This is a genomic window from Anaerocolumna sp. AGMB13025 (genome assembly GCF_029689925.1).
In the GTDB taxonomy this organism is placed as follows: domain Bacteria; phylum Bacillota; class Clostridia; order Lachnospirales; family Lachnospiraceae; genus Anaerocolumna.
This window is the reverse complement of record NZ_CP121445.1, coordinates 15,001-72,671: the sequence shown is the minus strand read 5'-3', so window position 1 is coordinate 72,671 and position 57,671 is coordinate 15,001. Positions and strand designations below refer to the sequence as shown.

At 37.4% G+C, this 57,671-nt stretch carries 44 protein-coding genes, 7 tRNA genes, 1 rRNA gene and 1 pseudogene (2 of these 53 only partly in view); 15 read left to right on the top strand and 38 right to left on the bottom strand.

Annotated features, from left to right (window positions below; genetic code table 11):
• The 15 genes from QA584_RS00320 to QA584_RS00250 all read right to left on the bottom strand — a co-directional run.
• Positions 1-267: the 5' portion of an SCP2 sterol-binding domain-containing protein gene (locus QA584_RS00320; RefSeq protein ID WP_278272540.1), read on the bottom strand. It extends 732 nt beyond the left edge of the window; 267 of the gene's 999 nt are visible here — the first part of the coding sequence; the start codon lies at positions 265-267; the stop codon falls past the left edge of the window.
• Positions 268-270: 3 nt separating this feature from the next.
• Entirely contained in the window at positions 271-1,350 is a 1,080-nt protein-coding gene (locus QA584_RS28580; RefSeq protein WP_331487806.1) for a rhomboid family intramembrane serine protease, read from the bottom strand.
• A gap of 140 nt (positions 1,351-1,490) precedes the next feature.
• Positions 1,491-2,981, bottom strand: coding sequence for a glycerol kinase GlpK (glpK, locus tag QA584_RS00310; protein ID WP_278272539.1), 1,491 nt, complete (start codon positions 2,979-2,981; stop codon positions 1,491-1,493).
• A 358-nt stretch (positions 2,982-3,339) separates the two neighbouring features.
• Entirely contained in the window at positions 3,340-5,283 is a 1,944-nt protein-coding gene (locus QA584_RS00305) for a DUF6382 domain-containing protein (RefSeq protein ID WP_278272538.1), read from the bottom strand.
• 40 nt (positions 5,284-5,323) lie between these two features.
• Complete coding sequence (locus QA584_RS00300) at positions 5,324-5,950, bottom strand: TadE family protein (RefSeq protein WP_278272537.1); 627 nt, start codon at positions 5,948-5,950, stop codon at positions 5,324-5,326.
• Positions 5,950-6,381 (bottom strand): prepilin peptidase, encoded by a 432-nt coding sequence (locus QA584_RS00295; protein WP_278272536.1) that lies wholly within the window; start codon positions 6,379-6,381, stop codon positions 5,950-5,952. The genes QA584_RS00300 and QA584_RS00295 overlap by 1 nt, the downstream gene beginning before the upstream one ends.
• 30 nt (positions 6,382-6,411) lie before the next feature.
• Complete coding sequence (locus QA584_RS00290; protein ID WP_278272535.1) at positions 6,412-7,302, bottom strand: TadE family protein; 891 nt, start codon at positions 7,300-7,302, stop codon at positions 6,412-6,414.
• 411 nt (positions 7,303-7,713) lie between these two features.
• The gene (locus QA584_RS00285) at positions 7,714-10,176 is read right to left on the bottom strand and encodes a DUF5702 domain-containing protein (protein ID WP_278272534.1); all 2,463 of its coding nucleotides are present in this window, start codon (positions 10,174-10,176) and stop codon (positions 7,714-7,716) included.
• A gap of 37 nt (positions 10,177-10,213) precedes the next feature.
• Positions 10,214-10,387: a Flp1 family type IVb pilin gene (locus tag QA584_RS00280; protein ID WP_278272533.1), complete on the bottom strand. Its 174-nt coding sequence runs from the start codon at positions 10,385-10,387 to the stop codon at positions 10,214-10,216.
• Positions 10,388-10,596: 209 nt separating this feature from the next.
• A complete protein-coding gene (locus QA584_RS00275) occupies positions 10,597-12,063 on the bottom strand; it encodes a hypothetical protein (RefSeq protein ID WP_278272532.1) in 1,467 nt (488 codons plus the stop codon).
• 39 nt (positions 12,064-12,102) lie between these two features.
• Positions 12,103-12,846 (bottom strand): type II secretion system F family protein, encoded by a 744-nt coding sequence (locus QA584_RS00270; protein ID WP_278272531.1) that lies wholly within the window; start codon positions 12,844-12,846, stop codon positions 12,103-12,105.
• Positions 12,843-14,057, bottom strand: coding sequence for a CpaF family protein (locus tag QA584_RS00265; RefSeq protein ID WP_278272530.1), 1,215 nt, complete (start codon positions 14,055-14,057; stop codon positions 12,843-12,845). Before QA584_RS00265 ends, QA584_RS00270 begins: the two co-directional genes overlap by 4 nt.
• Positions 14,058-14,066: 9 nt before the next feature.
• Positions 14,067-15,068 carry a hypothetical protein gene (locus tag QA584_RS00260; protein WP_278272529.1) on the bottom strand — a complete coding sequence of 334 codons (1,002 nt, stop codon included), beginning with the start codon at positions 15,066-15,068 and terminating at the stop codon, positions 14,067-14,069.
• Positions 15,069-15,111: 43 nt separating this feature from the next.
• A complete protein-coding gene (locus QA584_RS00255) occupies positions 15,112-15,603 on the bottom strand; it encodes an A24 family peptidase (RefSeq protein WP_278272528.1) in 492 nt (163 codons plus the stop codon).
• Between the two features lie 684 nt (positions 15,604-16,287).
• Entirely contained in the window at positions 16,288-16,560 is a 273-nt protein-coding gene (locus QA584_RS00250) for a pro-sigmaK processing inhibitor BofA family protein (protein ID WP_278272527.1), read from the bottom strand.
• A gap of 125 nt (positions 16,561-16,685) precedes the next feature.
• Here QA584_RS00250 and QA584_RS00245 point away from each other — a divergent pair, with 125 nt between their 5' ends.
• Positions 16,686-16,907: a YaaL family protein gene (locus tag QA584_RS00245; protein WP_278272526.1), complete on the top strand. Its 222-nt coding sequence runs from the start codon at positions 16,686-16,688 to the stop codon at positions 16,905-16,907.
• Positions 16,908-17,094: 187 nt separating this feature from the next.
• Here QA584_RS00245 and QA584_RS00240 read toward each other — a convergent pair whose 3' ends face one another.
• The 8 genes from QA584_RS00240 to QA584_RS00205 all read right to left on the bottom strand — a co-directional run bounded on the left by QA584_RS00240 (position 17,095) and on the right by QA584_RS00205 (position 27,323).
• A complete protein-coding gene (locus QA584_RS00240) occupies positions 17,095-17,562 on the bottom strand; it encodes a flagellar export chaperone FliS (protein WP_278272525.1) in 468 nt (155 codons plus the stop codon).
• 53 nt (positions 17,563-17,615) lie between these two features.
• Positions 17,616-19,082: a flagellin N-terminal helical domain-containing protein gene (locus QA584_RS00235; protein ID WP_278272524.1), complete on the bottom strand. Its 1,467-nt coding sequence runs from the start codon at positions 19,080-19,082 to the stop codon at positions 17,616-17,618.
• Positions 19,083-19,102: 20 nt separating this feature from the next.
• Entirely contained in the window at positions 19,103-22,390 is a 3,288-nt protein-coding gene (locus QA584_RS00230; protein ID WP_278272523.1) for a DUF6240 domain-containing protein, read from the bottom strand.
• Positions 22,391-22,681: 291 nt separating this feature from the next.
• A complete protein-coding gene (locus QA584_RS00225; RefSeq protein ID WP_278272522.1) occupies positions 22,682-22,831 on the bottom strand; it encodes an AgrD family cyclic lactone autoinducer peptide in 150 nt (49 codons plus the stop codon).
• A 1-nt stretch (position 22,832) separates the two neighbouring features.
• Entirely contained in the window at positions 22,833-23,411 is a 579-nt protein-coding gene (locus QA584_RS00220) for an accessory gene regulator ArgB-like protein (protein WP_278272521.1), read from the bottom strand.
• A gap of 101 nt (positions 23,412-23,512) precedes the next feature.
• Positions 23,513-24,859, bottom strand: a complete 1,347-nt coding sequence (locus QA584_RS00215) for a sensor histidine kinase (protein ID WP_278275088.1) — start codon at positions 24,857-24,859, stop codon at positions 23,513-23,515.
• Positions 24,859-25,572: a LytR/AlgR family response regulator transcription factor gene (locus tag QA584_RS00210; RefSeq protein ID WP_278272520.1), complete on the bottom strand. Its 714-nt coding sequence runs from the start codon at positions 25,570-25,572 to the stop codon at positions 24,859-24,861. The genes QA584_RS00215 and QA584_RS00210 overlap by 1 nt, the downstream gene beginning before the upstream one ends.
• A gap of 329 nt (positions 25,573-25,901) precedes the next feature.
• Positions 25,902-27,323, bottom strand: a complete 1,422-nt coding sequence (locus QA584_RS00205) for a M18 family aminopeptidase (protein WP_331487804.1) — start codon at positions 27,321-27,323, stop codon at positions 25,902-25,904.
• Between the two features lie 749 nt (positions 27,324-28,072).
• Here QA584_RS00205 and QA584_RS00200 point away from each other — a divergent pair.
• The gene (locus QA584_RS00200) at positions 28,073-28,804 is read left to right on the top strand and encodes a hypothetical protein (RefSeq protein WP_278272519.1); all 732 of its coding nucleotides are present in this window, start codon (positions 28,073-28,075) and stop codon (positions 28,802-28,804) included.
• 25 nt (positions 28,805-28,829) lie between these two features.
• Here QA584_RS00200 and QA584_RS00195 read toward each other — a convergent pair whose 3' ends face one another.
• Together QA584_RS00195 and QA584_RS00190 are read right to left on the bottom strand one after the other, a co-directional pair.
• Positions 28,830-30,044: a DUF3810 domain-containing protein gene (locus QA584_RS00195; RefSeq protein WP_278272518.1), complete on the bottom strand. Its 1,215-nt coding sequence runs from the start codon at positions 30,042-30,044 to the stop codon at positions 28,830-28,832.
• Between the two features lie 55 nt (positions 30,045-30,099).
• Positions 30,100-30,975, bottom strand: coding sequence for a sigma-70 domain-containing protein (locus QA584_RS00190; protein ID WP_278272517.1), 876 nt, complete (start codon positions 30,973-30,975; stop codon positions 30,100-30,102).
• A gap of 410 nt (positions 30,976-31,385) precedes the next feature.
• Here QA584_RS00190 and QA584_RS00185 point away from each other — a divergent pair, with 410 nt between their 5' ends.
• The 7 genes from QA584_RS00185 (at position 31,386) to QA584_RS00155 (ending at position 37,868) form a co-directional block, all read left to right on the top strand.
• On the top strand, positions 31,386-32,081 hold the full coding sequence (locus QA584_RS00185; protein WP_278272516.1) for a response regulator transcription factor: 696 nt from the start codon (positions 31,386-31,388) through the stop codon (positions 32,079-32,081).
• The gene (locus tag QA584_RS00180) at positions 32,071-33,165 is read left to right on the top strand and encodes a sensor histidine kinase (protein WP_278272515.1); all 1,095 of its coding nucleotides are present in this window, start codon (positions 32,071-32,073) and stop codon (positions 33,163-33,165) included. The genes QA584_RS00185 and QA584_RS00180 overlap by 11 nt, the downstream gene beginning before the upstream one ends.
• 96 nt (positions 33,166-33,261) lie before the next feature.
• The gene (locus QA584_RS00175) at positions 33,262-34,440 is read left to right on the top strand and encodes a hypothetical protein (RefSeq protein WP_278272514.1); all 1,179 of its coding nucleotides are present in this window, start codon (positions 33,262-33,264) and stop codon (positions 34,438-34,440) included.
• Positions 34,430-35,257 (top strand): hypothetical protein, encoded by an 828-nt coding sequence (locus QA584_RS00170; RefSeq protein WP_278272513.1) that lies wholly within the window; start codon positions 34,430-34,432, stop codon positions 35,255-35,257. Before QA584_RS00175 ends, QA584_RS00170 begins: the two co-directional genes overlap by 11 nt.
• Positions 35,244-36,116: a hypothetical protein gene (locus tag QA584_RS00165; RefSeq protein WP_278272512.1), complete on the top strand. Its 873-nt coding sequence runs from the start codon at positions 35,244-35,246 to the stop codon at positions 36,114-36,116. The genes QA584_RS00170 and QA584_RS00165 overlap by 14 nt, the downstream gene beginning before the upstream one ends.
• Before the next feature lie 5 nt (positions 36,117-36,121).
• Positions 36,122-36,757 carry an ATP-binding cassette domain-containing protein gene (locus tag QA584_RS00160; RefSeq protein WP_278272511.1) on the top strand — a complete coding sequence of 212 codons (636 nt, stop codon included), beginning with the start codon at positions 36,122-36,124 and terminating at the stop codon, positions 36,755-36,757.
• 106 nt (positions 36,758-36,863) lie between these two features.
• Complete coding sequence (locus QA584_RS00155) at positions 36,864-37,868, top strand: S1 RNA-binding domain-containing protein (protein WP_278272510.1); 1,005 nt, start codon at positions 36,864-36,866, stop codon at positions 37,866-37,868.
• 707 nt (positions 37,869-38,575) lie between these two features.
• Here QA584_RS00155 and QA584_RS00150 read toward each other — a convergent pair.
• Positions 38,576-39,220: pseudogene (locus QA584_RS00150) on the bottom strand (GTP pyrophosphokinase); the annotation flags it as partial.
• A gap of 491 nt (positions 39,221-39,711) precedes the next feature.
• On the opposite strand from QA584_RS00150, the gene QA584_RS00145 reads away from it, so the two are divergent.
• From QA584_RS00145 to QA584_RS00135, 3 genes are all read left to right on the top strand, one after another.
• Positions 39,712-41,448: an ABC transporter ATP-binding protein gene (locus tag QA584_RS00145; RefSeq protein ID WP_278272509.1), complete on the top strand. Its 1,737-nt coding sequence runs from the start codon at positions 39,712-39,714 to the stop codon at positions 41,446-41,448.
• Between the two features lie 42 nt (positions 41,449-41,490).
• Entirely contained in the window at positions 41,491-43,266 is a 1,776-nt protein-coding gene (locus QA584_RS00140; RefSeq protein WP_278272508.1) for an ABC transporter ATP-binding protein, read from the top strand.
• A gap of 1,365 nt (positions 43,267-44,631) precedes the next feature.
• Positions 44,632-46,065, top strand: a complete 1,434-nt coding sequence (locus QA584_RS00135) for a methyl-accepting chemotaxis protein (protein WP_278272507.1) — start codon at positions 44,632-44,634, stop codon at positions 46,063-46,065.
• Positions 46,066-46,264: 199 nt separating this feature from the next.
• On the opposite strand, the gene QA584_RS00130 is transcribed toward QA584_RS00135, so the two are convergent.
• The 4 genes from QA584_RS00130 to fsa all read right to left on the bottom strand — a co-directional run bounded on the left by QA584_RS00130 (position 46,265) and on the right by fsa (position 51,604).
• Positions 46,265-47,707: a HAMP domain-containing sensor histidine kinase gene (locus tag QA584_RS00130; protein ID WP_278272506.1), complete on the bottom strand. Its 1,443-nt coding sequence runs from the start codon at positions 47,705-47,707 to the stop codon at positions 46,265-46,267.
• Positions 47,697-48,380 carry a response regulator transcription factor gene (locus tag QA584_RS00125; RefSeq protein WP_278272505.1) on the bottom strand — a complete coding sequence of 228 codons (684 nt, stop codon included), beginning with the start codon at positions 48,378-48,380 and terminating at the stop codon, positions 47,697-47,699. Before QA584_RS00125 ends, QA584_RS00130 begins: the two co-directional genes overlap by 11 nt.
• Positions 48,381-48,937: 557 nt before the next feature.
• Positions 48,938-50,923: a transketolase gene (gene tkt, locus QA584_RS00120; protein ID WP_278272504.1), complete on the bottom strand. Its 1,986-nt coding sequence runs from the start codon at positions 50,921-50,923 to the stop codon at positions 48,938-48,940.
• A gap of 27 nt (positions 50,924-50,950) precedes the next feature.
• Positions 50,951-51,604, bottom strand: coding sequence for a fructose-6-phosphate aldolase (gene fsa / locus QA584_RS00115; RefSeq protein ID WP_278272503.1), 654 nt, complete (start codon positions 51,602-51,604; stop codon positions 50,951-50,953).
• 429 nt (positions 51,605-52,033) lie between these two features.
• On the opposite strand from fsa, the gene QA584_RS00110 reads away from it, so the two are divergent.
• The 3 genes from QA584_RS00110 to QA584_RS00100 all read left to right on the top strand — a co-directional run bounded on the left by QA584_RS00110 (position 52,034) and on the right by QA584_RS00100 (position 54,565).
• Positions 52,034-52,882: an aminotransferase class IV gene (locus tag QA584_RS00110; protein WP_278272502.1), complete on the top strand. Its 849-nt coding sequence runs from the start codon at positions 52,034-52,036 to the stop codon at positions 52,880-52,882.
• Between the two features lie 290 nt (positions 52,883-53,172).
• Positions 53,173-54,330: an IS91 family transposase gene (locus QA584_RS00105; protein ID WP_278271643.1), complete on the top strand. Its 1,158-nt coding sequence runs from the start codon at positions 53,173-53,175 to the stop codon at positions 54,328-54,330.
• Between the two features lie 55 nt (positions 54,331-54,385).
• Positions 54,386-54,565 (top strand): hypothetical protein, encoded by a 180-nt coding sequence (locus QA584_RS00100; protein ID WP_278271644.1) that lies wholly within the window; start codon positions 54,386-54,388, stop codon positions 54,563-54,565.
• Between the two features lie 274 nt (positions 54,566-54,839).
• Here QA584_RS00100 and QA584_RS00095 read toward each other — a convergent pair.
• From QA584_RS00095 to QA584_RS00060, 8 genes are all read right to left on the bottom strand, one after another.
• A tRNA-Lys gene (locus QA584_RS00095) sits at positions 54,840-54,912 on the bottom strand.
• 68 nt (positions 54,913-54,980) lie between these two features.
• Positions 54,981-55,053 (bottom strand) — tRNA-Phe (locus QA584_RS00090).
• Positions 55,054-55,124: 71 nt separating this feature from the next.
• Positions 55,125-55,198, bottom strand: a tRNA-Met gene (locus tag QA584_RS00085).
• A 43-nt stretch (positions 55,199-55,241) separates the two neighbouring features.
• Positions 55,242-55,323: transfer RNA gene (locus tag QA584_RS00080), tRNA-Tyr, on the bottom strand.
• 86 nt (positions 55,324-55,409) lie between these two features.
• Positions 55,410-55,482, bottom strand: a tRNA-Thr gene (locus QA584_RS00075).
• Positions 55,483-55,510: 28 nt separating this feature from the next.
• Positions 55,511-55,583: transfer RNA gene (locus QA584_RS00070), tRNA-Val, on the bottom strand.
• 14 nt (positions 55,584-55,597) lie between these two features.
• Positions 55,598-55,671, bottom strand: a tRNA-Asp gene (locus QA584_RS00065).
• Positions 55,672-55,760: 89 nt separating this feature from the next.
• A 23S ribosomal RNA gene (locus QA584_RS00060) occupies positions 55,761-57,671 on the bottom strand; it runs 1,003 nt beyond the window's last position.

The window sequence follows — 57,671 nt, the reverse complement described above, 5'->3', positions numbered from 1 at the left end:
TTCCTTATCTCCATACAGCCAGCAGGCATCCAAAAACTGCTGCATATAGCCCCCGATTCCTAACCATTCCACATTTGTAGCCAATATGATGCCATCTGCTTCTTTCAAGGTCTTAGGCAGAACAGCAATGGCGTTCTTTTCTTCATATAAGTTATATTTTACCACATTAACACGGATTTCGTTTAAAACCTCAGTTAACTTGTTAATGACATATATTGTGGGGTCTTCGATTAACCCCCGTCCGCCGTAGTAGATATTTACATTCATACATTAACCCCTTTCCGGTTCTCTTTTCTTTTGTTTACGATAAAATATGGCTGCCAATAGGATTCCTCCTGCCAAACCGCCGATATGGGCGGCGTTGTCAACACCCTGGCTGGTAAGTCCGCCATATAGGCTGAACACAACAAAAAGAGCAATCTGTCTTGTACTGATGTCTTCTAAGCGTCCTTTGTTTACTACAACTATATACGCCACAGCGCCTACCACTCCGAAGATGGCACCTGAGGCTCCGATAGACACCGTATTCGTATTATTTAACATATTATAACTCATGGAGACAATCCCTGCAATAACTCCTGAGCCAAAATAGATTAACAGGTACTTAAACTTTCCTGCTGCTCTCTCCAAATTATCACCAATAATTAAAAGCACAATCATATTATTACCCAGATGCTCAATGCCGCCATGTAAAAACATATAAGTAAATAACCGGTAATATTCGTAATTATACCGGATTGCCGGCCAGTACAAAGCACCAAAGTCAAGGACTTTGTTCGTAGCTATTGAGGTATTGTCCTTCCCTTCTACAAATAGGAAGACTAGTACATTAATAAGGATAAGAAAGGTATTGCATTTTGAAAAATACCTTGACCATAAGGATCGATTCTCAGGATATACCGGTTTTTCATACAATGGTGTGTGTAAAGATTCTTCCCCAAGATTTGATACCTGTGCGCTTAATAATATTTCTTCTATCTCATTTCTGATACCCATAAAGTCAGGGTTCTGGTTTTCATAAATAATTAACCGTAAGTTTTTCATATCCAGGAGCCATTCATTGCTTTCGCCTGGCTGGAGCCTTCTAACTGCTTCAATGTGATTCGTACAGATGATAAGCTGTATACGGATGCCGGTAAAACCTCTCTGGGAATAATTCCTTTGGAGCTGATCCCTGATATTCTTATATTGTTCCGTAGTAAATTCCAAGCCCCCGGGACAGTCAAAAAATACAATCACATTAACTTCCTGACCGGCATTATAAGAAAGCAGATAAATACCGTCTGCATTTACCTGAACTTCCTTAAACCCTCTTTGTAACAGTTTTGATCTGATTCTATCTATTATCATGTATTTATGATCCTTTTCCTTGATCTTGCCCTTCCCTATAAGAAGAATTACCTGGTAATGTATAGTTATTCTTAGTTATATATTATTACATAAATTATTATTGCTTTATTAATTTATTATTGCTACTGCTTTGTTAATTATTACTCGGCCCAGTTAAAGGAATGCTTCACTGCCTTTTTCCATCCGGTTATTAGTTGTACCCGCTTTTCCACTTCCATATGTGGAGTAAAGGTCTTTGACAGTGCCCAGTTTTCCTTAATCTCTGTTTTATCCTTCCAATATCCGGTTGCTAGTCCGGCAAGATATGCAGCACCTAAAGCCGTAGTTTCAATGCAGGAAGGTCTGTGAACCACTGTATCCAATATATCAGCCTGAAACTGCATTAAAAAATTATTAGCAGACGCTCCACCGTCTACTTTTAAGGACTTTAACCGATTGCCTGCATCTCGTTCCATAGCATTAAGTACATCATTGGTCTGATAAGCTATGGCTTCTAAGGTTGCCCGTACCAGATGTTTATTATTAAACCCTCTGGTAATACCAACAATGGTACCCCTTGCATACTGATCCCAGTATGGTGCTCCAAGTCCTGAAAATGCAGGCACTACATAAACGCCGCTTGTGTCATCTACCGACATGGCATATTCTTCTGATTGGGCTGCATTCCGTATAATCCCAAGTTCATCCCGAAGCCATTGAATTGCTGCTCCTGCTACAAATACGCTGCCTTCGAGGGCATACTGAACCTTATCCGGTTCACTGGCTGCTATTGTTGTTAACAAGCCATGCTGGGACCAGATGGCTTCATTTCCTGTATTCATTAATAAAAAGCAGCCGGTTCCATAAGTATTCTTAACTTCACCCGGCTCAAAGCAGCATTGTCCGAATAAGGCAGCCTGCTGGTCCCCGGCTACACCGGCAATGGGTATGGCACCCCCAAGATGACCGGAATCCGTATGACCATAAATGTAACTGGAGGGTTTTACTTCCGGCAGCATGGATTTTGGGATATCCAGTTCTTTTAATATCTCCTCATCCCATTCCAGTTTTTTAATATCATATAGCATTGTCCGGGAAGCATTGGTGTAATCCGTAACAAACACCCTTCCCTTAGTAAGGTTCCAGATCAGCCAGGTATCCACCGTACCAAACAGAAGGTTGCCGGCTTCTGCTTCTGCCCTTGCACCCGCTACATGGTCTAAAATCCATTTTATTTTGGTACCGGAAAAGTAGGCATCCGGTATTAATCCGGTTTTTTCTCGTATCACTTTATCAAATCCGGATTTTTTAAGTTCCATTACTGTATCAGAGGTTCTTCTGCATTGCCATACAATTGCATTATAAACTGGTTCCCCCGTATGCTTATTCCATACGATAGTAGTTTCCCGCTGATTGGTAATCCCGATGGATGCAATTTCATCTGCGCTGGCTCCGATCTTTGCCATGGCTTCCGCTGCCACACTGATCTGAGATGACCATATCTCCATTGGATTATGCTCTACCCAACCGGCTACCGGATAGATCTGTTCAAATTCTTTCTGTGCAATGCTTAACATCTGACCCTTCTTATCAAATAGTATACATCTGGAACTGGTGGTTCCCTGGTCCAACGCCATTACATATTTCTTCACGTAACTTCCCTCCACATTATGGTTTGAATTGCTCAAATACCCATGGAATATACGATTCCTTATGGTAGATTATACTATTTTTTGACTTTTAATACAAGAAGGCTGTTTTTAAAAAAGACTGTTATAAAATGTAGAATACCAAACTGCGTATAAAATAAGGATTATATTTCGTCAAAATTTTGTTCCAGGTATAAGCGCATATGCGGCTGTATTTCCTTTCTTGCAGTCCTCCGCGCTTACTTTCCATAAAATTTTACAAATTATAATCCTTGTTCTCTACCAGATGATTTATTCTTTGAAATTTGCAGCAGTCTCTTGCCGTGCTTTATAATGATTCTTATCTGTTATCAAATGTAACTTAATTCTCTCTGATTAATACCGACCAAATATACTTCACCTGCGAGAATACGATTTCATCTTTCTCATGAAGAAGATATGGCTTATTTGCTGCCATCCTTATACCATTTATATAGGTACCATTCGTTGAATTTAAATCCGTAAGGAATATATCCTCCCCTTCTTTTGTAAACTTGGCATGTCTTCGGCTGACGGAGGTATCTTCTATTAATAAATCCATACCTTTTTTTAATTTTCCAATAAGAAACGGGAAATGATCAACCGGTATTTCCTTTTGTATCTCATTATCTGACCTAACCAAGTGGTACTGCTTCCAGGGTTTAAGCTGTGATAAAATTACTGTATTCTCTGCTTCGTCACTGCTGTCCTTCTGCCACAAAAACTGAGTAGTCTCCTGAACCTGACTATCCTTATCATCAAAACACCTGCTGCCTTCCCATATCATTTCTTTATCTGTATTTTTTTCTTCATATTCAGGTTCTGATTCTGCAACTTTGTCTGCATTGATTTCTGCATATTCAGGTTTTGATTCTGCATCCCCTGGTTCAATTTCTGCATATTCTATTACCGTTTTGATTCTCGATAATTTGTTTTTTGTATCAAAAAGTTTCATTAAGGCATAAGCTTCCATACAAGCCAAAATGATAATGCAACTAATAAGTTTAATACTATCTATTTGTGTACCAAAGGTGTTATCCAATAAGTTAAATTGCAAGGCTATTATCAAAATGATGATACCGGCTAGTATAGAAATACCCGCTAAAACAAATGTTTTTAATCCGAAATACTGAACTTCTCTCTCACTTTCCACCTCTTCCAGTTCTGACAGATTTTCCAGTGAAGGGGGAGGTAACTCAGTACTTTTAACAATAAATTTATGAAATAAATTTTTTATGCAGAATTGGATCTTTCCAGTAAGAATCGTTATATTTTGATGAAAAGATGATTGATAACCGGGGTTATGTGTTATTTTATTAAAGTTTTTCTGAACAAAAACATTTTGTGTTGGCTGAATAACATTATGGTTTCGTGCATTTTGAATTAGTGTCTTTTGAGTTTTTCCATTTTGATCTTTTTCATTTTGACTCATACGTTTTTGATTCTTTTGCCTTATTCTACTTTGATCTAATTGTTTTTGTGTCTTCTGGTTTTGTGTCCTCTGGTTTTTATTTTTTTGATTATGAACTTTTTGATTTTTATATTTTTCTTTTGCGAAATTCACTCTTTGGTTCTTTTTACTATCCAGATCTTGAATAGATGGTTTTCCCAAAAGGGTCTCTTTGGCTTTAAATTTTCTAGTTTTCTCTCCACTCTGCCCAGAATATGTTTCGTCTGTTTCCGGTTTCCTGTGTTCCATCTTCTCTATCTGTTGGACATTAATTTTTCTTACTTTCGGTTCATTATCCTTTTTATTTATCTCCTTTAATAATTTCTCAAAAGTACAGTCTGTCTCTTTACTTTCTTTATATAAAGCATATATTAAAACTACCGCTGCTTCATCCTTATAATCTACTTTATTCATTAGATATTCCATCAGTCTGCTCAATTGCTCTTTTATATTCTCATCCCTGCCCACCAGATGGCATAATAAAATATTCTGAGAGCCGGTATCCAGAAATATATAATTAGGTTCTATAATAAAATCATTCTCTGAAAGCAGATATTCTCCGCTGTTTTGAATGGTTATAAGAATATCTGATACTATTTTTCTTAGTTCATAATAGTTAAGGGATTTATTTTCCCAAATCTCCGCAAGGGATTTTTTAGAAGTTACATCATAATAAAATAAATCCATATTATCAATGGATCTTAACTCTGTTTTTAGTAATCCTGGAATATTATTATGTAAGATCATCCTTGATCCATACGCGGATGACTTGCCTTCTATTCCCTTTAAAACAACAAAATTACTATGCATATCCCTGATATACTCTGCTTGTAACATAAGTCACCTCCCATACGATAGACCCGACTTATTATTCGTTTCATTTATTCAATATTTGCTGTAATTTTTTTAATGTCTCATCTATTACAGGCATTTTATCCGCTACCCCTGAAAATATGCTGAATATCCGGATAAATTCTGCACTGTTTTGTATAGAGGTTTGCTGTGTGACAGTTACCGCAGTACCTCTTTTTGAAAACAAGGGACGGATTCCAGGAAATGGAAGTATCATTTCTCCTTTAATTTCAATGCTTAAATTGGTATGGCTGGCGTCAATATCAATAGAGGTAATGTCAGCTATAAATAATCTGCTTTTCAACTGTTCTTCTAAATAATTGTAGATTTCCTGCTCTTTACTCTGGAGATTGTCCTGTAAGGAGTATAAAATTCCACGATTATAATATGCCTCATAGTCTATGAATCCGGTATTCATATCCGCTTCCCTTTGAATTAAATTCCTGCCTTTTAATAAGGTATCATTCATAACTGCTTCCACCCTATCCTGATCATGCATATAAAACCCTAAATAAATCAATCCTACAATTATGAATATTATAACCGGAAAAAGCAGAGCCATTTCTACCGTATAACTTCCTGATACATAGTAACTTACCCTGGAAGTATTGCTGTCTTGTGCTTGATACCCTTGATTAAACCCGCCTTTCATTAGCTGATAAGTCCTCCCAAATATCCAAGCAGCAAAAAGGGTATAAAGGGTATCGTAACTTTCCTGTTCACCTTACGAAACATAATTAGCCCAATAGAAACGATAGCTGCCCCGAATAAACCATATACAAGTATAAAAGCAAGCCGGTGAAAACCTAATCCGATACCTATAATACTGACGATAAGACCATCTCCTATGCCAATCTGCCCCCTGGTGATGGGATTTAGGATAAGTAATAAAACCCCCAGGCTTAATCCTGCTGCCCGATTCCAAATCGTAATACCGCCTGCCCAAAACGAGTAAGCCATTATGCATAAAAACCCGGCTCCAATTAAAGCTAACTGTATCTTTTTCTTTCGGATGTCCTGCCAACTGCATAGGATTAACCAGATACTAACAATAGCCGTCATGATGTAATCTTTATATAGCATTTCAAAACCCTGCCTTTCTATAATAATATATTATTCCTTCGAACCGCACCGGCTGCATAAACTCCTGTCCCGGATTTCCGAAATTGGAACCGTTAATATAGTACGTTTCAGACCACTGCAACTTAAATTCCAATGATACCGGTCACCGGTATTTGTTATGTATACCGTTTTTAAATCCGGTGGCATTGCACCTTCGCATACATTGCATTTTTTATACTTACCTCCAGAATCATTTCGCAGGGCATCTACCTGACTTAGATTTACTTCTTTTATGGACAGTTTTAAGTAGGTGCAGTCTTTGTATAAGTGATATACGGTGCCGGTCTGGGTTATATATACCATTTGTTCATTCCCATTGGTGGAATCGGGAGAAGAGGTTTTAACAGAAACCTTATGTCCACTCCAACCTCGCAGCCGTACCCGCTGCATCATCGGAATATCCTTAATATGAATGAAAAGCAAGGGAAGTCTGATATCGTAGGTTAAAATAATATCGATGGCCTCCTCTTCATCCATAAATGCAGACAAATTGGTATGAATACCGCTATAACCACCCTTAATACAAAACTGATTTAATAAATTTACATTAAGATAATCCTTCATTTTAATTTTATAGAAAGTACTGTCAATGGTTTTCGCTATAGCTGCTTCTATACTGGATTCTGAGGTATTCTCTTTCAGATTTTTATTATCCTCAGGCTCTTCGGTTTCGTATTCTTTAATATAATCATACACATAAGCATACTTTGCGGTAAAAAATCCTGTTTCAGTAATTGCATTCTGCAGCATTTCCTGCAATCTGATAATCTGCAGAAAATACAAAAAAGCAATCATGATATATATAAAAATCGGTAACACCAGTGCTGCCTCTACCGTTAAGGAACCACAAGCTACCTTTAAATTCTTATTATTCCTTCTCATGGCTTTTCCTCTTTTTATACTGGATAAACAGCCTCTTAGAATGGATTGGGATATCCGTTCCTGAAAAAATGTTTTGGATGATGTTTTCTTGGAGAGAGAAATTGTTTGAAATATTTTTAGTTTTTATAGAAATAAAAGACGAGAACGGATATCCCGATCCATTCTAAACTAGACTGTTGATTGGTAAAATTTATTAAACCTTTTAAGATGATATTTTTTAATTTGAAATTTTATTTAACCTCCATTATATATTTTGTGTTAACTCTTTCATTTACGTTCCTATTTACGTTCCTATTTGCGTTCCTATTTGCGTTCCTATTTGTATTCTTATTTGCATTCTTATTTGCGTTCTTATTTGCGTTCCTATCTGCATTCTTATTATTAAAATTATCATCTCCTTATAATTTTGGTTTAATAGGAATACTCCATAACCACATGATAAACATACTTATAATCTTCATTGCTTAACATCTCTTTAACAAAGGGCAGCTTAATAAATCTGGAATCCATACTATAATCAGCCTTTGTTGAAAAACCAAAGAGGCAGTTTTTTATATAAAAGGTATCCTCATATTTAAGCTGCAGATTCTCCTGAATCAGATCCATTGCCCTAAAACTTTTATTTTCCTGGCTTTCCATAAATAAAAATAACTTGAGATAATCCTGATAGCTTAGCTCCAACACGGTTTTTGTTTCCTTTATTTGATCTGCTTTGGATTTTATAAGTACTTTATTAAGATAAAAAATCTCATGAAGTCCTATCTGTATCTCAACACTCTTTTTAATAAGGGGCAGCGCTTTCCCCTGGAGCAATGCAGAAGCATCAACCAGTGCTTCAGCAAAAGCCCAGACTGTTAATACAATCATTTTCGTTATTTCTACCAATGCTGGAAGCCCTGTAAAACCAACAAATCCAATGGCTAAGGCACGGGCTTCTTCATTGCTTTTCTTATCACTTAACAGGGTTATCATATTCATTACGGTGCGTATCAAAAGAAGACGGGTCAGTACTGCTTTCAAATTCTCATAATCGGTACTTTTACCCATTATAATGTATTCCAGTTCGTAATCGAGAGCTTTTATCTCCTCCTGCAGTTCGTCGATGCTATAGCTTCCAAAATGATCGAATAAATATTCCTGTAATAACAGGAATTTAGCAGCTCCTTCCACACCACTGCCAGCAGTTTCTTTCAAATCAAACCCTTTGGAAAAATCATTCATTAATTCAGAAAACAAACTGCCGCCCCCTGCCAGATCAAGATTTGAGACGGAGGACGAAATATCCTCTGGCTCTTCCCCCGGTTCAATTTTATGTACCGTGGAAGGCAGTTCTTTACCACTTAGCTTTTTATCAGATAGTTGGTTTTTATCTTCAATTAGTAAACCCATAATACCCTCTTCAAGAATTGACCTAATGCCTGAAAAAAAAGAATCGCTTTCTACCGGTTTTTCCAAAGTACTGTAATCAAATTGGAGTTTATCATGACTATAAGCTGTTAATAAACTTCTTATGTGGGTTAGTGCTGTTTCTACATCCTTCCAGGATTCTTTCTCCGTTGTGACGGTTAGTCTTGTATCTGCCTTTATGGCGATTAAGATAGCTTCATTTGCATTTAGAGTAGCTCTCATACCTATAAAATCATATTGTGTAATAGAGTCACTTTGGTTACCCCCGCCTTTATATTTTTCTAATTGGGCTAAATCATCTAATAATCCCTGATAAAATTCCTCCTTCAGCTGTTCTTTATTTTCCGCTAGATACGTTTCATAATTCTCAATCTTTAAAGCGGCTTCTTCCTGCAAGGGAATTAATTCATCTATTATCTCTTGAGCAGCCTTTATGGCAGGCTGGATTCCTTCTACCAGATTATTAAGGTCTTTCATATTATTGTTTAAGGTTGTGATTAAACCTTTTTCGATTTGCTTGTAGGTATCGAATCGATCAATTGCCGCGGCTATAGATTCTTTCAGGGCAGATAACTCTTCCGGGTCTTTTATACTGCTTTGGTCTATTGACAGTAAGCTTTGGTAAGCTGCCTCTGCTTCTTCTTTTTTTGCTGCATTAGAATTGAGGGAGTTGATTGCTTCTTGCGCTTGGTCTATTTTTGGGTTTGGATTACTATAATGACCCATAAGAGAGCTGTATACAAGGTCATTTTGTATGCCAAGATTCGCTTTTGTTATCGGTAATGTAATGATTTTTTTAACAAAATAATTCTGTATTGCTATTTTGCCGTCCCTGTTTACCTTCACGCCTTTCTCATTAATCGTAATACCGTCAATTAAACGCATCAGATTTAATATTCTCTCATCAATCTCATATAAACTTTCTTCGGTTTCTTGTTTTTCTTCCAGAACAGCCTGTGCTTTTTCTGTTTCCTGGGTGTCTAAAAGCTTAGGCAAAAAACCTTCTATTCCACCGCTGATTTCTTTATACTTCATATAAGAAACTGCCTGATTAACAAATAATTCTCCATTAAAATCTGTTAATGTATTGGTTTTATTAATAGCTGCATTGTCTGTATTAATACCATATAGATTAAAAAGCTGATAGGGATTCCCCCCTGAATCTTTAAGATCCTTACCTGGATTAAAGGTATATTCCATATAATTCCTTAATTTAGCTGCTATGACATCCGTATTCAGGTTATCCGTACCATAACTACCCTCCAGCCCAAACAAGTGATATTCCTCTAATAAGGGTCTGTAATATTCACTCAGGACAGAATCCATAGCTGTCTGTAAGGCGCGTTCCGCATATACCTTAGCTCCATTCACTCTGGCTGCTTCTATTGTGGTCATAGTAATAGCCAGAATCAGTAACAATACAAGGCTTAAAAAAACAGTAATGGATCCCTCCTTCTGCTTACACATGTACTTACTCCTATCTGTCTTTCCAAGACATATTGCTTTATTTCGTAATACTATTTATGTCACCGGCAATGGAATCTATTATATTCTTTACGATATCTGTGATTTTTTGCCTGAATATAAGAACTAAGCCAACCAACAGTACTAAAATTAAAATAATTTCAACAATTGCAATACCTTCTTCTTCCTTAATAAATTCTTTTATCAGGTTCATAATTTTACCTCATGTATATTGCAAGTCACTTTGCAACACTGCCATAATTAAAATGCTGAAAGATTATTGCTGGATTATTGCTGGCAGTCTTTCTATGTTTTATTTTCTTTCAGCTTTGTGTTATTTTCTTTCCCTATGTGTTATTTTCTATCACTATGTAATTCTAATCTTTTATCCATATGTTCTGGTAATAAAAATTGCCTCATGATTTATATTTGAAAGGAAATTAATGCAGGAACCATAATAACCGCCAATACCAGCAATAACATTAGTATCATGGGAAATAGTAGTTTTGTACCGGCTTCTTCTCCCATTCGTTTTGCAAGCTCTTTCCTTTCTTCAAAAGCTTCTGCCGCTTCCAGCTCCAGTTGGCTTAACAGACCAGAAGAACCTTTTTTTACGTTTTGGGCAAGTAAGGAACTAAACCGCAGATAGGGTATTAATTTTACTCTTCGTCCAAATCTTTCATAGGCGGTTATTTCAGAAGTTCCTAACATTAATTCTCCATAGGTAATGACCATTTCCTCATAAGCATACCGTTTTTTCCCTCCTTTCTCCTTATAATCCTTTGAGATTTTATTCCAGGCATTAGAAAAAGACATGCCGGCTCCGACTAGCAGCGTAAATTTATTAATGATCTCCGGATAATCCAATAGCATTTCCCGGTTTCTTTTTTCAACCTTACCATATAGGTCCCGGTCCATTAAAAAATATAATAGAATCGCTGCTATTACACCAAATATCAGAAGCATTCCACCTGTATTATTTTCATTTTCCGCCCAGGAGACCCTCTGTTGATTCAGGGAATCCGGTAAAGGCAACTTGTCCTGCATTTTTGAAGCTTTATCCGCGGCACTAAGTGCTTCGGTCAGACTTTTTCTTGTAAGTTCTTCCCTGGTATATACCTTTGGCAGTACCTTAAAATACCTGGTATATTCTTCTTCCATATCCTGATATATAAGCTTTGCGGTGATTGGTATAAGTACGCCTTCGCCTAACTCTTCATTATGCACCTTCCCTTCTGTATCAATTATTTCACTATTATCACTGGTCCAAGTAACTGATACCCTGGTATCCGGTATTTTAGTAATAAATTTAAGATCTGACAGAACATGCTCTGGGGATTGATTATTGTTTAGTAGATGAGCATCAATATAGTCTTTCGCATGCTGAAACTGTTTCCTGATTTCTGCTTCGTCATACTGTTTTTCTTCCAACTCAATATGTATCTCTTCTTCCAGAACCGAGGTATCCTTTTCAGATACATTTACTTTTAAATCAACCGATTTTGAGCCTTGCTCATAACCAGGTCTTAACAGATAGTTTCCCTCCAAAAGCTGTTTATTCTGAAAAGACTGTACACCGCTTATTAATCCAAAGAAATTGGCTGCAAATATGATAAGGGCTGCTACGACTACTTTATTGCATAGATAAAGTCTTTTAACAATCTCCATCTGTTCCCCTACATAAACTGCTTTTAAGGGTTCTTCTAGGTGATTGGAGGACTTTTTTTTATAAAGTCCAAACTTATCCATAAGGTAAAAACCGAACGGATACAAAGCTTTAAAATGGTACTCTTTTTCATCAAGGCTGTTAACAACATCTATTTGGTACTTTTTAGATAGTAACCAAAGTATCACGAATGCAATTAATAAAACTAAATTTAATAAGACCATCTAACCTCCCTTTTTAAGAATACATACAACCACTTACCCTTAAACTTCAATATTAATAATCTTTCTAGTCAATTGATAAACCCCTAAATACAAAATCAATATAATCGTCATAAATATAACCCCAAACAGATTATGATATAACGGTTCCAAAAAATCTGATGAAAACATCCGAAGATAAATAATAATAAAGATGGGTATCAGACTCATGATATTAGCTTCAAATTTCTTCCCGGTAATTAATGTAACTACTTCCCTTTTCACCTCTAGCTTGTCATTCATACTATTACCTGTCGTCCGTATAATTTTAATAATATCCCCGCCAGTTCGTTTTGCTGTTGCAAAAACTTCTGCAAAATTGATTACATCCTCAACACTGCTTCGATTGGCAAAATCGTTTAACGCCTCTTCCACTGTCCGGTTCATATTAATCTGTTTTACAATTCCTTCAAACTCCTGAACAATTAAGGCCTCCTCAGAGTACATAAGCTTTAAATCGGTAACAGCCTGGCTAAAAGCATTTTCTATGGAATAACCCGCATTTAATGCTGCCGACAAACTGGACAATCCATCCCGGAATTCCAGATTCAACTGCCATTTTCTATCCTTTATGAGCTGTTTTCTTTTTATATGTACATGGACAAATCCATAGATGGTTAATAAGAAAACCCCTGCTAGATCGGCATAAAATAAATAGCCGATAAACCCACCAAAAGCAGCTCCCTGGAGGAAATAACCCATCCATTCTTTGTTGGAATAATGATATATACTATAATTGATTATCACAGAATTCCCGCCTTACTTAATTTTGATAAATTAATTAATTCATTATTGGTTTTTTGCAGTTTCCCCAGTACGCTGCCATTCTCATCTTCTCCTTCTTCTTTAAATACATAGAGTTTGTTAACTTCAATTTCTCCATCCATGCAGTCAAGGACTTCCGAGATTTCGAGGACTTTTCTGCTTTTATCCCTTAGCCTTCCTAAATGTACAATAATATCAATTGCAGAGGCTATCTGCTTTCTGACTGCCATAAGGGGGATATCGGTTCCCATTAGCACCAGTGTTTCCAAACGATTTAGCATATCAATTGTTGAGTTGGCATGTCCTGTGGACATGGAGCCGTCATGACCGCTATTCATAGCCTGCAGCATATCGATTGCGGCGGCGTCTCTGACTTCCCCGACGATTATTCTGTTCGGCCGCATACGTAGGCTTGCCTTAATCAAATCCCTTATGGTAACCGCATTCTTACCTTCTACATTGGCATTCCGGGCTTCCAGTTTCACAAGATTGGGTATGGACCTGATCTGGAGTTCGGCAGAGTCTTCTATCGTAATGACTCTTTCATCCTTTGGAATGAAGTTGGATAGTACATTTAAAAAAGTGGTTTTGCCAGAACCTGTTCCTCCGCTGATAAATATGTTATACCCTGCAATTACCAGCTCCTCTAAAAACCTGGAGACTTCTATGGTTACTGCTCCAATTTGGATTAGTTTATCAATTGTAATTGGATTGTCCGGAAACTTTCGGATGGTAACTACGGGTCCTTCCAGCGCCACAGGGGGAAGTACAATATTAACCCTGGACCCATCCGGCAGTCTGGCATCTACAATGGGACTAGCCTCATTAATGATACGGTTTGACTTGGATACAATCTGCTGGACCACATCCTCTAATTTCTTCTCCGATTCAAACTGCTTAATCCAGGGTCTGATCGCACCGTTCTGCTCAATAAATATATTTTTAGCACCGTTAATCATAATTTCTGTAATAGACGTATCCTCCACCAGTTCCTGTAGGATATCAAGTCTTCTTATAGAGTTAAAAATGTCTTTTCTAAGCCTTCTTTTATCCTGCATACTGATATAGCTCGTCCTGCTTTTATTTAAAAGAATTTCATCTATTACCTCAAGTATTTCTTCATCTTCTAATTCTTTTGATAAATCAATTTCCCTTATAACCAATTCCTGAAGTTCTTGCTTTTGATCATCCATACCAACCTCTCATTTTATAATATACTCTGCTGCCAGACTTAAATTACCGGTTTCAAACTCAAAATTCTCCGCAGTAACAGCTTGTAAATTAATCTTTATCTCATCTGTAACCGGTACCAGGATAAGTTTCTCTGCTATCTCCTCATTTCCCGACCATTCCAGCTGCTCTTTAAAATTATCAGCTTTCCACTGTTCCCAGTAACCCTGCCCTAAGAGAAGCAGTAATCTGGTGCTGTTTTTAAAAACTTCCAACCCAGCTTGAAAATAACTGCCAACATCAAATACGATAACTTCATACTTCGTGTTTTGCAGAATAATATTCAGCCAATGGACGATATCTTCCGGTAGCAGTTCATATAAATCCGGACCAAAGGTTACCCCCTCCATAGAAGCAAGAGTTTCGTGATTCGTTATATATTCATACATTTTGGCGGTCATATTGGGATTGTTCTGTTTAAGAAAATAGATAAATTCAGATAGGCTTTTATCTGTCTTATAGCCTGATATAGCGGGTAGAATCGGTAAGATGTTTAAATTAATATATAAGGTCCTTCTTAAGAAGGAGTATTGCTTTGCCAGAGCATATGCAAATAACTGGGATACGATATCATCACCTACCGAAAATACACTGATGATTTCTGCATAGCGCCCTGAAGTATTATTAAGTTTTGGCTGGGTATCGTTTAGAGGAAAAAAGCCAAACAGCTCTTTTAAGACAACTTCTGCAGATTGATACTTATAAATAATCGGTACATTATCCTTGGATCCAGAGTAATCTGTCTCAGATAAAATACAAATATGTTTTATATTATCACAATTATAAGCCTCTTCTGCCAATTCTTCCTGTATCAGTAAAATATACACCGTACTTTGTTTTAAATATGCTTTAAGGCTTTCCATATTAGTAAAAACACATACCTGAAACTGCTTTTTTTGTTTTCTTTTTATATATTCCATCAGATGATTGGCATACTCTGCTTCCCTGTCGCAAACAGCTAATGTATTGTTCATTTTCCACCCCCTTTCCTTTTATAATCTGCTTTGTAGTCAGGGGTTAGTAAATCCCCAGAATAACCTGCAACAGTACTGCGCCTAAAATAGGAATAGAAAAATGTATAACCCCTTTATTCCCGTCTCTTTTCCTATCATAATAAGGTTTTATTCCTTCTCTGGTTTTTTCCTGACCCGTAAAATTGGAGATAACAGTTTGAATATAGCAAAAAAGATAATGGAATCGATAAAATACTTGTCTGTATCTTATAAGATAAATAAGTGACATAACTGCTCCGATTATAAAAGCAGCTGCAATAGACTTAAACACATAGATAATGCCCATATAACTTCCGATAACGGAAAGAAGTTTAATATCCCCCGCCCCTAAGGCTTTTATTATAAATAAAGGAAACAAAATCACGATAGGCATAATCATTCCAAAAAAACATAAACTTATACCAGCCTGACCATGCTCATAATATTGAAAAATGAATCCGGTAAACACTCCGGTCAGAATTAAATAATTGCTGATTTTATAGGATTTTAAATCCATTATTACAGCCAATAGAAGCAGGCAGACAAGGCAAGTCATTTTTAAACTGATGGACCTCACCTCACAGATTTTTAAGATAACGTTATCTTACACCCTGTTTTTATTTTTTTCAACCAAAATTATGTAATTTTTGTATTTTCATTACTTATACCAAATTATATACTTTTTTTTATTTATTTTTACGTTCAAATTAATATAGTCATACATGGCATAGTACACAATAAATTTCACTATTTTTAGTGCTTTTAACATAAATTATATAACATAATCTTCAGATTTTTATTAATAAAAGACTTCCATTATATGCTTATAATCATAACTAATTTATAAAAAATGTTTACTAATAAAAAAGAATAGTAATACCTATAATAATAAGCATCCTAATTCTTTTTCAACTAAATAATCTAAACCTGAGTTAATCTTTTTAATTACTAACTGTCCATAAGTAGTCGTAGCAATAAATTCTTTCACGTCCATTTTCATTTTTATTCTATCATCGTTATCAAATCCATAAATATTTTTATTCAATATTATATCTATATTTTCAAAATCTTTTGCTGTTCTATTTTGCCAAGAAGAACTATATTGCTCTATTATCCCCTTAAAACTTTTATCAGTTAAAGTAACCTTTAGAGGTTTAAAAGAAGCTGTTACTATTCAAAATGCAAAGTTATGAGATATTCTCTATGTAAAATAATAAAACGCTGCCACACCATAAACCAGCAAAAATCCCGGCAGACCAAGCAGCCCTATGACAAGTGCAGTTAACCCGTTGGTTCCGACTCCTAAAGCCAAATGAAAATTTGATAATAAGCTGTTAAGCAGATAGATACCAAGTAATCCGGAAAAGATACGAAGACCAAAATTAACTAGTAAATCAAAACGGTGCTTAATTAATCCAAATGCAATTAAAGCAATACAAATTATAATGATAACCACGAATATCTGACTTTCCATCGTTTCCTCCTTTTAATATTTTAGGTAAATTTTTCTATAAATTAGTATATTCTAGTAACAGCCTGACTATACTATATTTATAATAATTCTTATTTTAGCCTGCTATCAGGTAGATTGGAGCATGAATGAAGTTGTTTTCAAAGACGAAAAAGAAGCAAAATGATGCATTGCTGGGCGAAATTAAAAAGACAAAGCTTGCTCTGGAATCCGCATATTCTAATTTTGAAAACGTAATTGATCCTGATTTAATTGACTGCTATATTTATGAAGTAAACGCCATTCAAAAAAGATATAAATTTCTCCTAAAGCAAGCAAAAGAAATGGATAACGATTACTCCATCATATAATCAGAATTTTCAGGAAAAGTAACGGCTCTTAAGCCAGCATTTGCCGTATATTTTACATTGCATCTAATCAAAAAGATACACCCCCAAAAAAAATAATAAAAGAAGAAATACTATGGAAAAAAATAAAGCCGGTAAAGACTTTTTCAGTCTTTTACCGGCTTTTAAACTATCTCCAAACGAATTCTATCTACGCCTTATACCCTCTGCTTTGTTCATTCGCATTAAGATATGTCTCATTCAAAACACCTCTGCCATAGGTAAGTCCAGCATATAGTTGCTGGGTATTTTGCATAACCGGTCCCGATAAATCCTCCTTAACAGTACCTTTAAACCCTTCTAATAAAACCTTAAGTACAGCTTCTGCTTCCTCCAGTATATCGGCGTTTTTCTGAAAAACAGCAGTCACCAAAGACTTATTGATAAAAATATACAGGCTCATAAGCTGATAGGAAAGTTCATAGCGGTAATTAAGCGTTGCCATCAATTCATTGAGAAACCGCTGCGCATGTTTTAATTCCTGCTCAAATTTTACGGTATCCTCCTTGTTATAACAGGTCTTCGCACAATCAATGTCAGTCAGAATCACTTCATACATAATAACCACCAGTTCCGTTCTGGAGGCCTGTGTTACCCTGGCCGCAAAAGCCTTCATCATATCCTTTTCCATCTATATACCAATGCCTTTCTGTATTAACTTACTAAGAACTATCAGCCTTGTAATAATGTCAATATAGACTGTGGTCTTTGATTGGCTTGTGCAAGCATAGAAGTACCTGCCTGAGACAAAACATTTTTCTGGGTATAATTCGCCATTTCCTTTGCCATATCTACGTCTTCGATACGGGATAAAGCTTCTGTCATATTCTCAGAGGTAGTATCCAGATTTGATATAGCATGTTCCAGACGGTTCTGATAAGCACCCAGTTTCGCACGGATTCCGGTTACTTTTGTATTGGCGTCCTCAAACTGGGTTATGGCTTTCTGGGCTCCCTCATCGGTGCAGACATTGGCACTGTCAATACCTAAGGTAGAAGGATCTACTTTGGGTATACGTACTTTCATAAGCTGATTTTCATTCGCTCCAATCTGTAGTTTCATAGGACCCGCATCTAAAACGGTTGTATTAGTAACACCCGTACCAGCCGAGGAGCCTGGCTGTGCATCATATACCATCTCAAAATCATTATTATCAGTAACCTTTACCAGATTTCCCTCTACGGATACGGTAGCTGTTGAAGAAAATCCTGCCCCTAATGTAGCCTTGGCATCTGTGCCTGCAGTTGCAGTAACTGTCGTAATTCCAAGTGCAGTTTTTAAACTTGCATTATCACAATAAATATTGATAGATTCATCACTGCCGTAACCTTTTGATACAAATACCAGTGCTGTATTATCAGCCAGAGCAACCGCAGAGTATCCGGCAGTATCCGGGGAAGCAATTACCTGTGCCGGAGTCGGAGCCGTCAGATTATTTGTAGTAAATACCTTAACGTTGGCAGTGTCACAGGTATTACGGATTTTCTCGAATACCTCTTCCATGGTATCCCCTGCCTCAATTTTCACTTCGTTTCCATTAATATTAATGGTTCCGGCCTCAGCATCCGTTATGATATGGTCTTTATCAATTGTAGCCGCACCGGTAGCTACGGCTTTCTTTGCTTCATCTGTTACCGTTATTGTGTACTTTCCAGGCTCCACCTGATCCGATAAGGACACCAGCTTTACTGCAGAATTATCGGAATAGGACATATTATCAAGATTTCCATCCAGTAAGGTTTTTGTATTAAACTCCGTGGTAGTGGAAATTCTTTTAATTTCCTCCTGTAACTGGTCAATTTCACTCTGTACAGACTTTCTGTCCTCCAGGGTATTGGTTCCGTTGGCAGCCTGAACTGCTAATTCCCTCATTCTTTGCAGCATAGAGTTTACTTCGTTTAAGGCACCTTCCGCTGTTTGAATAATTGAGATACCATCGGAGGAGTTTCTGGAGGCTTGATCAAGACCTGCTATCTGGGTCTTCATTTTTTGGGAAATAGCCATGCCCGCTGCATCATCGGCGGCACGGTTAATACGAAAACCTGAGGACAATTTCTCCAGGCTTTTATCCAGGGCATTATTTGTTTTGGCTAACTGATTGTTTGATTTTAATGCTGAAATATTATGGTTAATTCTCATATCTGACTCCTATCTGTTCTTCACGGTTTATATGCATCTTGTTCCATCTGTTTTATGTGTACCAAAAATGTTTTAGCAAGGCTGTATAACGTACCTGTTGAGACCTCATCTGTCTCCGTATTCTCACTTTCTTTTACTTCTCTATCCGTTTTATAATTTGTATATCGGTAAGTATCTGATAATTTATTACCTATTCCATAATTTAATTGTTTGATTTCAACCCCCAAACCGGTAACTGCTTCTCTTAAAGCCTGACTATTATTTCGGATTTCATTCAGCCCCTGGCGGTTATCAGAAGTTATCAGAGCATTTAACCCCTTATCCCTGACGGAAAGATTAACCGTAATATTTCCCAGTGTTTGTGAATCGAAGGTAATATTAACTTTTCCGGTTTCTCCTGTATTCTTTAACACGGTAACATTAACATTGGTAATATCCTCTCCAACCGCAAGAGGAATTTCATAACTTTCCTTACTGGCCATGGTAGTAAGAAAAGACATCCCATAATTAATCCGCTGCAAGGTGGCAATATCCTGGGAAGTAATTACCGGGTTTGCATACATTTGATTCAAGAGCTTCGTTACATCCTGTTCTACTACTTTATATTGCTCTTTCATACTGGCCGGACTCTTTAAAGCATCGATAAGCCCCTCTGAAATATTTGATAAATCCTGCGTCGCCTGGTTCGAACTTTCTAGTTCACCATTATCAATACCTGCATAATTATTTCCTAGGGTATCTCTGCCAGTATTTTTGATATCCTCTCCTTTGGTATCATTTACGCTATTTCCCTTAAACAGACGGTCTAACTGCTTATAAAATGATTTGTCTGTACTTAGTAAATCCTTGGCAGCCTGTATATTCGGAAGGCTTGCCGGAACCTCATAAGAATTTAGGAGCTTTAGAGCGCTGTCGGACTGGTTCATTATTTCCTGGTAATCCTCTAGTTTCTGACTCCAGTACCTGCTGTCTGTATCAGCATTTTCCGTAGTAACGTTAAGTCCCTCCTTAAGTGCCTCGACAGACATGGTTAATATCTCTTCGGTATTACCAAGCTTATTCAGCTTATCCGGCGTTATTTCTTCCATAATATCTTTTAATAACCGATTCGTATAGTTGAATTTTTCCGTGTGTTTACCGGGTATCTCACTGGAATCATCCGTTTGTCCGGATTGCTTAAAGACAGTATTTAACTGCTCCGTTATACTCTCTCTGGAATAGGAAAGCTCTGTGAGGGAACCAAAACCGTCATCCACCGCCGTATCCACACCGCCGCTTTTAAAGGTTCTGACTGCGGTCAGGAGGTTTTGCATGGTTACCTCTTTATCCGCTTTTAATACGGAACCTAGCGCTGCTCCGTCTGTTTTCTCTACTGTATTTAATAAACGGTAAATTCCGATATAAGATTTTTTTTCATCTTCCGTGATACTTTTACTTTTTTCCAGCTTCCATAAATATTTACTGTATTTTTCATCTTCTGTGATTCCCAATTCACTTTGTATGCCTTCTATCTGCTGGTTTAGTTCTTCAATAGGCATATTAAGGGGATTAATTCCCTTTTTAATTAATTCTACCGCAACTGCCGGTTTAAAATTTTTCATCAACTGGTTCACTTGTTCATCATAGGACTTAACCGCCAATATATTGTCTTCCGTAATATTCATTCCGTTGTAACCTAAGATACGGACTGCTCTTTCATTAGCCTGGGTGGTTTCAAGCTTCATATCCTCTAATATAGTATCTACATTACGAAATGCTTTGGTTATGGAATCCCCCATATCAGCCCTGGGTTTTGTCATTAGGGTTTCATAAGCTTCACCCGCTTTACTCAAGTTGTCTTTTAACTCGGTACCTGCACTGACAAGACTGTTTACTGTTTCTAAATTACGGCCGGAAAGGGTACTTCCAAGAATATAGCTGGGTATGCTTTTTAATTCTTTTACACTTTCTAAACTATTCTTTAAGGTCTTAATATTCTCCCCGTTAACCTGGGCGCTTCCTTCTTTTAAAAGATTTTTATAATATCTGTCTTCTACCTCTTTTAAACCATCCACCAGTTTGCTAAGAGCATCTGTATCCAGTCTGAAGCCTTTTTTTATTAACTGCTGACCGGACTCTAAAGTCATCTTAAGACGGATCTCTTCCAACTGTCTTCTTACCGTTATCGTCTTAATATCGATCTCTGAGGAATCCTCCTCCTTCGCTTCTTTTAAGAGTGCTTCGGTCTCTACAGGTTTCCCGGACTGTTTGGCTACATTATCTTTAAGCTGCTGCCTGGCTTTTTGTAATTCTTTTAAGTTAATCTGGTTTAGATCAAGGTCTTTTACAACCGCTTTTACGTCATCCTCCGATATCTCAGAAAATGCCTTAATGGCTTCCCCTGCCCTGTCCAAATCAGCCGTCCCGAGAGAGGCTGTTTCCGGATTTTTACCGGCAGCAAATGCTTTCACTGCTTTATCTAATATTACAGCTTCCTCTGCCTTATTCTTTAACTGCTTTAAATCCCGATACGCCCAAAGTGTGTCTTCTGTCAAGGGTAACTGATTATTTAATAGCCATTTGGCTGACTGTATCGTCTCATTATCTGGTTTTAGACCTGCTTTTTCTATTATTTCATTTACCTGTCCATAAAGGCTCTTAAAATCCTGCTCAGATATCTCATTCTTTGCATGAAAGCTGCCGGTATACTGGGCTTTATATAAATTTTCAATGGTAGGTTCTAAATTGTTCTTAATTAAATAAATCATGGATTTGTCAGAAAAATTATAGGCACTAGTTGCCAGCTCCATGGCAGTAGCTATTTTGGCAATATTAGCAGGCGTTACCGGCAACCCCGTTTCTATTAACTTTTGAACGATCTTTTCCGTTTTAGTACCATGGTCAGTCATATTCTGTATGTCTTCCGTTTTTTTATCTAAAATTTCTTTTTGCTTTGTGATACCGGTCTCTTTTTCTTCTCTTTGATTTTTAACCCGGTCTAAGGCTCTGGCTAACCGTTCTTTGTCATATTTCTCCAGGGAGATACCCTCGTCATGAATCGACTTATAGTCCTCCTCTGTCATACGGTCCGATGTAGTATCCTGTTGTTTATCCTGAGAAGAGTCTTCTTCCTTATCTTTCTCTTCTGTCTTATTTAGCAGGTCCTCCTGGGCATAGGTAGTATAACCTGTATCATTGACAGCCGGTATAGTTTCGGTCCCAGTATTGTTTTTCACACTCAGATTGCTGGTTTCTTCTTTTGGTACCGGGCTGGTCGCTTGCTCTTGTACTAAAAGATTTCCATTCCCATACACTCCATTAATATTCATCGATTTCACTCTCTCTTTTACCGGAATTGCTTTCCTTTTATTAAAACATATTTCGGCAGATACGCAGAAAAGCTTTAATGAAACTTTTCTTCTGGCTGCCGTTACCAGCAGGTCCTGTTTTTATTTTACAGGGGCTGTTGCAAAATATAATCCTTATTTTCTCCCAGGTAATTTAGTCTTTGATTTGCGACAGCCTCATAAAATAAAAATATACCCTGAACCTTACAATTATCTGTATGGTTCAGGGCATCTATAATGATATACTCCCCAGTATTCATCGGTTACATTACATTAAGCCTTTTTCTTACTTCTTAAATCAGAAACTGCTTTTGGTTCTCTTGCCTGGTAAACTCCATACTGAGATGCAGTTCCACCAGCTGTCATAGCACTCTTGTAACCAAGCTTTGCTATGGCATTTAGTAAAGATTTTTTTACCTTCATATTAATACAGCTCCTTTCTTTTATTTACCTCAATTAACATTAACATGGCAACCATCACCAATGTCAGTGTTAATGTAGCAGCAAATTCTTTCGCAATAAAATACAATACTATAGCTACAGCTGTCCAGCAGATACTAATTACGATGCTGATTTTCCGATACTTAATTTTATCCGAATCCAGTAACTTTTTATGGTTATTCTCAATCGGCGCATATTCAAGAATACATCCGACATAAATAGCCATAAAGACCAGTAAATAAGCCAGTGATATTGTAGGAAGTAATAATCTGGATATCAACAAGGTTACTAAAAGCACGGATGCAAATGTCAGATTACATTTTAAATAAGTACTGGCGTGATAACCTCCTGAATAGGACCTGGTTACTACAAATACCACATAAAACAGCATCGCATGGAAAAATTGATTTAGCAATAAGCCTAAAACCACCACAATAGTAAAATTAATAAGATTAGAAAAAAAAATTTCAAAACCGTATATGTAAATATCCTTTTCTTCATGCCGTATTATATCATTAATGCATAAAAAATCAGCTATCTTCACAGCAACTCGATTGGCCAATATACCCCCTCCTAATGCTTAAGCATTGTTTTGGATTGCCTTAAGTTCACTTAGATGATAACTGATTTGATTGGTTTTTTCAATAGGCTGCGCACGTTTGGTCAAGCATACGGCACGTTTGGTATACCTTCATTTTCCGTACTGTATTTAAGCCAAATATCTACAGTAAAATACTGGTTTTTTTCATAAATATTAATCATTCCGTTATGTTTATTCACAATATCTTTTATGCTTAAACTTCCAACTCCATGCTGGAGTTTATCTTTTTTTGTAGTATGCAGATGAGGATTTTTATTGAGAACAGATTCCTTTATATAATTACTGATGAGAATAACGATATAACCTCTTTCATTATATATATTTAAGGATATCTTTCTTTCCTCCTTTAATTTCATACTAGCTTCAATTGCATTATCCAAAAGATTGGCAAGCAATATACTTAAATCCAGTTCCGGCAACAGTTCTATGCTTCCGGTTATTTCATAATGTAACGCAATATTGTTTTTCTTGCATACAGCGAGCTTGGAATTGATTACCGCATTGACTGCATCACTTTTTGTAAGGACAATCTGAGTACCGAAGCTTATTTTGCTTTCCATAAGAGTACTTAAATAGTTTTCCGCTTCCGACTCTTTTCCGTTATGCAATAGGGTTACCGCGCATTCAATATAATTTTTCATATCATGACGGAGCTTACGGATTTCTTCATAAGACTGTTTCATGCCAATAAGATTTTTTTCCTGCTCCTTAAGACGTAATTCCATTAAGGAATATTTAAGTCGTTCTTTATTTTTTGCACTTATCTTAACAAATATATAGTAACATAATACATTAATTAAGATTAAACACAGTAAAATCAGTATACCATAAGAGCCATTCTGCTTTGTATTAGGACTTGTTATTAATATTTCAAAAACCAATACACCTGCAGCAAATGAAGTAATAAATACACTTAATATTGCAATCCATTCCATAATGGATAAAGAAAACTTGTTATTCTTTTGTAGACGTAAAAGCATACGTGTTAAAAAGAAATAACTAGACTGAGCCATAATCAGTACAATGAAACGGTTGATTCCCGGTTTCGTAATCAAATTCGTTACCTCAAGCGGAGAAATATAACTGATTAAGGTCAGTACTGATATTCCGGTAATCATTTTCAAGCCGTTATCGATGCAGGCTATTACTATTTTTTCGTATATAGAACCATTTAAAAAGAAGATGCCGTATAAAACAACGATTCCCGGATAAATAAGACCAGCCACTCCTTCAAAAATGGTAATACGATTCATAATTAAAGTTGCTCCGAACTGGACTCCAAACGCTGCCATAAAACCGATGTATCTGCTTTGGCCTTCTCTTTTAAACCCTAAGTACCTGGAAACAAACTCCGTGGAAACAAAACACTGTATAAACGTTGCCAGATACTCTATTAACAACCACATCATCACTGCGTACCTCTTGAGAATAATTGAAGCTTTTGTTTTACCGCCTCTGAACGATAGCGGCTTAAAGGAACCATTTCTTTATTATTTAATATCACTTTTGTCTTGTCTATGGAAAAAATATACCGGTAATTTACAAGAAAACCACTATGCACCCGTATAAAACCATAACCCTCCAATTCTTTTTCCATTATTTTTAAATTACTCTTAATACGGTACTTTTCATCCTGGATATAAAGAAAAATATCATGCTTATAACTTTCCACATACATAATTTCCGTTATTCTAATCTGCGTGGAGGAGTTGTTAAAGCTCACTGTAATATACTGATTTTCGCTTCTTAATTTTTTAACGATTGCTTCAATTGCCTCGGGGAGTTCCTCCCTTAAGTGAGTTTTCCGGATAAAACGAAACGGTCTGTAACGGAGTGAATGAAATACCAGATCATCCCGATTTGTTATAAATATAATAATTACAAAAGGATTCGATGCCCTTATTGTCTCAGCCACTTCGATCCCGCTGATTCCAGGCATTTCTATATCCAAAAATAATACATCAAAAGGAATATTGGAGTTTTCCTCCAGTAAATTTGTTCCATCCATAAAAGAATTTATATTAATTTCACTGCCTGATTTTCTAAATTGTGTAGCTATCTGATTCACCATATCTTCCAAGAATATGATTTCATCATCGCATACTGCTATTTGCACAACCATCCTGGGATTCCCATCCTTTAACTTTCGCTGTTGTAATAGTTACTTATTGTTCTATCGTTTTGTATATAACTTATTGTCCCATTTTTTGCAATTAATTTCCTAAAAGATATAAAATAAGACTAACCAAATATGCACCCCGAATACCAAGTACATGTATTAGTTAGTCTTACTTTATAATAGCTTCTGCCCTCTCACGTTCCCCAACGCGCTTACTTCCTCTAGTACAATACCTTCTTGTATCGACTTATTAAATGATATCAGTTTTTGTAGGATTTGTCAATAGATTGATAATTTTTTTTTATTATTTAGTAATATCGCCAAGTAAATTTTTACAATTCGAAGAATCCCTTTATTAGTTTTTCAAGATGCTCCTGGTCTTTCGTTCCCATTAATTCCCTGGATGAGTGCATTCCAAGCAAGGGGACCCCAAGATCTACCGTTTTCATTGGTAACCAGGAAGAAATCATTGGACCTAAGGTCATACCACCGGGCATATCCGAACGGTTTACAAACTTCTGATAGGGCACCTCACATAACTGACAGATTTGCTGGGCAACTGCTATTGCTTCCGTATCATAGGTGTATTTTTGATTACTGTCTATCTTAAATACGACTCCGCCGTTTAATTTGGTATAATTAACAGGATCATATTTTTCCGGCCGGTTTGGATGGACTCCATGAGCCACGTCAACAGATAATAAAATACCCTCAGAAACATCTTCATAAAGACTGGTTCTTTTATCTACTAAAAGCCCTTCATAAATCTTCTCCAGCATAATAGTTAAAAGAGCGGAATCCGCACCTTGCTTACTTCGGCTTCCAATCTCCTCATTGTCATATAACGCAATGAAATTAATGCCTTCCCTGCGCCGTCCATGAATAATACCTTTTAACAGCGCCCACACGGAGGTTAAGTTATCAAGTCTAGGACAGGATATGAAGTCTTCCTCCATTCCAATTAAACTTCCCTCTTCTGCATTATATATGTACAAATCGTAATCCAGAATCTCCTCGGTATTCACCTCTAATTCTTTGGCTAAGTAGGTGATAAAGAAATTATTTTTATTAAGGCTTTCCTTTAAGGTAGCAATGACAGGAATCGTATCTGTCTGTTTATTCAGTTCCACCCCTTTATTAACCTCTCTGTTAATATGAATCGCCAGATTAGGTATGGTCAGAAGAGGTTTTTTAAAGTCAATTAACCTCATCTCGGGATGAAAAGGATCTTTACTTTTTAAGGCTACCCTTCCTGCAATGGATAAGGGTCTATCCATCCAGGTATTTAAAATAGGACCGCCGTAAACTTCGGTATTTAGTTTGCAGTAAGCACCTGCCGTCATCTCAGCATTGGGTTTTAAGCGGAAGCCGGGATGATCGGTATGGGCGGCCGCTATGCGAAGGTTTTGTCCGGTTTTCCAATCCTCACCTATGGTAAAGGCAAACAGGGAAGTTCCATATGGTTTAATATAATATGCACCGCCTGCCTTAAGCTTCCAGCTCTCCTTCATTTTAACTTCCTCAAAACCGGCTTCTTTTAAGGTTCTTATCCCTTCCTCCACGACCTGGTAGGGTGCGGTTGCGGCTTTGATATAGGAAAGTAATTCTAACGCAATCGTATTATGACTCATGTTTATACCCCTTGCATACCGCAAGTTCACTTGCGATACTGCCACATAATAAAAGGCGAAACGAGTTTCACCGGTTGAAAGAATCGTATTGTGGCACCTTTCAATTCTTAGATTTTCTTTCAACCCTTACCTCTTTTGTTATAGACATACTTATGAATATTATAGTCTATGGTATCAAAATAAACAATAGAGGAATTTAAGATAGTCATGTAATGGTATTGTAGAAAAATTATCAAGGGGGCGGCAGTAACCTGGCCGGCTTGTAATTTTTTTGTAGGGAAAGGTTCCTCCTGTCACTAAAACTTGGTGAACTGCTTAAAGCAGGAGGAAATGAGCAAAACTCACTTCGTTCAAACAGTTGCTCTTTTCCTCCTTGGCGCAGTGCACCAAGTTTAAGTTCCAGGGGAACCTTTCCAATACAAAAAAATTACAAGCCGGCCAGGTTACTGCCTTAGTTCTTGGTGATATTTTTTCCCGCTTTTGGTATATAAAGTTATCAATAATACTAGTGGTTACTTAATTATACAATTTTATATAATAATGTCGCGGTCAAAAGGTCATTTTGCAAATGGTCTTTTGTAAATTGCAGAATAGAAGTAAATCGAAAACTTCTTATAGAACATGCAAATGCTATTTTTTTTTGTATATTTAGCATAGAAATTCTTGATTTTTACCTTTTTTGACCCGACATCATATAATAAAATTATTAAATTTATACCAATAAAAAAATATTTAACTCATATTCAATAACGAGTAACAATTAGTATTACTTCTTTATCTTGACGTAATTGCCTGACTACTATATGCTAAATATGGTAATAAAATATTCGATATAACTAGTAAAAAATTCTGATGAAAGGCAGGTGTCTTTTATGAATCAGCTTTTATTCCAGGACACATGCACAAAAATAATAGACAGTAAACGGGAAGGCAGCGGTATTGGTACCCTTAGTGAAAAAACGATACATGCAATCTTAAAAAATTATCTGGTAGCAGACCAATCCTGCCATGAGATTAAAGTGGAAAACTTTTATGCTGATATTGTTGATGAGAATGGTATTATTGAAATCCAAACCAGAAATTTTGATAAACTTAGAAGAAAACTGGATGTTTTTTTGGACTTATCTCCTGTTACTATCGTATATCCCATTCCTCACACCAAATGGCTGCGATGGATTAATGAGGAAACCGGCGAAATAAGTCCGCCCCGTAAATCACCAAAGACCGGAACTCCCTATATGATATTTCCTGAATTATATAAGATTAAAAGTTATCTTTTAAATCCTAATCTGCGATTACATATTATACTTATGGACCTTGAAGAATACCGCCTGTTAAATGGCTGGAGCAAGGATAAAAAGAAAGGTTCCACCAGGAATGATGGTATTCCCACAGCACTTGTGGAGGAGGTTATTATTAATAATGCCGCAGAATATCAAAAACTACTGCCGGTGAATCTTCCGGAGAATTTCACCACTAAAGATTACCAGAAAGCTTCTGGTTTGCGGCAAAAAGATGCTATAACGGCTCTTAATATATTAAATCATGTCGGGACTGTAAAGCGGATTGGAAAAAAAGGGAGGGCTTATCTTTATTCCAGATAACTTCTTATCCCTTTGTCTTCCATATTTATTCCTCCGGATGATTCTTCCGATACTCCGCCAGCAGTAAATCTACCATCCTGCCATAACTCTTTACACCGTCACTCTGCTTATTGGCTTTTAGGTAATTGTCGTTCATGGTATTTGACACCGTACTGATTACCGTATCTTCAAACTGTTTCCAGTAGTAATATTCATCTCTTAAATCTGCTGTCATTTCAGTATTATAATGCTTCCTTACGGATTCATATAACCCAGGGTCCTGTTTATAAAGCTGATTTCCGGCATAAGTAAGGGCCAGCATAATGCCGCTGTACTGATAATCCAGGTTATCAGATTCCTTGCAGACAAGGTATCCGATGAAATTCGCTTCATCCTCCCGCATAAATCCACGCAAATGTGCTAACTCATGCCCCATGGTGGCAGGTATGGAATAATCGGCTGCATCTATGTTAACATTTGCCTCCATGGTAAAGGGCCAGAATATTCCCGTAATTTCCATTCTGGACATAAATTCCGAGAAAAACACCGGCTTTAAGGAATGGTAATTTCCACCTAGTACAGGATATTCCTTTGATAATTTCATGAAGGCTTGTTCCATATTATCTGATACTGCCTTCCAATCCTGATTATTTAGCTTTAATACCCCATTTTCGTCCTCCGCTCCTGGTGTCTGGTGTAATTGGTCTCTGATTCCTGCTGCCTCATCGGCTAATTCCAGACATAGCTGATATAATTCATTAACTGATGATTCCTTTATTTCCAGACCACTGTAAGCTGCAAAGGAATATCTGTAATAATTAACTCCTCCCAGCATTACGTATAAGAAGAATATAATTCCTAAGGCACAGACCCCGTTTAATATACCCAAGGTAAAGGTATATCCTGCTTCCCCAGCATTATTACGTGATAAGTGAAACAGCTTCCATATAAAACGGATTACTAGGTATAAAGCAATAATGGGAACTACAATGATTTCAAGCTCCATAAGAGAAAAAGGAAATAAGCCGGTTATCAAACTAATTCCTTGAGATATCCATTTATAGATCCCTCTGGCAAATACAAATTCCGCTATCTTAGGGTTATTACGTACAAGCCACAGAATAAAAAAGGAAACCGGAATCACGATTAAAAGCAGTGACCTCTTCTTTTTTAGAGCCATATACCATTTTTTACTGCCTGGCTTTTCACCTGTATCAACTAAGCAATTATTATCTCTGACTACTTCCTGGCGGCTATCCATGGGAATCACTCCTGCTTTCTGCTTATTGTCCTGCTAACAATGAGTATCTATAAGTTTAGTGGTCTGAATGCTCATGGTCCATATGGGTATGACCGTGGTCCTTTTCCAGTTTTACTCCTTCCACTGACATCTTAAGTATATCTGTAATTTCTTTTTCCGTCATTTTAATATATTCTGATAATTCCTGTATCGTAGCTTCTCTGCCCAGGTCTTCTGCCAGTTCATCTGCTGCATCCCGGATATAATTAATTTTCTTAAGTATATTTTTTTCAAAGCCTGTGCTCTCCTTCTGATCAAGGATAGCAGCCTCCATAAACTTTCTGATATATTCCGTAACAATTTCCTTTCCCTGTCTGCTGTCAGTGGAAGCAGTCACTGTCTCCAGCGCACTGATAAGCCCTATATTTCCCTCCTGGATTAAATCCTCCACGGTAACTCCCTGATTTTTATAATCTGCGGCAAGTCTTACCACATAATGGAGGTTAGCCTCAATATAACGGTTTTTAGCATGCATATCACCTTTTGCTATTTTTTCCAGCAAAACTTCTTCCTCTTCACACGTTCCCTCTTTAATATCCTTAATATCCTCCAGGTACATCTTTAAATATGCCGAGTCCTCTTTGTGAGTATTTGACCCTTTGCCATCCTTAGCAGCCTTTTTAGCTTCCTCCTCTTTCCGGTTAACTTCCTCTTCTCTTTCTTCCATTTCTTTTTGCACCGCTTTTGTATACTCAGATTCCCCTGGCACATAACCTTTTATCGTGATGTGATTAGCCGCCAGATAAGCAAATATATGTTCATACTGAGCCTCATTTAAACTCATATCTCCAAATAATTCTTTTATTTCGTTCATTCCCAGCTGGTTCCCCTGAACTCTTGCCACTTCGACTACATCTAAAAGCATTTCCTGAAATTTATTTTTATTATCCATATTCCTTACCGGTATAACATGTCCTTTCATATATTATTATTTATACAGACACTGTATTATATTTATGATATCACTATTACAAATTAGCATTCTCTTAACTTATGATAAAATAGTGTTTATATTAATATAATTATTTTAACATATATGCAAGTTTATAGCAATTTGATTATTTTAACAGGTATATTACAGCTATTTTTATGTAATATCATATACTGAATTGAATAACTTTCCTTTTATGTTATTTATAAGGCTGCTTAATGTCACACGAAGGTATCTATACCGCAATACAAGTTGACAATATTAGGATATTTATATAGAATTGTTATGAAAACCTGGCTAATACCGGAAAACCTTTTATTCAGTTCGGGTTAAATGGATTACTGATGATGGATTTGAGAGGAGTAAACGAATTGGAACGCCCAAAAATATTAATTGTAGATGATGACCAGGAAATCGTGGATTTAATCGAGCTTTATCTCATAGGAGAAAACTACGATATTTTAAAGGCATATGACGGAATAGAGTGCGCCGAGCTTTTACACAATCATGATATTTCCCTTTTAGTGCTAGACATTATGATGCCTCATTTAGACGGTTTGACTATTTGCAAAAACCTGCGTGAATACTCCAATATACCTGTCATAATGGTGACTGCCAAAACGAATCCCATAGACAAGGTTCAAGGTCTGACAATCGGTGCAGATGATTACATAACAAAACCCTTTCACCCTTTGGAATTAGTTGCCAGAATCAAGGCACAAATGCGCAGATTCACCCAGCTTAATCCTCATAACGAAAACCATGGAACAACAATTGTCCTTAAGGATCTAAGCATCAACACCCTGGAACACACGGTAACGAAGGGGGAAACACCCTGTCAGCTCACACCCAAGGAATTTGACATTCTTCTGCTGCTGGTGCAAAACCGGGGACAGGTCTTCAGCTCTGAGACTATCTTTGAAAAGGTCTGGAAAGAAGCTGCCTATGAACAAGATAATACAATTATGGTGCACATTAGAAAACTACGGGAGAAATTAGGCGATGACGCCAGAAAGCCCAAATACATCCATACCGTATGGGGAGTGGGGTATAAAATTGAAAAATAAATTTTGGAAATTCACACTAATAATACTATTATATGCTATCCTTAGTCTTTTTCTTGGTAGTCTTGCAACATTGGTGCTTGCTTACGGGTATTATAAACTCTTTGATAATGCCCTTGTTCGCCTGGAAGTGAGGTGGCTGGTATCGGTTGCAGAAGGTCTTTTTAGTCCTGGCTGGTGCCTTGTTTATATGGCTGTGACCTTATTCATTGCAGTTATCCTTATGTGGCTTTTTACCAGACGGACAACAAAGCGCATGAGTGGAATCTCATCTGCTGTTTGGCAAATGCGTGAGGGCAGCTTCCGTGTATTGCTGCCTAACGACTACAAGGATAGCTTAGGTCAAATTGAACAGGGTATCAACGCCTTGGCTGCACAGGTGCAGGACAGCCAGGGAGAACGTAAGGAAGCCGAACAGGCCAAGAACGATTTTATCATAAATATTGCCCATGATTTGAGAACACCTCTTACATCAATTATCGGTTACCTGTCGTTTATCAGCGAGAGACAGCTTGATTCGGAACTCTCCGCAAAATATGCAAAGATTGCCTTAAAAAAATCAGAACAGTTGGAAACCCTTGTTGAATCTTTTTTTGACGTTGCAAACTTTACCATGAACACGATTACTTTGAACAAAAAAGAGATTAACCTAATAAAATTCCTCCATCAGAAGCAGGATGAACTGTATCCTCAGCTTAATGAGGCCAACATGGAAATACGCCTCTATTTAGATAAATCTGTATCCACCATTCAGGCAGATGGGGATTTAATAGCCAGAGTATTTGATAATTTAATCGGTAATGCCATCCGCTATGCCAAAGAAGGAAAATATATTGACATTGAAGCAAAAGCAGATAACAAAAAAATATATATCTCCTTTACCACCCACGCAAACCCCATCCCTGCCAGTGAACTTGAGAATATCTTTGATAAACTTTATCGACTTGAAAAATCCCGCGCTAAAGGAACCGGTGGCTCAGGTCTTGGTTTACCTATCAGCCGGAGTATTATACAATTACATGATGGAACACTTACTGCCCGGCAGACATTTGACGGCACAGCTTTTGACATTTGTCTTCCAAAGTAAATCTGAAAATTTAAGAATTTGATAAGATTTACCCTCCTATTTTGTTCAGGTGTCTTTTATATCCTAAAAGCAGAACAAATAAGGAGGCTTTTCTATATGAAAAAAACTATTTTTATAATTCTGCTTTGCACATCCTTACCTTGGTTTACCGCTTGTAATAGCTCACCTAATGTATCGGATATGCCACCAGGTCACAGTGGAGAGAAAACTCCCGCCAATCCAAGCAGTTCCAACAAGTCCGAGCAGGCTCACATGAGCAAAAAGCTATGTGATGGCTTGGAAATTGACGCGGATATCCCGATACTTAATTTTTCTTCCCTGCCTACTTATCAGGCAAGCCCTATGACAATAACACAAACGAATGCAATTGCCTTGTTTTTACAGGAGGGGGAGCGGGAAATAAGAACACAAGCAAAGGACCACTATGATCCCAAAGGATTTCTTCTTACCATGAAAGGTGGTCAGGAAATCTTCCATCGCAGCGGACAGCTTTCCTTTGATTCGGAAACTCCTGCAAAAGATGAGGACATTTTTGATGTGATTCAAAACTACGGTAGTGTACACCCCCAGAAAGAGCCCAGACCCTTGTCTTTTATGTCCCCAAAGGACGCAGTAAAGCAAGGAGAAGACTTGATTAAAAAGTTAGGTCTCATGGATATTAATTCCGAGCAAATCGTGGGACTTGAGGCCGAGGAAATTATGAATTGGCAAAAGGAGCTTCTCAAGGACAGCGGCTATAAGGAAGGCGTAGACATAGGAAAAACAACTATCCTAAAGGATCTGGATGCGGGCGATGATGCGTACCTGCTCACCTTCTCCTTTCAATATCAGAATATTCCTATCTTTAATCAGGACAAGGAGCCGTCCATAGCTTCTGCAAGTGATGGTCTTGCTCCTCTATCAGCAAAAGCAGCTATGCTGGTTACGTCAAAAGGCCTGCGGTATTTTTCAATAGCGGGTGGCATTAGTGCAAACGGAACTACATCAAAACCCCGAGCAATTATTTCCGGGGAACAAGCCCTTAGTAAGCTTGTGGAGAAATACGAAGATACCGTCCGCTTTGGTAAACAATGCATTACAGAGGTTTGGTTGGAATATATTCCGATATCCGATAACAATAATCAAAAACCCGATGCACCGGTTACCTTGACACCGTATTGGTGCTTTCGTTTGGCAAGCTTTGACGACGAAACCGGTAAGATGGAGGAGAGAGAATTAGACAGTGCCGAGCGGATTAATGCCATTACAGGAGCGGATTTGGCTTATGGAGGGTAACGTTTTTTTTCGTATCCTCAAAGCAGACATAAAAAGGGCTTTTCAACTGCCCTTTATAACTTCGGTACTTGCTGTGATGACCTGCCTTATATTCGATAATTATAGTACTTTATGGAATACGTTCTTCACCAGTCCTGATATCGCAGAGGATACCACCAGTGTTTTTTATTTTTATTTTAACGCAGTAGCTTTTGGAGGCGCATTTACGAGGTATCTATTTGCTATGATAGCGGCTCTTCCCTATTCCACAGGGTATATAACAGAAAGGCAATCAGGCGTGACACCTTATCTTATCAGCAGAACAGGACACTGGAACTATTGCTTTTCTAAAATGATTATTAGTGCCATATCCGGCGGTCTTGCACTCTTTGCAGGCAATCTGATTTTCATACTCCTCCTATCAACACAGTTAAAACTGACTTTACCTTCTGACTTAGCGGAACATCAATGGATTCCCTATTATGATTTGCTGGTATCAAAAGGCGGCATACCTTATTTTGCAGCCATGCTATTTTTAATGTTTCTTACAGGTATGTTGTGGGGGGCATTGGCTTGTGCCATATCCGCATTCGTAAAAGAAACTTATGTTGTAATCACTTCACCGTTTTTACTTTGCTTTTTGCAAATACAGATTTCCCGCTTTCTGTTCTTACCAAACAATACCCGGCTGGAAATGCTGCTTTACGGGCGTGGTCAATGGGGAAACCCTTCTGAATCATTAGTACTTTTAGGAATATCAATTTTATTAATTATTACATGCTGTACATTTTTATTTACCCACAAGGTGGTAAGGAGGGGACAAGATGGTCTTAGCTAAAAGTCTGCGTGTGTTTTTATACCGCTTTCGCTTATCCTTTTCGTCTGCACGGGTTCCGCTTATTTTTACATTGACTGCAATCTTTGTATACTCCAATGTTGAAAAGGTTTCTGAACTGTCTGCTGCACTGGGTATACTATGCCGCCCTTATTTATTCCCTCATTTGGTAAATGACTTCATCTGCCAGCTTGTGTTTATGGGAGCAATCATAGTATTATTTTGTGATGCACCTTTTACAACCGAAGGAACGATCTATTTTAAATACCGCTCCGGGCGGTTATCGTGGACAATCGGTCATGTTATATATATCCTTGCCCTATCCTTTCTCTTTATACTGATGATTGTGATGGTCAGCACACTTGCATTATTTCCTCATATGGAATTTGGTGAAAGCTGGGGGAAAATTATAAATACTTTGGGAAAAACAAATCTAGGCAGCCAGTATGGTATTGCTTTTGGGGTCAGTGATTATCTGGTTGGAACCTATATGCCGCTAAAGGCAATGGTTTACACTTTTCTTTTGGAATGGGCATGTGCTGCATGGCTGGGACTGCTTACCTTTGCAGGTAATCTGTTGACCTTAAAACCAATTGGAACGTTTTCTTCGGCTGGCGTTGTGCTCCTGGACATTACTTTTGCCAATGAATGGGCTTTTTCATCCTATAAGTTTTCGCCTCTTACTTTGGCACAGCTTGCTTCTATGACAGGGCTTAATCAACAATTAGGTGGTATTACACTTCATTATTCCATTTGTTTTTTCGTCATCTCCCTCAGCCTTCTATTAGTTACCTGCGTCTTTGGTGAAAAAATACAATACCTGACAGCTCTGGGTCTCCAAAAACTGAAAAAGAGGAGGTAATCTTTATGGATACTATTATTTCTGTTCAAAGTGTTACAAAACAATTCAAAACGCAAACGGTACTAAATAATGTCAGTGTAGATTTCCCTTCAGGCAGCATTTACGGACTAGTCGGTCGTAATGGTTCTGGCAAAACCATGCTGATGAAGTGCATTTGTGGTTTTGTTCCCCCTACAAGGGGTAAAATATTTGTTCAGGGCAAGCAGGTACGATACGGTTCACAATTTCCGAAAGGCATTGGTTTTATAATCGAATCTCCTGGTTTTTTGCGTAACTCATCGGGGTTTGCTAACCTAATGAGTCTCGCTTCCATCAATCGGAAAATCGGACTAGATGAAGTGAAGGATGCCATGATACTGGTCGGGCTTGATCCCTACAGCAAAAAGCACGTTGGCCGTTATTCGCTCGGTATGCGGCAGCGGCTTGGAATCGCTCAGGCTATTATGGAACATCCGGATATTCTGATATTGGATGAACCAATGAATGGATTAGATAATAACGGTGTTGATGAAATGCGGAAGCTTTTCCTTAAATTAAAAGGTGAAGGCAAAACGTTAATTATCGCCAGTCATAATCACGAAGACATTGAGGTTTTATGTGATAAAGTTTATGAGATGGACAACGGCAGCCTGAGTGGATAAACCAACCTGTTCTTAGCTGATTTCAACCCTTGAATTAACTTAAATTTTTATGGTATAATAAATTTAATTAATTTTAGTGCTTGTTAAGCTCAGATAGGAGAAAAATATGTTGAATCAAAATGAATCGGACGTAACACAGGAAATAACTGCTGAAACTACTACAGATATGGTATCTGATACCGTCTCTGAGGAATCCAGCCAGGAAGTCACACCATCCATGGGGGATTTTGAAGACCAGATTAACAAATCTTTTATTAAAATCAACGAAGGGGAGCTTGTAAAAGGGACGGTTATTGGCATCTCTGATACCGAAGTAACCGTTGATTTAGGCTATTATGCAGAAGGTATTATAAGACTTGAGGATCTAAGCAATGATCCCCGTTTTTCCATTAAAGCCGATGTAGTAATTGGTCAGGAAATAAATAGTGTTGTACTAAAGGAAGATGACGGACAAGGCAATATTCTGTTATCCAAAAAAGAAGCTGACAATGTATTGTCCTGGGCAACTCTTAAAGAGTATATGGAAAAAAGAACTATCTTAAAGGTTAAAATAGCACAGACCGTTAATGGCGGTGTAGTAACCTTTTTAGAAGGTATTCGCGGTTTTATACCCGCATCCCAATTATCCCTAAGTTACGTGGAAGACTTAGACTCCTGGATGAATAAAGAAATTTCCGTAATCGTAATCACCGTAGACGAAGATAGCAAAAAACTAGTGCTTTCCGGTAAAGAAGTAGAACGTGATAAAGCCCTTGAGGATAAGAACAGTAAAATATCAAGACTTCAAGTTGGTTTAATTACAAAAGGCATTGTTGAAAAAATCGTTCCTTACGGTGCTTTTATCAATATCGGAGAAGGGTTATCCGGTTTGGTTCACATATCACAGATCTGCGGCAAACGCATTAAAACTCCAAACGAAATAATTAAAGAAGGAGATGAAGTTACTGTTAAAATTCTGGAAGTAAAAGATGGTAAAGTAAGCCTTAGCATGAAAGCTGTAGAAGAAAAAGCAGAAGTCCTTGAGAATGTGGACGAAGTCCCTTTTGAATACACCAGCGGCGGAGAAGCTTCCACCGGCTTAGCAGGACTTCTTTCTAAAATTAAATTATAATTCTTTTTACCTCATTGCTTCTACTAATATTAGTTCTTCTATATAAAAATGTTTTTGTTTTTCTTAATTTTTATAATTAGGATTGGTGAATAGATAAGTTTTGAGGTAATTAAAAAACAGGAGTCATATCAAGAATTGAGTATAACATGACCTGCTCTGAATTCTTGATATCGTCTCCTGAATTTTTATATCCTCATACTTTATAATATAAATTGGTAATTGCGAAACTCTACTATTTTATCTATATACCCTGCAATTAATACAATTTCAGAGCTGAATCTTGCCCAGAGGGCAACTGAAGCTATGAAATTCGTATTAATTGTAGGGTATACTCAGAGAACTAAATAGTTTCGCAATTACCAATTATAATGTAACACATAAAAATAAGTATTTTTAGTCATTACAAAAAATATCACAATACGGGGTGTTTATGATTATCTCAGTCTGAAAAACTTGGCATGTTTTCCGTCGGGTTTTTTATCTTCCTTTTTCTTTCCGGTTTCTGCTTTGTTGGTATTATTCGGTTCGCTTTGTATCTCAAGCGGTTCCTCTTTATATACCGCTGTCTGATATATGGCCTCCACAGTTTCCAGTTTTACCGTTTCTTTTATCTCATGGATATCAGTTTCTTCATTATCATCTTCTACAATAGTTCCGTAGGATTCCCTCATCATACTCTGAAAGTTTTCCGATAGAATTTCCTTATATTGTTCTAATTCATCTTCATGATTGTATAATTTAATCTCTTCATTCAGCGTTAACATCTTATGGTCCAGAAAAGACACAATATCGGCACATTCCTTTAATTCCTTGCGGATTCTCTCAGGGGCATTCCCTTCAAACTTATAATAGATCTTATGTTCCAGGCTTGCCCAGAAATCCATGGCAATGGTCCTTATCTGGATCTCTGCCTTTACATTAATCATGGTATTTGATAAATAAATAGGTACTGAGATAATCATATGGTAACTGGTATAGCCGTTGGGCTTTGGAAACATAATATAGTCTTTTACCTTCAATACCTGGACATCACTTTGTTTTGCAATTAAATCCGCTATCCGGTAAATATCTGAGGTAAAGGAACAGATAATACGGATACCTGCAACGTCATTAACATACTTTACAATATTCTCAACGGTTAGTTCCCTGCCATTATGCCTTAACTTCTTGGCAATGCTCTGAGGCGATTTCATACGTGAGGTAATATGCTCTATCGGATTATATTGATGATTCAATTTGAATTCTTCATTTAATATTTCAAGTTTTGTATTTACTTCTTTTAGAGCAGAATCATACATTAGCATGACTTTCTTCCACTCTTCTTCTTCGTTGTAAAACATAGGTAGATCCATAGTCCTTGTTCTCCTCCTTAAATAAGGAACACCCCTTAAAACCCATTTCGACTTATTATATCATACAAATATGAACAATCTTTGAATATTGGAAAAGTTAATAAAATATTAATCTTTCTAAATAATTGATAATTGTTTATCAATAAATTTAATTTTTTGGTTGACAATATTTACTAATGTGTTATAATGGGAAAAGACTATAAAGAAAGAGAGGTAAAAACCATGATGAATTTAATATTTAGAAGCCGTAACTTAAAGACCATAACATTATGTAAGATTACCTCAATAATAGGTTTTAACATTTAATGATTTGAAACATATCTAGAAAGCACCATTCTACTTATGGAATCATTTATATGAGATTGACTTTTATTGCCGTGGTAATTGCCACGGCTTTTTTTTGCCCTTAAAACAGAGCGGGAATAAAAGCGATTAATTTATTATTGAGACAGGATCTTTTGTTAACATTTGACTCAGCGTGGGAGGATTTTATGAATAAAATTATGAAATATATGCGCAAATATTGGTATGCGTATGTTTTTGCACTCATCTGCATGATAATTGGTGTATCCCTGGATATGCTGTCACCGCAGATAACCAAACGAATTATAGATGAGGTAATTGTAGGGGGTAATATGAGTTTACTGACCAGATTACTGGTTATGATTCTTATTATCGGCGTCGGAAGATGTATTTTCGGATACTTAAAAGAGTTGATTTTCGACCTGGTAAGCTCCAAGATATCAGCTGATATCAGAAGAAATCTATTCCGTCATATCCAGACCTTATCTATCCAGTTTTTTGATAAAACTAATACAGGGGAGTTAATGTCAAGGGTTAAGGATGACGTAGATAAAATCTGGAGTGCCTTAGGATTTGTCGGAATGTTGGTAATAGAAGTAGTTATCCATACTTCCATTGTCCTTTACTGCATGATTAAGCTAAGCCCTAAATTAACTATTATACCTCTGATCGCAATGCCCATTGTTGCCTGCATTGCAATCTTTATGGAAAAAAGTTTAGGCAACGTATATGAAGAAATCAGTGAAGAAAATGCCGTACTGAACACGGTAGCCCAGGAAAATCTGGCAGGTGTAAGGACTGTTAAGGCCTTTGCCCGTGAAAAGTTTGAGATAAAAAAATTCTTATCCCATAACCAGCGTTATTATGATTTGAATATGAAACAATCCAGAGTATTTGTCAAATATAATCCGTATTTTCAATTTATCACGAAATTACTTCCGGTTTTAGTAATCATATTTGGTGGTATCCTGGTTATCAGAGATGAAATAACCCTTGGTACCTTAGGTGCCTTTACTGAATACTCCAACAATATTGTATGGCCCATGGAAATGCTTGGCTGGTTAAGCAATGACTTAGCTTCTGCCTTTGCCTCCAACAAAAAAATACAAAAGATTTTAAAAGAAACACCGGTCATAAAAGAAAAAGAAGTTTGTACAAATTTGAAGGATGTAAAAGGTACCATCGAATTTAACCATGTTTCCTTTTCCCAGGGTGATAAGAGTATCTTAACAGATATTAATTTTAAACTGGAACACGGTAAGACCATCGGCATAATGGGTGCCACGGGCGCAGGTAAATCTTCCATTATTAATCTGTTACAAAGATTTTATGATGTGAATAAAGGTGAAGTTCGGCTGGATGGGGTAAATATCAAAGATTTATCCTTAAAAGAACTCCGGGGCAGCATCTCTTTAGTAATGCAGGATGTATTCCTATTCTCTGATACGGTTACGGAAAACATTAAATTAGGTAATAGGGCTCTTATTAACGAGGAAGAAATATTACACGCCGCCGCCAATGCACAGGCAAATGATTTCATCGAACGCATGGATAATCAGTATGAAACCATTATTGGTGAACGAGGTGTTGGTTTGTCCGGCGGCCAGAAGCAAAGAATCAGTATTGCCAGATCCCTGGCTAAAAAGACTCCTATTCTGGTACTTGATGATTCAACCTCCGCCCTTGATATGGAAACCGAACATTTAATACAGAAAGCGCTTAGCGAACTTAACAACACAACTAAAATTATAATTGCCCATCGTATTTCTGCAGTAAGAAATGCAGATGAGATTATCATATTGGATGAAGGCACCATAGCAGAACGTGGTACCCATGAAGAATTACTGGAAGCAAAGGGTCTGTATTATGCGACTTATATGGCTCAGTACGGCGAATATTTAAAAAGCAATACCATCGCAGTTTAATTTCGCCGATTTATCTTTAAATCCTTTTAAGGAGGAAAACGAATGTCAGTTAATTCAGTCCGTGACGATGAAAAATCCGTCAGCACTGGTAAAGTAATAACTTTACTTCGATTATTTAAATATTTACTATCTTATAAAAAGGAAATTGTCATAGTACTTATTATTATGGCTCTTACCGTAACAATCAGCTTAATAAACCCACTCATCGTGGAACATGCCATAGATGTTAATATCAAACAACGCGATATACATGGTCTTGTGAGGCTTGGCATCTTTGCAATCGGATTAAATATAATATTTATCCTGCTAGTAAAACTAAGAATGTATATTATGGCCAAAATTTCCAACAAAGTATTGCTAACTGTCAGACAGGAACTTTATACCCATATACAGAAACTAAGTTTCAGCTTTTTTGACAGCCGCCCCACTGGTAAGATTCTGGCAAGAATTATTGGGGATGTTAATTCATTAAAAGATGTCTTGTCCAACAGTGTTACAACTTTAATACCTGATTTCATCACAATCTGTGCGGTTGTCGGTATCATGCTGGTAATGAATTACAGACTGGCACTTGCTGCTTTAATCAGCTTGCCGGTAATGATTATAGGAATGTGGCTGATCCAGATCTATTCTCATGTCAGATGGCAGACCTACCGTAAAAAGAACTCTAACTTAAATGCCTTTATTCATGAAGATCTCTCCGGTATGCGGGTAGTACAAAGTTTTACAGCCGAAGGGGAAACCGCAGCTGCTTTTGATGAATTACTTGCAGAACACCGGGGTGCCTTTGTAAAGGCTGTTGTACTCAATGATGCGTTTGGACCTGTAATTGATTTCTGCTGGGGACTTGGTATGGTATCCCTTTATTACTTCGGCGTTAAATTAACCGGTACCAACGCAGTACAGGTAGGTACCCTGATTGCCTTTGGAACTTATATCTCCATGTTCTGGCGACCTATCATGAACTTAAGCAACTTCTATAATCAGTTGGTGACCAACATTTCCGGTGCGGAAAGAATCTTTGAGATTATGGACACGAAACCTGAGATTAACGATGGTAATGAAGTAACAGAGCTTCCTGAGATTAAAGGAAGCATACGTTTTGAGCATGTATCCTTTGCTTATGACAAAGATACTCAGGTTCTTAAAGATGTAAGCTTTCATGTAAAACCCGGTGAAACCATCGCCCTGGTTGGACCAACCGGTGCCGGTAAAACCACCGTTGTTAATCTGATCAGCCGTTTTTATGATATACAGGAAGGTAATATTTTTATTGATAATTATAATGTAAAAGAAGTGTCTATAGAAAGTCTGAGACAGCAGATGGGCATCATGACCCAGGATAATTTCTTATTCTCGGGAACCATTAAAGATAATCTGCGTTACGGTAAATTAGATGCGACTGATGAAGATCTTATCGCAGCTGCCAAGGCAGTTAATGCCCATGATTTCATCATGAAGCTGGAAAAAGGCTACGATACCGAATTAAAGGAACGTGGAACCGGTTTATCCGTGGGTCAGCGACAGCTTCTTGCCTTTGCCAGAACTATGGTCTCCATGCCCAAGATCCTCATCCTTGATGAAGCAACCTCAAGTATTGATACCCATACAGAACTTCTGGTACAGCAGGGAATAGAGGCCTTATTAAAGGGAAGAACCTCATTTGTTATTGCCCATCGCTTATCCACTATTCAGAAAGCAGACCGTATCTTTGTTATCGACGACGGAGGTATTAAGGAACAGGGTAGTGCCAGTGAGTTATTAGCGAAAAAGGGTATGTATTATGATTTATATATGGCACAATTTAAAAATATTTAAATCAAAGTTATGGATTATAACTAATTTAAAATAAAATAATTTAAAACCATCTGGGGCAGTTTGGAAAGCAACACATCCAAATCTGCCCCAATGGTTTATTAATAATAGGTTCAACTTAATAGAAATCATATACTCCCACAACTCCTTAATTTAATAATTATTTCATACCAGATAGTAATTGTTTTACAGAATATACCACTTATTCTATTTGTACAGCCTTTTCTATTTATACAGAATTTTCTATATATCAAACCTTTCCTATTCATCTAGCCTTTCCTATTCATCTAGCCTTTCCTATTCATCTAACCTTTCTTATTCATCTAACCTTTCCTATTAATCTAGCTTTTCCTATATATCAAACCTTTCCTATTCATCTAACCTTTCTTATTCATCTAACCTTTCTTATTCATCTAATCTTTCCTATCCATCTAGCCTTTCCTATTCATCTTTAAACTATAAAATATCATCAAATCTAAAAATCTAAAAATTTTAATTTATATACTGGTCAATCAAACAAAAGTGTGATAATATGGATAAATATTATTTCTATCAAAATTTAATAGCTCGTAACTTCTATGATAACATGGCTGCTATTCATTCCTGTTTTGTTTGTAAAAAATAAAAAGTTACAACTAATTCGTTCAATAAAAGGTGTTGAGTTCAAGTGTAAAACTTGTACCGGCACTTTTTTTATACAAAGGAGGTAAAGCTTGACAATTTAACCTGTTTATTCGCGGGAGTAATGCAATTGACTTGGGATATGTAATGTAAATAATATAACAGTTAATTCTGAGCGGTTTAATTATCTTATTTTACTCAATTTTCATTCGTCTACTTAGGCGAAACTCTTTCACGAAGTGTTATGAAAAAAGTATCTTCAAAGAGTTAATTTACTTACCACTGTAAAAACACAAAAAGATACCTGAGTAATTTGTTTAGCTCTTCTATACTTTATAGTTTGAGTAGCCCCAAAAGTGGCATCCGGTTTAGAACGTTGAAAAAAATATAAACAGAAAGGATGCCAACTCTACGATTCTTTCAAAGGTTGAAAGAAAATTTTGATTTGAAAGGATGCCACTCTATGATTCTTTCAACCGGTGAAACTTGTTTCACCTTTTATGTGGCGCTATCGAGAATTAACTATCGATAGGCAATGGGTAAAAAATGACTAAAAAACTTAACTTAAAACAAACTCTACTACTTGTAGGAATGAACACCTTGCTCTACGTCGGTATACCTATAATTACCAGACGCTTCGATTTAGTCCCTTATCTACCACTAATTATCTTTCTTCTCGCATCATTTTTCCTTTCTGGAATCATTCTTATTATAACAAACCGACAAATCAATCAACTGGTTACGGAGATGAAGCGAAATCTAATCCAATTTAACGAAGGGAACTTTACCGGACATCTAAATATTAAAACAGGTCAGAAAGAAATACGATCCGTCATGGAGCAGTTTGACAAGCTGAAAGATATGTTTAACACCTGGGTCTATGAACTTCTACACTCTGCTGTATCCATAAAACTATCTGCAGACAGGATTAATTCCTCCTCTACCAGAACAACCTCTGAAATGGAGGACTTAAATGAAAATCTGACAGATATTCGTGGGTTTTTTGAAGAAACCACCGGAATGTTAACTGATGTGGCTGCTGCCACCACGCAATTAGCTTTAAGTAGCACAAATATTACATCCAATAGCGCTTGTGCAGCCGACAGTGTCCATTGTGCCAATAACGCCGCAGTCACAGGTGGTTCTGCCGTTTCAGAGTTAACAGGATCTATGTATCAAATTAAGGATAATGTCTTAAATGCATCCCAAATCATATCTAAGCTGGAACTGGTTACAAGGGAAATCGGTGATATAACCGCTTCCATAACTACCATTGCCGGTCAGACCAATATGCTGGCATTAAATGCTGCCATTGAGTCAGCAAGAGCAGGAGAACATGGGAAAGGTTTTGCCATTGTATCCGAAGAAGTTCGTAAACTATCTGATGAAACCAAACAAGCGGCAGATAAAATCAATAACCTTATATTAACCATACAGACAGAAGTATCCCACGCCGTAACCTCTATGAAACAAGTCCGGGAAGAAGTTGATAAAGGTGTAGTCCTCTCGGATTATGCCAAAGATAACTTAAATAATATTATAGGGGCTATGGATCAAACCGTAGCCTTAATGGAACGTATTACTAATGATGTAAACCACCAAGCTAAGGATACGGATCTCATATCAGAAAGTACGAAAAACCTCGCCGATAAAGGACATACTGGTACTGCCTCTGTCCAGGAAATTGCAAGTGTAGTAGTAACAAGACTAGAAGATGTACAGCTTAATAATGAAAGCACAAAGGAATTACTGGTTATCTCTGATAATCTGGAGGGAATCATGGAGAAATATGATAAAGTCATCGGGGAACAAATGTTACTGGCAGGTTCACATATAGCAAAGCTCCATGCAGAAAACCCTTTAACTTCAGAGGATTTAGTCCGCTTGACAATTGAAACTGGATTGACCGAGCTGCATTTGATTAATGAAAACGGTGTTATTACTCAAACCAGTAATAAAGATATCCTGGGTTTTTGCTTCAGTCGGGAAAAAGGTACTCAGACCTATGAATTCATAGAAATATTGGACAATCCAGCCGCAAAAGTAAATCAAAGATTCTCTTTTCGTGAAGTCGATGGCAAATTATTTAAATATACCGGCCTTTCCTTAATCGGCAGACCTGGAATTATCCAATGCGGTTTAGATGCCTCAGAGATTGTGACTTTTAAAGGACTTTCGTAACAGAAAATAAAAATTATCTGCTTAATTAGAAAATTACTGACTGGTATCAGATTATCTGATTAGTCAGTAATTTTCTATTTTTTTTTAAAATAAATTAGCAGTTAATAAGTAAATGGGCAATAAATAAGTAAATATAAATTACGGATTTTCTGCTTCCGTCGTTTTACCTCTAATAATCTTTAGCCAAATAGCTATACACTTAGAATCTTTTTGGTAACGTAATAATAAAGGTTGTCCCTTTCGTCAGCTGGGACCGCACTTTAATCCTGCCTGTATGCCCTAATATAATCAACTTCGCAATGGATAAACCAAGTCCGTGTCCATAGATTTTTTCATTTCTAACTTGGTCAGAACGGTAGAACCTTTCAAATATATTATCCACATCTTTTCTAGTCATTCCCATACCGGTGTCCGAAACTGTTATTATGCAGTCCCCATCATCGTTCTGGCATAAAATCGTTATAGAATCCCCGTCTCTGGTGTATTTTACTGCATTATCAATAAATACACGGATTGCTTGTTTTAAAGCCTGTTTATCCCCATAGACTACCACATCTTCGAGTATTGGACTCTCTATTATCCGGTTAGCCGTCACCAGCTTTGTTTCCTTTACCATTTCTTCCACTACATGACACATGTTAAATTTAACCTTTTCCAACTTTAAGGTTTTTTTATCATGCCTTGATAAAAATAATAATTTCTCCACTAGATCCTGCATTGACTTTGCTTCCTTGTTTATTGCCTCAATGGATTCCAATAATACCTCTTCGTCCTTGGTTCCCCAGCGGTTTAACAGATTTCCATATCCTTGTATAACCGCAATTGGTGTCCTGAGTTCATGAGAAGCATCTGATACGAATTGTTTCTGACTTTCATAGGATACTTCAATTCGATCCAGCATACTGTTTATAACATTGGCCAGATCCTTTAATTCATTCTTTGTCCCTTCTACATTTAGACGCTGGCTATGGAGATTATTAACTGTAAGCCGGTTCGCTGTGGCAGACATTTCATATATGGGTTCCAGTAATTTTTGATCACTTTTCTTTCCCTGCTTAATAATATAATACACTAATATACTATACAGTATAGTCATTGAACCAAGGAGCCACTTAAGCTTTTCACCACTCTCGGTCAGATCATACTGAAAATGTACGGTATATTTCTTAATATCCGTGCTTATTTCCTCTGTATCTGTCATTATAACAATCGGTATAAAAAAATCATCGCTGCTTTTATAAAAAATATGCCCGAATATTTTCTTTTCCTCAGATAAGTCCTTGTTCAGGTCATCGTAAATTACCGTATTATCCGTATTATCAACAACTTTAAGAGTAATACCATCCATAAAATAAGGATTGACTGTCTCAGCGGTTATCGCTTCCGGATTTGATTTCTGAATAAAATCAATTATTTTATCAGCTTTTTTATTACTGCTTTTCCATTCCGCGCCATAGTAAAGCATCATAAAAGCAACCACAAACACAGCACCATTAATAACCAATAATTTCAAATAATGAAGCGAAATACGAAAAGCAATAGAAAAACGGAATTTTCCCAGCCATTCCTCTTTTTTTCTTCTGAAAGGCAATACGATTTTTATTAAAAGTTGTCTGACATCTTCCTTTATATTAAATTTCATCCTTAATAATATAACCTACCCCTCGCACTGTATTAATTAAATGAATTCCATATTTATCATCAATCTTTTGTCTTAGATAACGAACATATACATCAACTACATTTGTGTCTCCTAAATATTCATAATCCCATACATTATTTAATAACTGTTCCCTGGTAATGGCTATGTTCTTATTGCGAATTAAGTATTCCAGTAATTCATATTCTTTTTTGGTCAATGTCAATTCATCCTCACCGTAGTATGCACTATGGCTGGTCAGATTAAGCTTTAACTCACCGATTTGAAGCATGTCTGCCTTAGGCTGAACTAATTTAGAATGTCTGTTTAAGGCAACACGGATCCTAGCCAGTAATTCTTCAATTGCAAATGGTTTTGTCATATAGTCATCGGCACCGGTATCCAACCCGGCGACTTTGTCTGTAACATCATCTTTTGCTGTCAGCATAATAATAGGAACTGATGATTCTGTCCTGATTCTTCTGCACACCTCTATTCCGCTTATCCCTGGCAGCATTATATCCAAAAGTACTAAATCAACATCCTTTTGTAAGGCTTTTTCCAAACCTGTTCTGCCGTCCGCTGCTATATCAACCTCATAACCTTCATACTTTAATTCCAGTTCAACAAACCGGGCTATCTTGCTTTCATCCTCAACAATTAATATTTTCGCCATACTATACAACTCCTCCTATCCAAAAGAAATCTCTATCACCATTCTATCGGTTAAACAACTATTTTTCAATAACTATATATTAAAGTTTTATTAGAATTAAGAGATGTTACAGATTTACAGAATTATAGCCTTATTAAAACTCTCCATCAATACTCACAACATATAGTAATTAACAATTAAGCTCACTAAATCTTTTATCTTTTACATAAAAAATAAACCACGAGCAAGAAAATCTCATTATCATTTGCCAGTGGTTTATTTATTTAGTTAATTATTTAGTTAATTATTTAGTATATTATGTTACTAATTTACTAGATTACCTTATTTTATAATTTATTTGGTTAATTTATTTGGTTAATTTATTTGGTTAATTTTTTGATTAATTTTTTGATTAATTTTTTGATTAATTTTTAATTTTTTTATTACTTCTTTGATTACTTTATTTGATTACAATATTTACTACTTGCATTAATAATACTTATTACCTTTATTGGACTATATCTATATTTTAATATCCATACTATATTGCATAGATACTTTGTTTATCTGTGATAAAATTATAAAACAGATTTGACAGCAGCCACAACATTTTCAGTAGTAAATCCGAACTTTGTAAATAATTCTCCGGCAGGTGCAGATGCTCCAAAGCCTTTCATGGTTACATACGCTCCATCAAGTCCTACATATTTACCCCAGCCGAAATCAATAGCGGCTTCAACAGCAACCCTGGCTCTTACAGACTTAGGTAAAACACTATCTTTATATTCGGCAGTCTGAGCTTCAAATAATTCCATAGAAGGCATACTTACAACTCTGACATCAATGCCCTCTTTCATTAATTCTTCCTTAGCTTTGACACTAATTTCAACTTCAGAACCGCTTGCCAGAATAATGGCATCCGGAATCTCTTTTGCAGAATTAGCAATAATATACCCGCCTTTTAATGCGTCTTTACTCGAACCCGCATATTGTGGAAGATTCTGACGTGTCAGTACTAAAGCAGTAGGTGTGTTGGTTGAAGTAATGGCATAATACCATCCTGCGATGGTTTCCGTAGCATCTGCTGGTCTGAATACTGTAAAATTAGGCATAGCACGCAGCATAGCAAGCTGCTCAATCGGTTCGTGAGTAGGACCATCTTCACCTACACCAATACTGTCATGGGTTAAAACATATGTTAAAGGCAGTCCCATTAAAGAAGTGAGTCTTGCCATAGGTTTTACATAATCACTGAATACAAAGAAAGTTGAAACAAATGGCCTTAAACCGCCATGTAATGCCAACCCGTTACCAATTGCTGCCATTGAAAGTTCTCTTACACCAAAGTGAAGATTACGTCCCGCATAATTGTCCTTTGAGAAATCTCCTTCATCCTTCATATAAGTCTTGGTAGATGGCGCAAGATCTGCAGAACCACCGATAAAGCCTGGTATTAAGTCCTTAATCCTGTTAATCATAACCCCTGAAAGATTTCTAGTAGCTTCTGGCTTGTCTGCATAGGCCCAGAATTCTTCGTTATCAATTAAATCTTTTGCAATCGATTCATCATGATATTTATCCCAAAGTTCTTTCATCTCCGGATATTTTATACTGTAATCTTCAAACATCTGATTCCAATTAGCCTCAACAGAAGCATTTTTCTCTGCAATTGCTTTAAAATTATCATATACATCTTCCGGTACAAAGAATGCATCCGTATGAGACCATCCCAGTTTTTCTCTCATAGCTGCTACATTGTCAACCCCAAGAGGTTCACCATGTGCACTTGCCATGCCTTCTTTGGGAGAGCCAAAACCGATCTTAGTCTTTACCGTAATCATGGAAGGTCTGGTTTTATCAGCTTTAGCAGCTTCAATCGCCGCACCGATTTCCTCTAGATTATTACCATCTTCTACAACTAAAGTTTGAAAGCCAAAAGCTTCAAAACGCTTTTTAACATCTTCAGTAAAGGCGATATCTGTGCTACCTTCAATTGATATTTTATTGGAATCATATAAGACTATTAATTTATTTAAGCCTAAGGTACCTGCTAAAGAAAAAGCCTCGGAGGAAATACCTTCCATCATACAGCCATCGCCACCGAGTACAAAGGTATAATGATCCATTACCGGAAATCCATCTTTATTAAATTTAGCTGCCAAATGTTCTTCCGCCATTGCCATACCAACTGCCATTGCCATTCCGGCGCCAAGAGGTCCGGTAGTTGCTTCCACACCAACGGTGTGACCATACTCCGGATGACCTGGAGTTAAAGAATTTAACTGTCTGAAATTAGCTAAATCATCTTTAGACAAATCACCATATCCAAATAAATGTAATAATGAATATAAAAGAGTAGAACCATGACCACCAGATAAGATAAAACGATCTCTGTTAGGCCATTTAGGATTCTTAGGATTATGATTCATATGTTTTGCCCATAATTCATATGCCATTGCAGCGGAACCTAATGGCAGACCAGGATGTCCTGAATTTGCCTTTTGTACTGCATCAGCAGACAGAACTCGTATGGCATTTACCGATAACGTATCAATGTTACTCATTTTTATTCCTCCTATGATATCTATAAATTATTCTCCAAAAACAGCTTTGTAGTCCTTCTGAAATTTTTCAATACCCTGATCTGTTAATGGATGTTTCGTACATTGTTCAATTACACTGTAAGGAACGGTAGCAATATCTGCACCAGCTAAGGCACAATCTGTAACGTGAACCGGATTTCTTACACTTGCAGCAATGATTTCTGTATCTAAACCATAGATATTAAAGATTTCTGCAATGGTTCTAACTAAATCAATTCCTGGCATTGAAATATCATCAAGACGTCCTAAAAACGGAGATACATAAGTAGCACCGGCTCTTGCTGCAAGTAATGCCTGATTAGCTGAGAAAATCAATGTAACATTTGTTTTAATACCTTCACTTGAAAGAACTTTGGTAGCTTTTAATCCTTCAACTGTCATAGGTATTTTAACAACCATATTGGGGTGAATTTTAGCAATTTCCCGACCCTCTTCAATCATACCTTTAGCATCAACAGTAGTTGCTTTAACTTCACCGCTGATTGGACCATCAACGATAGCTGCAATCTCCTTAATAACTTCTACAAAATTCCTGCCTTCTTTTGCAATTAAAGACGGGTTTGTAGTAACACCGCAAATAACGCCCATTTCATTTGCTTTTTTGATATCCTCTACATTAGCAGTATCAATAAAAAATTTCATTTTAAAGCCCCCTTGGTTTTAGTTTTATATTTAGTTTAATTACTGAACAAATTTAAAATTTAACTGGTATGAACTTAATATCTCTATGAGGTATCTAAAACTATTACATACAAATATAATATACTATAATCAATAATATAATGCAATATAAAAATAAATATTACATAAATTTTTAAAGACAAAATACTTTTTTGTGTAAGCTCAATAATTTCATTTCATTAATTTGATAACTTCGAAAGTTAGAATTAGTTCGTTATAGTTAATTAATATAGGTAATTAGTTATGGTTAATTAGTTATAGTTAATTAGTTATAAGTTATAGGTGCTAAACATTTTTAATCTTTGATCGTTATAAACACTGAAAACTTTGACCGCATATGGTATACTAAAGCTGTAAATAAAACCAAATATTTTATAGGAGATAATAAACATGGAAAATCTGGGGTATTACTGTGGATCATATGGTTTAATTGAAGAAATGAAAATTCCAATGAATGACCGTGCCTGCTATTTCGGAGACGGTGTATATGATGCCACTTATGCAGCAAATCATATTATTTATGATTTGGATGAACATGTAGACCGTTTCTTTCATAGTGCAGAAATGATAAATATAACACTTAAATTAACAAAAAGTGAATTAAAGAATTTACTTAATGAAATGGTTATTAAAGTAGATAGTCCAGATCAATTTATTTACTGGCAGGTAACCAGAGGTACAGCACTGCGTAATCATTCGTTTCCGGATTCTGATATTCCATCTAATTTATGGATAATGATAAAACCCGGTACTATAAAAGATCTTAACCAGAAGTTTAAACTAATAACTGTAGAAGACACCCGATACCTTCATTGCAACATAAAGACTTTAAATTTATTACCCAATGTGATTGCAAGCCAAAAAGCTTTTGAAGCAGGCTGTGACGAAGCAGTATTCCATCGTGGCGAAAGAGTTACCGAATGCTCACACAGTAACATATCTATCATAAAGAACAATGTTTTAAGAACCGCCCCTTTAGATAACCTGATTTTACCCGGTATCACCAGAGGGCATTTAATTCATTTCTGCCATGATAACAACATACCTGTAGATGAATCACCATATACCCTGGATGAGTTAATACATGCAGATGAAATAATTATTACCAGTGCCGGTGCCCTGTGTATTGCCGTATCTGAGATTGATGGAATACCTGTCGGCGGTAAGGCCCCTGATATCCTGAATTTATTACAGCATGCGGCCATAACAAAATTTATACATGATACTCAAATAAAATAAATGTAAGAACATAAAGCTCTCAAGATGCATTTTGAGAGCTTAGTATTAGTATCAGTTTCTTTCTGTGAATAATTTTTCTTTCATTGGGGTTTTCATAAAGGTAATAGCCAACCATAGTATAAAGCCCATACCATCTTGCCCTGAATATACACTATTACTTAATTTTAAAAGTAAGTTATCCACAATCATGTAATAAAAAAGTGTCTTCGACACATCAGCTCCCCTAGCCCCTCATTCATGAGGGGAATCTGGGGGTTTCTTTTTTTGTCATTCTGCTTCATAATAGTCATATGAATATATTACAGAAGATTTTCAATGACAATTATGAAATAATTAAATATTCTCTTCATCCTCGTCATGTTGTTATGGAAAACATTGAAAAGATGATTAACTGCGGCGATCCTTCCTTTGGTGGTGCCATGTACGGCTGTTCCCATTGCGGTGAACTTAAATTCGTTCCTTTCCGCTGTCACTCCAAGTTTTGCCCTACCTGTGGCAGCAAATACTCCAACGATCGTTCTACCACGATATCTTTTAAGTTAATTCGTTGCACTCACCGCCACTGTGTTTTTACTATTGACGAAGAACTTCGTCACTTCTTTTTGGAAGACCGTTCCCTTCTTAACTGTCTTTTCCAGGCGGTCCGTAGCGTTGTTCTTGAACTGTTCCACAAGATGAACAAAAGTAAGAACTATGTTCCCGGTTTTGTCTGTGTTCTACATACTTTTGGCCGTCCTCTTGAATGGAATCCTCACATTCACTGTCTACTTACCGAAGGTGGATTCTCCGATGATGGATTCTGGCGTGTTGTAAAACATTTTAATTACTCTTATTTTAGAAAAGCTTTTCAGACCGCTCTTCTTAATGAAATGGAGAAGCATATCGGTCCATCTTTCAAAAAAACCAAGGCCGCCATCTACAAGAAAGATAAAAATGGTTTCTATGTTTACGCAAAACCAAATCTTTGTGACCCTAATACCGTTGTAAAATATATCAGTCGCTATCTTAGTCGTCCTGTTATTGCTACTTCAAGAATTGACTCCTACGATGGTGAAAATGTAACTTTTCATTATAACAAACATGAGGATAATTCTTATGTTCAGAAAACAATTCCTGTGTTAGATTTTATTAAGCTTCTTATCCAACACATCCCTGAAAAGAACTTTAAGATGACACGCTATTATGGTCTTTATGCTCGTCATCGCGAGTTAGATAAAAGCCTTACCAAAGCTGTACCCAAATCCAAACACAAGATAATTCTGGATTTTAATAAATGGCGTAACCTTATTCTTTTGTCCTTTGGTTACGATCCCTTGAAATGTCAAAAGTGCAATCATACCATGGAGTTTCTGGAACTCTACTATAACCACAAACGTGTATCTCTAGTTGAACTTTACGAAAGGGCAATGGCAAAGTTTCACTGCCGCTCCAGCGGTAAAGCTACTTGATTTTCTATCCCATCTGGTCCATACTTAAATCATTCTAAGATGGGAGGCACTACTAATGGATCCAAAACAACTAGAGGAACTCAGACAAAACTATATCAAAAATCCTCCAGAAGGAATGACAGCTAAGCTTGTTCGGAACATGACTGATTCTGATCTGCTCGACATGCATTATTTTCTTACCGAGGATGATGACCTTGATGAGGACGAATTTGAAGAGGGTTTTTATATCTTCTAGCAATCTCGTCTGTTTCCTATGCCCGCTTATAGCGGGCATATTTAATACACAGGTTCTCTGGAGGAGAACTTTCCTAATAAAGAACAAAGAGTCTGGCTCGCCAGACTCTAGCGCTGACGCACTGTCACGACAGTGACAATCTTCCTTAAGTGCGTCATGCGCATCCTGCCTGGAAGGCTTTTTTATTGCATAGGTAAGGTCGAAGAAGTTTCCTATGCAATAAAAAAAGACTATAATGTTTATAGTCTTAATGGTTATTCATTATAGAAAATAATGAGACATCCGGGATTCGAACCCGGGACACCTTGATTAAAAGTCAAGTGCTCTACCGACTGAGCTAATATCCCATACTTATTGAGACACTAATGATATTCATAATAAATATAATTATGTACTTCGTATGTCCAATAAAAAATGCCCAGAGCCGGAATCGAACCAGCGACACGAGGATTTTCAGTCCTCTGCTCTACCGACTGAGCTATCTGGGCAAGGCCAACTTCGTTGACCACCAAAGAACTTACATTCTTCTCGGGTTAACGAAAACTATTCAGTTTTCGAATTGCGGGGATAGGATTTGAACCTATGACCTTCGGGTTATGAGCCCGACGAGCTTCCAGACTGCTCCACCCCGCGACAATATTTTTTTGTATGTTTGTTCTATGTTTCATAAAACAAATGGATGGAGAAGGATTCGAACCTTCGAAAGCGTCGCTAACAGATTTACAGTCTGCCCCCTTTGGCCACTCGGGAATCCATCCATATATACAAGATATTTACCATCTTAGTATCAATTTAAAGAGTATAATAATATTAATTACACATTTTAGGTGAATTTTTTCACCTAAGCCGACGATCGGACTCGAACCGATAACCTGCTGATTACAAGTCAGCTGCTCTGCCAATTGAGCCACGTCGGCAACATTACGCTTAGTTATTGTTAATAAGTGGGACCTATAGGGCTCGAACCTATGACCCTCTGCTTGTAAGGCAGATGCTCTCCCAGCTGAGCTAAGATCCCATATTCTAACTAAACGACCCAGAAGGGACTCGAACCCTCGACCTCCGCCGTGACAGGGCGGCGCTCTAACCAACTGAGCCACTAGGCCAATACTTGACTTACACTAACACATTAAAACCATCCATTTATATTCATGAACAAATACCTTATAGGATATTCCAAAGAACAACCTATTTTTTGGTCAAGCCCTCGACCTATTAGTATTAGTCAGCTCCATGCATTACTGCACTTCCACCTCTAACCTATCCACCTTGTCGTCTTCAAGGGGTCTTACTGCTTTCGCATGGGATATCTTATCTTAAGGGGGGCTTCACGCTTAGATGCCTTCAGCGTTTATCCCTTCCCGACTTGGCTACTCGGCCATGCACTTGGTAGTACAACCGATCCACCAGAGGTCAGTCCAACCCGGTCCTCTCGTACTAAGGTCAGCTCCTCTCAAATATCCTACGCCCGCGCCGGATAGGGACCGAACTGTCTCACGACGTTCTGAACCCAGCTCGCGTACCGCTTTAATGGGCGAACAGCCCAACCCTTGGGACCTACTACAGCCCCAGGATGCGATGAGCCGACATCGAGGTGCCAAACCACTCCGTCGATGTGAACTCTTGGGAGTGATAAGCCTGTTATCCCCAGGGTAGCTTTTATCCGTTGAGCGATGGCAATCCCACTTTATACCACCGGATCACTAAGTCCTACTTTCGTACCTGCTCCACCCGTCGGTGTCGCAGTCAAGCCTTCTTCTGCCTTTGCACTCTGCGAATGGTTTCCAACCATTCTGAGAAGACCTTTGAGCGCCTCCGATACCCTTTCGGAGGCGACCGCCCCAGTCAAACTCCCCACCTGACATTGTCCACTGCCCGGATCACGGGCACATGTTAGAAATCCAATACTGCAAGGGTGGTATCCCAACAGCGGCTCCACTACGACCGGGGTCATAGTTTCATAGCCTCCCACCTATCCTGTGCATGCAATACCGAATCCCAGTATCAAGCTAGAGTAAAGCTCCATGGGGTCTTTCCGTCCTGGCGCAGGTAACCAGCATCTTCACTGGTATTTCAATTTCACCGGGTGCATTGTCGAGACAGTGCCCAAATCATTACGCCTTTCGTGCGGGTCGGAACTTACCCGACAAGGAATTTCGCTACCTTAGGACCGTTATAGTTACGGCCGCCGTTTACTGGGGCTTAAGTTCAACGCTTCGGATTGCTCCTAACATCTCCCCTTAACCTTCCAGCACCGGGCAGGCGTCAGCCCATATACTTCACCTTTCGGTTTTGCATAGACCTGTGTTTTTGCTAAACAGTTGCTTGGGCCAATTCTCTGCGGCCTGTATTGCTACAGGCACCCCTTCTCCCGAAGTTACGGGGTTATTTTGCCGAGTTCCTTAACAATGCTTCTCCCGTCGGCCTTAGGATTCTCTCCTCATCCACCTGTGTCGGTTTACGGTACGGGCTTATATAAAACAATAGCGGCTTTTCTTGGCAGTTCGCTCACCAGCTTCCCTACTTATAGTTTCGGTCCGCGTCACGTCTTCGTATTGTATGACGGATTTGCCTGCCACACTACTATCCCGCTTGCACCGGTCTTTCCATTCCCGGCTCTGGCTTTCTCTCTGCGTCCCCACAGTTCTGTTTATATAAGGTACAGGAATTTCAACCTGTTGTCCATCGACTACGTCTTTCGACCTCGCCTTAGGTCCCGACTTACCCAGAGCAGATCAGCTTTACTCTGGAAACCTTGGATATTCGGCCTAGAAGATTCTCACTTCTATCTCGCTACTCATTCCGGCATTCTCTCTTCTTAACACTCCACGGCTCCTTACGGTACCGCTTCGTCGCAGTTAAGAATGCTCCTCTACCAATTGCATAAATGCAATTCCACAGCTTCGGTGTCGTGTTTTAGCCCCGGACATTTTCGGCGCAGGACCTCTCGACTAGTGAGCTATTACGCACTCTTTTAATGTATGGCTGCTTCTAAGCCAACATCCTAGTTGTTTTCGAAATCCCACATCCTTTTCCACTTAACACGCACTTTGGGACCTTAGCTGGTGGTCTGGGCTTTTTCCCTTTTGACTACCCAACTTATCTC

Excerpts from the sequence above, each read along its gene's own strand:
- QA584_RS00265 (WP_278272530.1), bottom strand. The coding sequence starts at position 14,057 with ATGGATGATCAAAAGCAAGAACTTCAGGAATTGGTTATAAGGGAAATT.
- QA584_RS00290 (WP_278272535.1), bottom strand. The coding sequence starts at position 7,302 with ATGAGAAGGAATAATAAGAATTTAAAGGTAGCTTGTGGTTCCTTAACG.
- QA584_RS00195 (WP_278272518.1), bottom strand. The coding sequence starts at position 30,044 with ATGGATAGCCGCCAGGAAGTAGTCAGAGATAATAATTGCTTAGTTGAT.
- QA584_RS00235 (WP_278272524.1), bottom strand. The coding sequence starts at position 19,082 with ATGAGAATTAACCATAATATTTCAGCATTAAAATCAAACAATCAGTTA.
- QA584_RS00165 (WP_278272512.1), top strand. The coding sequence starts at position 35,244 with ATGGTCTTAGCTAAAAGTCTGCGTGTGTTTTTATACCGCTTTCGCTTA.
- QA584_RS00210 (WP_278272520.1), bottom strand. The coding sequence starts at position 25,572 with ATGGTTGTGCAAATAGCAGTATGCGATGATGAAATCATATTCTTGGAA.
- QA584_RS00140 (WP_278272508.1), top strand. The coding sequence starts at position 41,491 with ATGTCAGTTAATTCAGTCCGTGACGATGAAAAATCCGTCAGCACTGGT.
- QA584_RS00305 (WP_278272538.1), bottom strand. The coding sequence starts at position 5,283 with ATGTTACAAGCAGAGTATATCAGGGATATGCATAGTAATTTTGTTGTT.
- QA584_RS00295 (WP_278272536.1), bottom strand. The coding sequence starts at position 6,381 with ATGCTATATAAAGATTACATCATGACGGCTATTGTTAGTATCTGGTTA.
- QA584_RS00200 (WP_278272519.1), top strand. The coding sequence starts at position 28,073 with ATGAATCAGCTTTTATTCCAGGACACATGCACAAAAATAATAGACAGT.
- QA584_RS00145 (WP_278272509.1), top strand. The coding sequence starts at position 39,712 with ATGAATAAAATTATGAAATATATGCGCAAATATTGGTATGCGTATGTT.
- QA584_RS00135 (WP_278272507.1), top strand. The coding sequence starts at position 44,632 with ATGAAGCGAAATCTAATCCAATTTAACGAAGGGAACTTTACCGGACAT.
- QA584_RS28580 (WP_331487806.1), bottom strand. The coding sequence starts at position 1,350 with ATGATAATAGATAGAATCAGATCAAAACTGTTACAAAGAGGGTTTAAG.
- QA584_RS00130 (WP_278272506.1), bottom strand. The coding sequence starts at position 47,707 with ATGAAATTTAATATAAAGGAAGATGTCAGACAACTTTTAATAAAAATC.
- QA584_RS00215 (WP_278275088.1), bottom strand. The coding sequence starts at position 24,859 with ATGATGTGGTTGTTAATAGAGTATCTGGCAACGTTTATACAGTGTTTT.
- QA584_RS00155 (WP_278272510.1), top strand. The coding sequence starts at position 36,864 with ATGTTGAATCAAAATGAATCGGACGTAACACAGGAAATAACTGCTGAA.
- QA584_RS00275 (WP_278272532.1), bottom strand. The coding sequence starts at position 12,063 with ATGGTCTTATTAAATTTAGTTTTATTAATTGCATTCGTGATACTTTGG.
- QA584_RS00225 (WP_278272522.1), bottom strand. The coding sequence starts at position 22,831 with ATGAAGGTAAAAAAATCTTTACTAAATGCCATAGCAAAGCTTGGTTAC.
- QA584_RS00255 (WP_278272528.1), bottom strand. The coding sequence starts at position 15,603 with ATGGATTTAAAATCCTATAAAATCAGCAATTATTTAATTCTGACCGGA.
- QA584_RS00280 (WP_278272533.1), bottom strand. The coding sequence starts at position 10,387 with ATGAACCTGATAAAAGAATTTATTAAGGAAGAAGAAGGTATTGCAATT.
- QA584_RS00170 (WP_278272513.1), top strand. The coding sequence starts at position 34,430 with ATGGAGGGTAACGTTTTTTTTCGTATCCTCAAAGCAGACATAAAAAGG.
- QA584_RS00100 (WP_278271644.1), top strand. The coding sequence starts at position 54,386 with ATGGATCCAAAACAACTAGAGGAACTCAGACAAAACTATATCAAAAAT.
- QA584_RS00110 (WP_278272502.1), top strand. The coding sequence starts at position 52,034 with ATGGAAAATCTGGGGTATTACTGTGGATCATATGGTTTAATTGAAGAA.
- QA584_RS00245 (WP_278272526.1), top strand. The coding sequence starts at position 16,686 with ATGAAGTTGTTTTCAAAGACGAAAAAGAAGCAAAATGATGCATTGCTG.
- QA584_RS00105 (WP_278271643.1), top strand. The coding sequence starts at position 53,173 with ATGAATATATTACAGAAGATTTTCAATGACAATTATGAAATAATTAAA.
- QA584_RS00250 (WP_278272527.1), bottom strand. The coding sequence starts at position 16,560 with ATGGAAAGTCAGATATTCGTGGTTATCATTATAATTTGTATTGCTTTA.
- QA584_RS00160 (WP_278272511.1), top strand. The coding sequence starts at position 36,122 with ATGGATACTATTATTTCTGTTCAAAGTGTTACAAAACAATTCAAAACG.
- QA584_RS00190 (WP_278272517.1), bottom strand. The coding sequence starts at position 30,975 with ATGGATAATAAAAATAAATTTCAGGAAATGCTTTTAGATGTAGTCGAA.
- QA584_RS00300 (WP_278272537.1), bottom strand. The coding sequence starts at position 5,950 with ATGAAAGGCGGGTTTAATCAAGGGTATCAAGCACAAGACAGCAATACT.
- QA584_RS00240 (WP_278272525.1), bottom strand. The coding sequence starts at position 17,562 with ATGATGAAGGCTTTTGCGGCCAGGGTAACACAGGCCTCCAGAACGGAA.
- QA584_RS00260 (WP_278272529.1), bottom strand. The coding sequence starts at position 15,068 with ATGAACAATACATTAGCTGTTTGCGACAGGGAAGCAGAGTATGCCAAT.
- QA584_RS00175 (WP_278272514.1), top strand. The coding sequence starts at position 33,262 with ATGAAAAAAACTATTTTTATAATTCTGCTTTGCACATCCTTACCTTGG.
- fsa (WP_278272503.1), bottom strand. The coding sequence starts at position 51,604 with ATGAAATTTTTTATTGATACTGCTAATGTAGAGGATATCAAAAAAGCA.
- QA584_RS00125 (WP_278272505.1), bottom strand. The coding sequence starts at position 48,380 with ATGGCGAAAATATTAATTGTTGAGGATGAAAGCAAGATAGCCCGGTTT.
- tkt (WP_278272504.1), bottom strand. The coding sequence starts at position 50,923 with ATGAGTAACATTGATACGTTATCGGTAAATGCCATACGAGTTCTGTCT.
- QA584_RS00230 (WP_278272523.1), bottom strand. The coding sequence starts at position 22,390 with ATGAATATTAATGGAGTGTATGGGAATGGAAATCTTTTAGTACAAGAG.
- QA584_RS00285 (WP_278272534.1), bottom strand. The coding sequence starts at position 10,176 with ATGTGTAAGCAGAAGGAGGGATCCATTACTGTTTTTTTAAGCCTTGTA.